Here is a 57,671-nt window from a genome sequence, read left to right on the forward strand (position 1 = left end):
ACGAAGTGATCGGAAAATTCAAATCGGCAAGAGTGATCCTGAAACCGTCTACTGCGGGAACTGGAATCATCGCTGGAGGATCCGTTCGTTCCGTAGTGGAGAAGGTTGGGATCCAAGATATTCTTAGCAAATCTTGGGGTTCTTCGAATCCAGTAAACATCGTAAAGGCGACTCTGGACGCTCTTCAACAATTGGAGACTCCGGTATTAGCAGCTCGTAAAAGAGGAATCACTCTGGCTCGTCTTTTCGGAAACGACGTAGGATAATAAACATGGAAACCGTAATCGTTACTCAGATTAAAAGTAATATCGGGATTAAAAAAGGCCAGAAGCTAACTCTGGCTGCTTTGGGACTTCGTAAAACCGGACAACAAAGAAAACATACTCTAACTCCGCAGGTGAAAGGAATGATCAATGACGTTCAACACCTGGTCCGAGTCGAAAAGGCGTAATTAGGTAAGGGAAATGAGTAAAGAAAGAATTAAGGCTGCCCTAGCGTTTGGAAAAGAGCGCACTGAAAAGGGAGATAAGCCAGCTGGAAACACAATTCCTGTTCCAGCAGGTTCTACTAAGAACAAGAAACGTTTAGGTCGTGGTATCGGTTCCAAAACCGGTAAAACTGGGGGCCGTGGATCCAAAGGACAGTATGCTCGTAATACCGTTCGTAGAGGATTCGAAGGTGGGCAGATGCCTATCCACAGAAGACTCCCTAAGCGCGGATTTACTTCTATATTTCATAAGGATTTCTTCCCAATCAACCTCAGAGACATCGAGAAAAGCGGTTTGACCGGCAACATAGATGCCAAAATTATGGTTGAATCGAAGATTCTTGATAAAGAGAGCTCTCTTTTCAAGATTCTGGGAACCGGTGAGATCACAAAAGCTGTTCATATAGTAGCAGATGGATTCTCCGCTTCTGCTAAGGAAAAGATAGAGAAGGCAGGCGGTTCCATTAAACTTCGCTCAGAATTAGCTTCTAAAGAAGCTTAATCCGAGTCGTTTTCGACCGTTTGGAAGACCGATTCTTTTATGTTTGTAGAGGGACTCAATGTTTGAGTCCCTTTTGCCCGAAAGGGGAATGACCAAGGACTAAGGAAAGAGAACAAAGCCGCATGCTGACTTCGATTGCAAATATTTTCAAAATTCCAGAGTTGAGGAACAAGGTTTTCTTTACTCTTGGTATGCTTTTACTCTTCCGTCTCGGAACTCATATTACTATTCCTGGTATCGATCCTAAAGTAGTTTCCGCAATCGCTTTGGATGCAAATGCAGCCGAAGGACTTGTAGGAATGTTCGATATGTTCGCGGGAGGAGCTCTTTTGAACTTCTCCATCTTTGCACTCGGGATCATGCCTTATATTTCTTCTTCCATCATTATGCAATTAGTGATGGTACTTGTTCCTTCTTTACAAAAACTTCAAAAAGAAGGAGAAGAAGGTCGTAAGAAAATCAGCCAATACACTAAATACGGAACTATCCTACTTTGCGGGGTTCAGTCTTTAGCGGTGATCCGTTTGGCTCAACGTTGGTCTTATGGAGCGGACAATGCACCTGCTCTTCACCCAGGTTTGATCCACTCTTCAGTTGAATCTTGGTTCTTCTTTATCGCATTATTATCCATCACTACTGGAACTGTTCTATTAATTTGGTTAGGTGAACAAATCACTGAGAGAGGGATCGGTAACGGTATTTCTCTTTTGATCTTCGCTGGTATCGTAGGACGTCTTCCAGTTTCCGTTGCTCAATTATTCCGTGAGAACTTTGTAGACGGACTGAACATCATCATCCTTCTTCTTTTATTCATTCTACTCATCGCGTTAACTGTTCTTCTTACTCAGGGTGTCCGTAAGGTTCCTTTACAGTATGGAAAACAAATGGTGGGAAGAAAAATGGTCCAAGCTAAGTCTCAAAGCATTCCTTTCAAAGTGAATGGCGCGAGCGTAATGCCGATCATATTCGCTTCTTCTTTATTACTTTTTCCTCAAACGATCATCCAACAGATCTCTGAGCTTCCTAACTGGGCGGGTTGGGTTCTTCTACTGGATTATCTGAATCCATTCTCTCAGACTTGGTATCACGCTGCGTTTTATTTCTTCGTATATATCGCGCTGATCGTGTTCTTCGCATATTTCTATACTGCGATCCAATTTAATCCTGGAGAACTTGCGGAGAATCTTCGTAAGTATAATGGATTCATTCCTGGAATTCGTCCAGGTTCTCATACTAAGGAATATATTGAGAAGGTCCTAAATAGGATCACTCTTCCTGGTGCAGTTTTCTTAGCGGGCTTGGCACTTGCTCCTTATATCATTATTCGTTTCTTGAATTTAGGAACTAACTCCGGTGGTGGATCCTTGGTTTACACCTTCGGTGGAACTTCTCTGCTTATAATGGTAGGGGTGGCTTTGGAAACTCTGAAACAATTAGAGTCTCAATTGCTTATGAGAAACTATGATGGTTTCTTGAAAAAAACTAAAATCAAGGGAAGGTCTTAAGAAAATGAATTCCATCATTTTCATGGGCCCTCCGGGTGCTGGTAAAGGCACCCAAGCAAAGATCCTTTGCGACAATTTGGGAATTCCTCAGATCTCTACTGGAGATATCCTGAGAGCTGCCGTTAAGAACGGAACCCAAATGGGATTAGAAGCAAAGAGATACATGGATGCCGGAGATTTAGTTCCGGATTCAGTTGTTATTGGCATTATCAAAGATCGTCTTGTAGAGCCTGATTGCAAAAACGGATTCTTATTGGATGGATTTCCAAGAACCGTAGAGCAAGCAGATGCTTTGGATAAAATCCTAAGCACCGAAGGTTTGAAAATCAAGAGAGCGATCAATCTGGAAGTTCCGGACGGGGAACTTCTGGAACGTTTATTAAAACGTGCAGAAATCGAAGGTCGTTCCGACGACAACGAGACAACGATCAAGAGTCGCTTGGAAACTTATAACAAGAAGACTCTTCCATTATTGGACTACTATGCTGCAAAAGGAAATCTCTCCCGTATAAACGGAGTGGGAAACTTGGATACAGTCACAAAACTGATCGAGAAGGAGTTAGCTTAACTTGGCGAAAGAAGATGCAATCACCGTGGACGGAACCGTTTTGGAACCTCTCCCAAACGCAATGTTCCGCGTTGAGCTGGAAAATGGTCACAAAGTTTTGGCCCATATTTCCGGTAAAATGAGAATGCATTATATCAGGATCCTTCCAGGCGACAAAGTCACCGTGGAACTTTCTCCTTACGATTTAACCAAGGGTAGGATTACCTACCGCAAAAAATAGGAACACGTTATGAAAGTAAGAACTTCCGTAAAAAAAATCTGCACTAGCTGCAAAGTTATCAGAAGAAAAGGTGTGATCAGAGTGATCTGCACCAACCCTAAACACAAGCAAAGGCAAGCATAATCATGGCTCGTATCGCAGGTATCGATCTTCCAAGAGAAAAAAGAATCGTTGTTGGTCTAACGTATATTTACGGGATCGGCCGATCCACTTCTCGCAAACTTCTCGCTAAAGCGGGAGTAGACGAAAAAATCAGAGTGAAGGATCTTTCTGACACTCAAGAAGCTGCTCTCAGAAAAGCTATCGAAGAAAGTATCAAGGTAGAAGGAGATCTTCGCTCCGAGAACCAACTCAATATCAAAAGATTGATGGATATCGGATGTTACAGAGGCCTGCGTCATAGAAGAGGTCTTCCAGTTCGCGGTCAAAGAACCAGAACGAATGCCCGTACTCGTAAGGGTGTTAAGAAGACCGTTGCCAATAAGAAGAAGGTGACTAAGTAATCATGGCTGAAGATAAAAAAGGCAAAAAAGAGAAAAAGGTTAAGAAGAAGGAGAAAAAGGTCGTTCCTCGCGGAAAGGTCTATATCACCGCTTCTTTTAACAATACCATCATCACCATCACTGACTTGGCAGGAAACACTCTGTCTTGGTCAACCGCTGGTGCAATGGGTTTCCGTGGATCCAAAAAATCTACTCCGTATGCGGCTCAGATCGCAGCGGGAAATGCTGCCGAGAAAGCAATCGACTCTACCGGTTTAGCCGAAGTGGATGTTCTGGTTTCTGGCCCAGGTATCGGACGCGAATCTGCGATCCGTTCCTTAGTTGCTAGAGGACTTTCCATTAAAATGATCAAGGACGTTACACCTTTACCTCATAACGGCTGCCGTCCACGTAAGAGAAGAAGGGTTTAAGGTAGGAATAATATGGCAAGATATAGAGGACCTGTCGTTAAACTAATGAGGAGAGAAGGTGTTAACCTTTACCTCAAATCCAGTTTTACTTTTAATAGAGATAAGTTCCATAAAAAGGGACCTCCTGGTATGCAACCTAAACGGAAACCGAAAATTTCCGAGTACGGTTCTCAGCTTCGTGAAAAACAGAAGTTGAAAAGAGCTTACGGACTTTTAGAAAAACAATTCCGTAGCCTTTACGAAGAAGCATCTCACTCTCACGGTGTAACCGGTGAAATTCTTCTCCAACTTTTGGAAAGAAGATTGGATAATGCTGTATATCGTTTAGGTTTCGCAGTGACTAGACGTCAGGCGAGAAACTTTATCGCTCATAACCATATTCTGGTAAACGGCGAGAAAGTTGATATTCCATCTTTCCGCTTGAAAGTAGGCGATAAGATCGAGATCAAACCTAAATTCAGAACTTCTGGCTTTATTACCCAGAATATCCAATTGGCTCAGTCTCTGAATAATATTCCTTCTTGGGTGTCTTCTGATTTCATTCAGTTTTCAGGAGAAATTCTGTCTTTGCCGGAACGTCATCATATCGACATTCCAGTGAAAGAGCAGGTGATCGTGGAGTTGTACTCCAAGTAATTTTATTGGGAAGGGTTTCTAAGTGTCTCTAAAAAGTTTACTCAAAGGATTTAAACGTCCCAAAAAGATCGAATTTACTACGGAAGCGAATACTCCGAACTACGGAAAATTCGTAGCGGAGCCTTTCGAGCGCGGTTTTGCGACCACAATCGGAAACTCTCTTCGTAGAACTCTCATGTCTTCCATCGAAGGAGCTGCAATTTCCGCTCTTCGTATCGAAGGTGTGAACCATGAGTTCTCTTACATCGAAGGAGTCGCTGAAGACGTTACTCGTATCATCTTAAACCTCAAACAAGTTCGTATTAAATACGAGCCTGAGGACAAGGACCAAAGCAAAGTTATCCATTTGGAATTGAAAGGTGCAGGATATTTCAGAGCCGGAGACCTGGCTGTGGATTCTTCCATCGAGATCATGAATCCGGATCTACATATCGCAACTTTGAATGAAGACGCGAATCTTGTATTGGATCTGGAAATCCAAAGAGGAAGAGGATACGTTCCTGCAGAAGATAAGAAGAAGGATATAGAAGTTCTTGGAACTATCCCAATCGACTCTATCTTCTCTCCAGTTCAAAAAGTAATTTTCGAAATTTCTGAAACCCGTGTGGCTCAGAGATCCGATTACGAAAAATTGACTCTGGAAGTTTGGACAGACGGATCCATTTCTCCTGAGGATGCGGTTGCTCAAGCAGCTAAAATCCTTAAAGAACACCTCACAGTATTCATCAACTTCGAAGAAGAATTAGAGGAAGAAGAAGACGAGTTAGACGAAGCGGACGAGAAGTTGAAAGCTTCCCTTTCCAAACACGTGGAAGAACTCGAACTTTCTGTACGTTCCCTAAACGTTCTTCGCAGTCTGGAAATCGATTTCGTTGGAGATCTTGTAAAAAGATCCGAAGAAGAGATGTCCAAATCCAAACATTATAGCGAGCAAGGTCTCGCAGAACTGAAGTCCAAACTTGCTGGTTTGGGACTTTCGTTCGGAATGAGAGATTTCTAAAATGAACAAAAGAAATAAAGTAAAACATCTCAACCGCGAAAAAGGTCATAGAGACGCTCTGATCAATAACATGATCACTAGTCTTTTCAAATACGAGAGAATTGAATCTACTCAAGCAAAATTGAAAGTGGTTCGTTCTCACGCTGAAAAGATCATTACCAGAGCGAAAAGAAACCTTGCGACTGATATCGCTCCGGCGGTTGCACTTCACAATAAACGTGAAGTTTTAAAAAGAGTAAAGGATCGTAATATTGTTACGAAACTTTTCGAAGATATCGCAGTTCGTTATGCAAATACTAACGGCGGATATACTAGAATCCTGAAAATGATCAACAGAGCTTCTGATAATTCTGAAGTAGGAATTTTAGAACTCACTAACAGAAAGGATCGTCCTACACTTATCAAAGAAATCAAAGATAAGAGAGAGGCGATTTCCGACTCTAAAAAAGAAAAAGCGGCAGCTCCTGCTCCGGCTAAAAAGGAAAAAGCTCCTAAAAAAGAAGCTGCTCCTAAAGCTAAACCGGTTAAGAAACCTGCTGTTAAAAAAGCGGTTAAGAAAGCCGCTCCTAAGAAGAAAAAATAATATATATAATCCCCGAAGAGATGGGAGATATGTGGGCCCCGGTGTTGGAAACAGCATCGGGGTTTTTTATTTTTTTGGGGAGATGGTCGGAAGATTTTTTGTTTTTATTTAGAACCCTTTCGCTTTTAGAAACTCGTCCAGTTTGCCTACGAGCGCACTTTCTCCATCTAGCTCTTTTGCTTTTTCCAAAACGGATCTTGCGTCTTTAAATTTATTCAGAAGTCTATAATTATCTGAAAGATTGATCAGGTTCGCTAGACGATGAGGTTGAGTATTACGGACCTTCTCCGCTGCGTCCGCTGCACGTTGGAATTCCTTCATATGTTTATAACATAGGGATAATAAGAACCAAATATTATGAGATTCGGGATCCAAGTTTAGATAACGCTCTAACCATTTGGATGCTTTAGAGAATTCTTTTTTGTCATAATAGATTTGTCCGATCAATCTTGCAGATTCTTTAAAATTTGGAGCCAAGTTCCAGGATAACTCTAGAAGTTCGAGAGCTATTGGTACTTCTTTTTTCGCTATATGTTGTTTCGCTTGGTTGTACTTTGCTACTGCGTCGTTATACTTAGGATGTTCCGGATCTATTAATTCTTTATAACCTATACGAATGAGAGAAAGATCGTCTGCAATTGCACCTACTCCATGTAGTTTTCCTGCAATCGTATCCAGATCTCCTTTGGAATCTTCTACAATACGAACGAATAAGTTTTCGTCCTCATTCATCTTCCAATTAATCCCGTCAGAGCTGATATTGATATCGTCTCTTCCATCTGAACCTAAGAATAAAACATCTCCAGGCTGCAGATAAGATTCATGAATTTTAATATTCGCTCCAAATGGAGATCCTAATTTCCATGAGGAAAGTTCAGGGGCTAAGAAGGATGATCTATCATCTCTGAATAATACAGGCCAAGGGTGTTCTGCGTTCAGTATGAATATCTTTCCGGTTTTATCATGGATCAATCCAAAGATCGCAGAAGCCATCATGGTTCCGTCGAATGTCCTGAAAATTTCGTCCAGTTCTCTATGAGTTTGAAGCATCCAGGCTTCTGGATTGATATCGATTGTTTTTCCATGGCTTGCAGAACGAGAAAGGATATTATTTACCGCAGTTCCTAGTACGATAGCCCCTCCAGCACCTTGGAGAGATTTTCCCATCGCGTCACCGTTCAAGAAGAAGGTCCATTTTTCCTTTTCAGATCCGAACAATAAATTCCCGCTAATACAAATATCTCCACCCAGTTCGGATTCTCTATTCTTGAACGTGAACTTCTTCTTTTGTTCAATGTAAAAGATTGTGCTTACATCCTGGGAAGTATTCCAGTTTGTCATGAGCGGTTTACTCAAAAGAGAAGTGAGATAATAATCTCCGTCTTGCTGGACCTTGAGAGCTTGGATTTCCTCCATTCTTTTGGTGACTTCTGTAGTTCTCTCGTCGACCTTTTGCTCTAAAGTGTTTGCGTATTCTTCTTCCACCGCGCCTATCTTGCGGAAGATCAAGATCACACTTTGAGTGATATAAGATACCACTGCTAAAAATACTAACTTTAAGGATTGTTCTGAAATGGATGCGTATCCTGGAGAAATAACTTTGAGTTCGTCTTCAGTGAATTCTACTCCTCTGAAGATCGTATTTAAGATCACGAGTCCTTGTCCGACTACACTGAATATTCCTGAAAGTTTTGCGACTGTTGGGGATAGTAATAATACTGAATACACGATGAAGATCATATTTATCGCATATAAAATGATCTGACGGATTACTCCGGATGCCATGTTCCTGTCTGTCCAGGATGCTACGAACATGACTACGCATAATATGGTGATATCGGCGAGCACAGAAACTTTACCGACCATAGACGGTATCTTTCCGTATTTCTTATTGCAGTAATAATTATAATAAGCATAACCAAGCATCGAGCCAGTTCCGATCAGATATGCTGCATTTTGAACTGCGGAGCTCTGGGTCCACGCGGCAGCAAGGGAAAGCAGGAATAGTCCTGCTAAACCGAATCGGATCCGATTGATTGTCAGTGGACCGGAGGCTATAATTCGCTCCGTGATGAGTTCCTTTTTTTCTTCCATCCCTAATCGGCCTCTTTTGGTCGCCTATAGTATTTGGATTAGTGAATATATTTTTGAACGTACCATCTACAAATTTTTTACAGAATGTAGGATAGTTGTAAAAATATAATTTTCCTTCCAAATACTTAAGACGGAAAAAAATAAGAGAAAAGTAAGTGGCTCCTTTAAAAACAATCTCGCAATTTAAAACTTTCTTTTATTGTTCGGCCGGATAACCGCCATAAGTCATTTTGCCAGTGAAGTATATCGGGCTCTTCTTTTCGTTTAGTATCCGAATATTTAAGCCTGCTTGTAGAGTTTGCAATGTTTGGACGTCAAAGGTAGTTCCCAATCCATCTACCAAGAGTGCATAATGTATGTTCTCGTTTAGATCTTCTTCTGGATCTATATCGTCCCAAACTAATGCTAAGTTTCCGGATCCAATTTCTCTGTTTCTATCATCCGTTAAAATTGCTTCATTCGATTCTTGCAATATGGCTCCTGGGATTTGTTTATTGTAGATACGTTTTTCAGTAATTAGAAGAATATCATTTTTGTTAAAATGAGGAGGAAGATAAATTTCGGTAGGAGCATCAGAACTTCTTCCTTTCCAAATTACTAATATAAATCTTTTATCTCCAAAGTATTTTGTGCCATTCTGAACTGTTTTAATTGCGGCCCATGCAAATACATTATTCCAGGTATCGTATCCGATCGCGTTATAATGAGAGCTTATAGCTCTTCCTTGGATCTTTCTCGCATATGCTCTTTGTGTAATATGATAATCCATATTGAAGGTTGTTCCATAATTCCCAATCACAGAGAAGTCTTCGTTATTCCAAGCATCCTTGCTAGTGATTAGTTTAGAACTGTTTCCATTCATATATTCATTATGCTTATCATAATAATAATCCCAATGCCATTGGGTTCCAGATACGATTGGATTGTAGAAGTCCGCGAATCTTGTTTTAGTAGTCTGAGCATTGTCAGAAATTTCCATGGCCTGATAGACTGCATTGATCATTCTTGGTGTATCTTTTGCTCCCACACCTTTTAACCACATTCCAAATTCACTTAAGAAAGATGGAATATTTAAGAACCTTGCTTCTTTTCGGATCTCATCCAAATATTTGAAATAGGTGGCATTGTCTATTCCAGTTAGATCTGTTCCCATTCTTCCTGCATCATAGAAGTGAGAATTGAAAGCAAATCCTTCTCCCGGTAGTGTAGTTAAATGTCCTCCTCCTGTTGCAGGAGCAACAAATCCTGCGTTTGTATTCCAAAATACCAATGGTTCTGCAAATACTAGTTTATCTTGCCATCCGTTTTGAGTTAGTGCCTCTCTTACCTTTCTATAAAAAGGCCAGAGTTTTTGGTTATCCCATTGCACAGGATTTAATCCTTCCATTCCCCCATCTACAGGCTCGTTAAATGGGTCCAATCCTACTATATAATCGAATTCTTCAGGATTTAATTTTTCTTTAATATAGGCGGCAGTTTTTCCTATCTGCCAAAGATATTCAGTTTGAACATATCTTGTTCCGGAAGAAGTAGAAATAGATGCATTATTCCAGAAGTTACGGAAACCTTTGCGAACTGCTTCATTAGTAAGATTGTTTTGGCTCCAATTCGCACAAATGATCCCACAATATTCAGAAGGATAAGAACTTCCTGAGATTATCCAAGAAGGGGCGCCATTCCCAGTATGCCAGGAGTTTTTATTAAATAGATGTCTCGAATAAAGATCTTGGTGGTAATCGAGTAGAATATACATTTTCTTGGAGATCGCTTTTCTCATCTGAGAAATAACAGCATCCAAATAGGTATAATTGATCGTATTCACAGATGGATGTGTTCCTTCCCAAGCAATTGTGAATCGGATCATATTTGAACCTGTGGTCTTTCCCAACCTATTAAACGCAGTCTCTGCATCCGAATCATTTGCAAAAGGTTTGAAGCCGTGCTGAACAAGTTTTACATTTCCAGAGATATTGAACCCACGGAAGGATACTTCTCTTCCTAAACCATCTAAGAAAATTTTGTCGGTAACTCCGTTATAAGTTTTATCCCCAACTAAGATCTTACGTTCTAATTCATTATTTGTATAATCCAGGCTATGACTAGCAGAAGTGTAAGGATTGGATCCCAAAATTGAATATTCAGATCCAGAATTGGGGTTGGATTGATTGCCAAGGAGGCCGATTAGTTCCGGAGATATATTTTTTTCCGGGCTGCACGCGAAAATGCAGATAGCACCAAGGCCAATTATATATTTTTCTATTCTCTTCATGGGCGAGCAAGATAGTTATCTAGCTCAGAGATCCAAGTTTTATTTAGTAAAAAAGGAAATTTATCGACATTCTAAATTTTTGATCTTGGGAAATAACTATACTCAAATTAAGTTTTTTGAAATTGTTTTATAATTAAGAAAGTTTATGAACACTTATTTTTCACTTAATCATAATGAAGGGAGAAGATAGATGAAAATTGTTTGGGTCATTCTATTTAGCTTGGTTGGTTTTATAGTTTTACTTGTGCTTTCTGGATATTTGTTTCCAAAAGATCATACTGCAAGTTTGGAGAAAGATTTTTCTTCTTCTCCAGAAAGTATATACAGGATCATTCGTAATATTAGTGAGTATAAAAATTGGAGGAGTGGACTGAGAACTGTGGATATTGAATCTGAAACAATTTGGACAGAATCAGATTTACACGGGAATAATATTCGTTTTGGAATTATAGAAGAACGTTCTCCGAATTATTTAAAGACTAAAATTCTAAGCGAAGATCTTCCTTTCGGTGGAGGTTGGGAATTTGAAGTTATTCCGAATGGTCCAAACACTAAATTGAAAATTACTGAAAAAGGTTTTGTAACGAATCCTCTGTTTAGAGTTCTTTCTAAGTTTGTGTTCGGTCATGACGCAACCATGAAAACTTATTTAGAAGATCTGAGTAAGATCTTAGAAGCGTCGGAGAAGTGAAAGTAAAGAGGTAAGCTGCAAGAATCTTAACCTCTATTCTTCTCTGCTTGTTTAGAATATTTTCTCTGATAAACAAATCGGATAGCTTCTGCTTCTAACCAAGGAACTGGTTTTCCGCCGCCTAAAATTCTAGATTCTACGAATGCCTTACTTGCTTTTTCTAGAACCATACAGACTGCATGAGCATCATCTAAACTTTTATGGGCACATAAAGCCCCAGCGTTCTGAAGATATACTGCGTTTCTTCTTCCTATAGCGGAAATGATCTTTTTTAGCCCTTTCTCATCTAATGCGTTAGGCACAACCTTGGCGTTAGGTCCTACAATTTGAGCCATATCGTCCAAATAAGGACGAACGGTTTCTCCCGCCATGGAGCAGGTCATCACATTCTCTTGAGTAGAATGAAAGATAACTGTGAATTCAGGTCTTGCTAAATAGAGAGAAAGATGTTGTATTGCTTCGTCAGGAATATCTTTCGGAAAGATCTGATTTTCTTCCAAAGGAATTTCTAAAAGAGCTGTTTTAGCTTTTTTACCAATCGTATTTAGGTCTGCTTTTTTAGGAGTGATCCAAATACTTTTTCCAATCTTAACACTGGCACATCCGTTCTTGGCTAAAATTCCTTCCTTCACTAATTGAGGGAGAAACTTTTGAAGATCCATTGGGCTATCAGGAGCTTTCATGCTGATTTTACCAGTCCATAGTTTTTGAGATACCAAGAACGGATGGAATCTCTGTCTCCTTTTTTGTAACCGGAGACTTTTAAGAATTCTTTTTCAATGAATAGTTGGCAGACTCTTTCCAATTCAAGTGCAACTTGGAAAGCATCTTCCATATCTTTTCCCACACAAAGAGTTCCGTGGTTTGCTAAAAGTACTGCCTTACTTCCTGATTTATCCAATGCAGAGATTGCCATAGTGATCAGTTTTTTAGTTCCAGGAAGAGAATAGTTAGTACAAAGTACAGGTCCTCCAATGATTTTTTTCATCTGAGGATTTAGAACAGGAACATCCTTTCTTGCTGCGGCAACCACTGCGGCTTGCAGTTGGTGAGTATGAATTACAGCACCAATATTTGGGCGAAGTTTGTATGCCGCAGAATGAAGTCCTTTCTCATACGAAGGTTTGATCTTTCCGATATGAGTCAGATCTTCAATGTTTACTTGCACGATCTCTTCCGGAGTTAGATCTTCATAAGTCCTGCCAGTAGGAGTGATTGCAAAATAATTCTCATCAATACGTTGGCTGATATTTCCCCAAGTTCTTGCAATAAGTCCGGACCTTACAAGGCGGATCCCGGTATCTCGAACGATTTTTTTGGCCTTATCTATTTCCATGTTCTTCTCCTATTCGGCAGATCTAAAGGTTATACACCTTCGACTTTTTGGAACACTCTTTCGAATCTTTTTAATGCGTCATCAATCACAGCATCTGTATCAGCAGCGCTCGTATATAAGCGGCTTCCTGCAAGAGTAACGATACCTTCTGCCATGTAAGCCGCTCCCATTTCTTCCATCGCTTTTTTACGAGTATGAGCTTCGTGAATTGTGGATTTGATCTTCCAGAATTTTTTGATATCAATCTCTAAAAGCATGGTTCCAACAGTTTCCAAATGGCAGATAGATCCTTGGTTAAATGCCACGAAAGGTAGATTATACTTCTTAATTAATTTTTGTAAACCAGCAGTGATCCTATCTCCCGCTCTTCCTGCTTTTTCGCAGGCCTTTTGTTTTTCGATCTCAAGAAGAGTGTAATAACCTGCAGCGGAGCTAAGAGGGTTTGCTGCCATGGTCCCACCGATCAGTGCTTTTTTGACACCTGTTTGAAGTCCCGCAGAAAGATACTTCATGTATTCTTTCTTTCCACCCAATCCGCCGGCAGAAGGGTAACCACCAGCAACCACTTTACCGAATACAGTTAGATCTGGAGTGACTCCGTAATAACCTTGAGCGCCGCTTAGGCCGATACGGAATGCAGTCACAACTTCATCAAAAATTAGTAATGCTCCATACTTATCGCAAAGTTCTCTGACTCCTTTATTGAAATCCATGTCTATAGGGCGAGTTCCACTTTCTGGTCCAATTGGCTCCAGGATAACTGCCGCAGTGCCGCCTCTCCAACGATTTCTTTTTAAGGTTCTTTCTAATGCGTTTAGGTCATTTGGATAGAATTCTTGAGTATATTTGAAAACATGTTTAGGAATTCCATGAGATTCAAAATGTCTTGTGCCTGGAAGACGAAGTCCATAAGCTAACTGATCACTCCAACCGTGATAAGCCCCGCCCATCTTAACGATATTTTTCTTTTTAGTAGCAAGCCTTGCAACTCGGATAGAAGCCATACAAGCTTCCGTTCCAGATCCTAACATACGGAACATTTGTACAGAAGGCATATGCTCCACAATCTTCTCCGCAAGTCTTAACTCATACTCATGGAATAAACCAGTCACTGGTCCTGTTGTTTCCAGAAGTTTAACAACCTTCTTACGAATACTAAGAGGGTTACTTCCTAAAACTGTAGGACCTCCCGCTTGTAAGAAGTCTATGTATTTGTTTCCATCAAGATCAAATAAATGTGCGCCAGAAGCTTTAGTGAAAACAAGAGGGAATGGATAATTGAATGCGAGATTATGCTGAACTCCGCCAGGAATGTATTCGGAGGCTTCCGCGATCATAGTTTTGGATTTAGAACATTTCTTCTCAAAAAATTCCTGAAGGTATTTCTCCATCTCATTCTTCTTAATAGAGCGAATTGGCTGGCGAATCAGGTCATGAAGTTGTTTATAAACCCCTTTTACGTCTGGGTATTGAGAAATAGCGAAGCCGGTAGACATATCTTTTTCCTTTTTTTGCGGAATATAAGTTGACAGTGAGTGAATACTCACTCACTGTCAACTAGAAAATATAGAAAAGACGCTTCCGGGAAAATTTTCCGTATTCCGGAGCTTAGGAACCGCTCAGGTAGTAAATATAGGAAGTACTGTGGCCGAATTTACCTCTTCAAAATACAATAGAGATACTTTTGATAAGATCCCGGAAGAAAAAAGGACCAGGATACTTTCAGTTGCGATCGCAGAATTTGCAAACCGAGGTTTCAATAATGCGAATACGAATATTATAGCGAAGAAAGCCGGGATCAGCGTTGGGTCCTTATACAAATACTTCGATACAAAAGAGGATTTTTTTCTTACCGCTGTTGGTTACGGGATCCACCAGTTAGAAAAAACTTTAGAAGAAGTCCTTAGCGAAGAAAGTGATCTATTCGGTAAGATTGAAAGAATTCTAAGGATCATCCAAAAACATTCCAGAGAAAATAGAGATATCATCCGTTTATACAACGAGATCACTGCAGAAGGAAATTCAGAATTGATCAGAGGACTTTCCTCTGATATGGAAAGTGTTTCTGCGAAAGTATATACTTCGTTATTGGCAGAGGCGAAGAAGTCCGGGTCTGTTGGTAAAGACGTAGACGAGAAAATTTTTGCATTCTGCATAGATAATCTTTTTATGATACTTCAATTCTCTTATGCGACTGAGTATTATCGAGAAAGAATGAAGGTTTATTTGGGAAAAGACTTTGATAATGATGAGAAGGTCGTAAAAGGGATAATGTCTTTCATTAAAAGGGCTCTGGAGAAGAAGTAGGGTTCCAATTAACTTTACCTTCCGATATATCAAAACATTTCATCAATCCGATTTCTATAGATTCAGATTTAGAACTTCCGACATAAGGAGGGGCTAACGTTTTAAGAAAAATTTGCGATATAGCCGCTTGCACTGGATCAACGGATTCAGTCGAACTTCTATCAATACTTATAGATTCTAAATTATATTTCCAATACAAGGATTGAAAGCCCACCCAAACAGATACGTCCGATAAATGAAATATCATTTTGTAGCCTATGTATCTTGCGGTGGCTTTCCAAAATGTATTCTCTGAAAATGTAGAAGCTTTAACAGGCTGCTGAGGTGGACCTGGCCCTTCTTGGTAGAACAAACTTGCATTATGATGTCTTTCTCCTGAAAGTATTGCAGAATAAAATTCGAATCGATTTTCGATGAAAGAATTGGCCTTTAGGGATAGTTTTATTCCGATAAGCGGTCCTTTCATGGACTCGAACATAATATTTTTCTGGAGACCGTTTATATAAAATGCAGATGAGTAGATTGGGTTCATAACGGAACTATGTTCCGGACTTTTAGCCCAAGTTTGTAAATAGCCCAATGACGGACGAATTTGGAACAAATTATCTGAATACGTTAAGTAACTTATATCTCCTTTAATAAATGTTTGGCTATTTGTGAAAGGGTGTTTCGCGGCCGTATTTAAATTTAAATTTGAACTTAGTATATATTGATTAAAATCTCGAGCTTCTCCTGTAAATGTCGACCCAGAAAATGATGAAGATATTTTTTTCCAATAATAGTTCATTTCGTAGGACGCAGTTAACCCAGGTTTATTATTCCTATTTCCATTTACGTAAATATTATTTTCCTCTCCGTTTAGTCCTACTTCTCCCATGTGTCTAAGTTGGAACGCAACCAGATCGCGTGTTGATTGGTATGATCCGTATCCGATCCCGAGGCTAATCTCGAATTTATGTTTTAGTAAATTGGTTTTTTCATTCTGTAATTCTGAGGGCTTTTTAGAACTTTCGATAATTTCGTTTGTTTCAGGCGTAGTCTGTATAATCGGTTCAAATTTTTGAACATCAACTGCAGTGTTCTCTTGAGAGGGGCTTTGTTCCAATTCAGAAATGTTTTCTATGAATTTTTTTTCTAATTTACCAATGATGCCGTTTGCAGTTTTGATTTTTATATATTCTTCTGTTTCTTCTAAAACTTCTCCGACGACTACGACCCCTCCTTTTAGATAAATAGTTTTCTCTGCACCGTATGAAAAGGGGAATGGAAATATTATAAATGCTGTTAATAATAGTCGTCTATAAGCATTCATACTGTTGCTATTGAATTACAAAAACTCAAATCGTTTCATCAAACCTATTTCAACTGACTGCGATTGGGAAGAAGGAATGCCAGATTTCGCGATTAGATTTATTAAGGCTTGTCTACCGATTTCGCCAGCCAAAGTGGGTTCTCGATTTACAGAAAAATTTGCTAAGGTTTCCAGTTTATATTGCCATCCGATTGAATCAGCTCCTATCCAAAGTGAGAGGCCGCTATTAAAATTATAAAAGATCTTGATACCGTAATATTGCCCCTTCGCTCTCCATTTAACGGTTTCCAAAAGAATAGATATTAAAGTTGTCGGCTCTCCAGAAGTAACAAGATCGGGTTGATACGCAGCAGCGGGGGTAATTGCATTATAACTTCGATTTCCGCTTAGGGAAAGAAAAGAAGACTCTAATCTGATCTCCCAGCGCTCATTGATTGGAAATGATAATTTTAAACCGCTTATCCATCCTTTCATAATTTCAGAAATATTTCCGTTTTGGATCCCGCTATACGGTAATCTAGATGTTCCATAATTAATGACAGTAAATAATGTATGATGATCGTTAATGCTTCCATGAGACTCTAACATCCCGATTAAAGGACGGACTTTTATTATAGAATTCGAATATACTAGATAAGATAAATCCCCCTTGCTAATGTTTTGATTTTCGGGAAGATTGCTTAGAGAAAAAAATGGTACCGGAACCAAGGTCCCACTGGAGGAATCCGGAAAATATCCTAAATTTTTATGATTAGTTTTACCTCGATATTGATGATAGTCCAAAGAAACGGATATATTTTTCCAATAATAGTTTAATCCGAAGCTGTTTGACAGACTGTCATTACCACTATTGTGAATCGGCGCACTTATTGTTTGGTCGGTGATGCCGACTTCGATATCTTGGTATCGATTGGAGAATTTGGCACCTGGGGATTTGTATCTTCCCAACCCAAGCCCTGCGTAAAATTCTAATGTATGATGTTTAATTTGCGGGAGAACTGCGACCGGTTTTGAGTCTGTTTTACTATTCTCTAACGGTGTTATAAGAGATTCGGTTTTCGATTCTTTGGAAGGAATTTCGATGAACGGAGGAAGTTCTTCAGGTTGCGGATTTGGGCTTCCCTCTTCTTTTTTTCGATTGGGTTCTAAAATGGGATCTGTGTTTTCCGCCTCATTTAAGACAGATTTTGTTTTCTTCGGTAAACCCGAAACCTCGTCGAAGATATTCTCAACAAAACGTTTCTCTAATTTTCCTTGTACTCCCCCGCTTGTTTTGACCCTTATGTAAATATCTGTCTCTTCTGTGATAATTCCTTGTATCGTTATACCGTTTTTCAACCGGATCCTTTTTTCTTCACTTGAGACGATATAGAAGGGAAATGATAGCGCAACGGCTAGTAATACCCTTCTGAAAATATGCATAAGGGAAACTTTTTGTTAAGAGCATATAGAACAACTAATATTTATGTAAGGAATAATAGGATTCGACTACTGGCCGGAGATTTCGAGGGTCCAAATACTAAATCTTCGAAATAAACTCAAATCTTTTCATCACTCCAAATTCCAGGATCGCAGATCTACTTTCTGAATTGATCGTTTTGCCTACAGCTTCCATTACTTTTTGCTGTATTAAGTAAGCACCAGGATTACTCAAATCTACTCCAATTAATCCGTCTTTGGATGAATAAAGATACTGTTGATATGAATTCAGATTATATTTCCACTCATAAAATTGAAATCCTGCGTAAACCGAAATCGTAGGAGTCACTCGATAAACCAATCGATAGAGAAGATGGAAACCATTTGCATTCCAAGAAATATTTTGATCTTGTCTGTAGAATGCTAACTGAGATAGATTTGTGGGAACAAGTCCAGATACTATACTTCCATCCTGGTTACCTGATAAAGTTAGATTATGATATTCTAATCTATTTTCCCATCTTTCTCCCATTCGAATGGTTGCTTTTAGTCCTATAGTATAACCTTTAAGAGTTTCATTAAATTTCATTACACCTTGGGAATATAGATATAACCCTGTGTCGATATAATAGGACGTGGATAAATTTGTATCCTGAGATTGTCCCCAGAAGTGTTGGTATCCTATTGTAGGTCTTAAATCGAATCTGTCGTTTGTAAAAGCAAGAAATGATAATTCGTTTTTCAAAGAGCTTTGTCTTTCCGGAAAACTTCCTGTGCTATGCATCATACCACTTGCATAAGAATGACTATCATAGGTGCTTCTATTACCTAAATAGGATCCTGTAATTCCCCCAGACCATCTTTTCCAAGTATAGATCGCTCCATACGTTTGGGACAATTCAGGAGAATGTGTAGGTTTATCGATTACAGTAGGAAGAGTTCCGGAGAGCAATCCCATTTTGTTTTGGACTTGCACCGGAAGCTCTTGTGTCTCAGGAGAATATCTCCCTGCTCCTAATCCGAAGGAGATTTCTAAATCATTTCTCTTTAATTGGTCTATATGAAAATTTACCAAAGGTTTGGGGACTTCTATAATTTGTGGTGTAGGCGTTTGTTCCGCTTGGACTGGCTTTTTTTCTTCCTGCTGAACTTTTGTAGGTTCATTGAAACTTACGGTATTGATCTCAGATTTGTTTAGTTGTATCGTTTTTCCATCTGCAGTTTTGATCGTCATACTGGCCGCGGTCTGTTGTAATATCTCTGCGCGAATGACCTGGCCATTCTTTAGATAGATGGTTTTCATTTCCGCAAACAAAGAAACAACTGGGGTCAATAAGAAGGTGAATAGTAGAAGGAACCGAAAAAGAGCCAATTTCATCTGCGACGTATTCTGTATCTTAAAAGCTCGGATGCAATAATTTAATGGTCTTAATCTAACTTCGCAAACAAATTTCGATTATTGAGATAACTCGAATCTTTTCATAACTCCGAATTCTAAGGAGGAGGCTTTGCTTGTGGCCGGGGTCATTTTCGCTGTGGAAGTTAACAGAAGATTTATAAGGACCAATTGATCGACGGGGCTTGGATTGTCTATATTGGCTAACCCATCGAAAGATTGATCTAATGATTTTAAAGAATATTTCCATTCGAATGCTTGGATCCCTGCCCAAAAAGAAATTGTGGGTGTCCATTTATAGAATAGTTTATAAGAAAAATTGAATCCTTTTGCGTCCCACTGTATACTTCCTCGGATTACTCCATAATCAAAAAAATTAGGAGGGTTGAACATTGACAAAGTTCCGTTACTGTACTGTGCACCTGAAAGCATTAGATAATGTAATTCAATTCTATGTTCCCATCTTTCCCCTTGTCTAACTGTAGTTTTTAATCCGATAGATGGGCCTTTCAATTTTTCCAAGAAGTAATAATGGTATTTGAAAAAAGAAGTTAGTTCATTTCCGTTATAGCCGGTTGAAATTGTATTATTATCGTCTGTCTTTCCCCAAAACTGAGAATAACCAAAACTAGGTCTTAGATCGATCCTTTGATTACTATAAGCGAGATAGGAAATATCTGCTTTTAAGGAACTTTGTTTTTCGGGGAATTTTCCGGCGATCTCTTGCAAACTAGCATTAGGATTATATATTTTAATTCTTTCGGATGTTTCACCGCCGAAATGATTTGCGCTTATGCCAAATGCAAACTTCTTCCAATAGTATATGGCGCCCATACTATAAGCTAAACCTCTTTTGTAACTGGGCGAATCATGATCAGGAGGAAGTTGTCCAGTTAGTATATTTGCTTTTACTGAAGTTTGATTTAAATAGGATTCGGTAGGAGGGCGATATGTTCCAAGGCCCGCTCCAAAAAATAATTCTATATCCTTCCTTTTGACCTGGTCAATTGCATAAGGACTAGCAGTTTTATTTATTTCGGGTTCTGGCGTTTTACTAACTTCTGGAGTAGGAGGGGGTGGTTCTTCGACTACAGCGGTTAGTTGTTTTAATTTTTCCTCCGACTCTCTCTTTTCTTGAACGGTGGGTTCCTTGTAACTAACTCTTTGGATCTCTTTCTTATTCAGTTGTTTGACCTTTCCGTCTTCCATTTTGATCTGCATTGTCGTTGCAGTTTGTTGGATGACTTCTCCGCGTAAGATCTGCCCGTTCCTCATATAGATCGTTTGTATTTCCGCAAACAGTTCGGCTACGGGAGAAGATAATAAAATAATTAAGAAACAGATTCTTATGTTGGAACTTCCCATAACGCGGCCTATTAGAAGGCACGTTTACTTGATAGGCAATAACTTATTAAATACTTATGAATAAAAGGTGCTCTAATTAAGGAAAAATGCCCGCGGTAAAGATCGTTTAACACCTGTATCGTTTATGAGATTTTTATACTTTCTTCGGCTTTTGGATTTCTTCTTTCCTTTACTCTGCGGGATTTGCGGCAGAGAAGACTTCTTTTCCTTAAAAATAGGCCTTTGTAAAAGATGCAACTATGCTGCTCGGACTTCCAAACAATTATATCGATGTAATGTATGTTCTTCTCCCTTGCCTGATGCAGAGAAGGTTTGTGAATTTTGCGATTCCAGAAATGTATTTTTCACAAAAGTTTTCAGCCTGAGAGATAGGACCGACCTTTTAGGAGAATTATTAAATAAGCTGAAATCAAATAATGAATATCCTGTTTCTATTTTTCTTTCTTTGGGTATCAGAAAGGCATTGAGAGAGCTGAAAACATTGGATTTGGATGCTTGTATACTTCTTCCTAGCTATTCTAAAAATAAAATTTTTAATCCTGATCTCAGACCGTTCTCTCCAAGCGGCAGATTGTATGAAGAGACAAGGAGAATATTAAAAATTCCTTTAATAGATCCATTGATAAAAACAAGTCCGGAAAGACAGGCGGGCAAAAATTTCTCCGAAAGATTTTTTCATGCGTATTCTGCATGGGGAATCAAATCGAATTGGAAGGATCGTTGCCCTTCTAAGATATTATTATTGGACGATGTTTTTACTACTGGCGCAAGTGTGAACGAGGCATGCCGAATTTTAAAGAAGAATGGTACAAAGTCGGTTTATGTTTTAACCTATCTTAGGGTTTCGGATTAAACTTGACTAATCTATATATCCGTTTAGTATAGATGGAAGAAGATGATTCGAAAAATTCTACATGTAGACATGGACGCATTTTATGCTTCTGTAGAACAAAGAGATAATCCGAGTTATCGGGGCAAACCAATCATTGTTGGAGGTCCTCCGGATTCCAGGGGGGTGGTATGCGCTGCAAGTTATGAAGCAAGGAAATTCGGAGTTCGCTCTGCAATGCCTTGCTCTCAAGCTGCGAGACTTTGTCCTTCCGGGATTTTTGTAACTCCTCGTTTCGAAGCATACAGAAAAGTATCTTCAAAAATCAGACAAATTTTTTTAGAATACACGGACCTTGTGGAGATGTTGTCCTTGGACGAGGCATTTTTAGATGTCACCCAAAATAAGAAGAATATTCCTTATGCAAGTGAAGTTGCAAAAGAGATAAGAGAAAGAATTTTCGAAGAGACTCAGCTGACAGCATCGGCTGGAGTTTCCATCAATAAATTTTTAGCTAAAATTGCTACCGACCAAAATAAACCGAATGGAATGACAATCGTTCGTCCGGAGCAGATTGAAAAGTTTATAGATTCATTAGATGTTTCTGTATTTCCAGGGATTGGAAAAGTTACATTAAAAAAAATGCATGAACTTGGGATCAAAAAGGGAAAGGACCTAAAAGAAAAAAGCCTGGAGATGTTAGGCCAAAATTTTGGTAAATCTGGCCGTTGGTTCTTTGCAGTATGCAGGGGTTTAGATGATAGACCTGTAGAGCCTTATAGAGAAAGAAAATCCTTAGGTGCAGAATCTACGTTTGCTAAAGACCTGGAAAATGGCTCGGATATATTTAGAGAACTTGCTGATATCGCTGAAGAATTAGAAAGAAGGCTTTTACAAAAACCTTTTCCAGGAAAAACAATTACTCTCAAAGTAAAATTTTCAGACTTCACCCAAAAGACCAGGAGTATTACTGAAGACTATTCCTATCTGGATAAAAATGAATTGTACCGGATCGGATCTAAACTTTTGGAAGAATTTATATTGGGATCCGGTAAATCTATTTTTCCAATTCGCCTTTTAGGTTTAAGCCTTTCTCATCCAGAAAGTAAAAGTTCTCAGATCAAAAGTGAAGACGAAGAAGATCTGTTTCCTTCTCTATTCTAAACTATTTAGAAGTATCTCCATCTATTCCAGAAGGAACCAAGTTTGCGATCCCTTGTCTGAGATTGGCCCATTCTTGCCTGCATTTTTTATCCGAATCTTTTTCTTCATTATAATGGATCATGGATCTTCCCGCTGCAAGTCCTGCTAATTTAGAATTATCGAATATTTTCCAGGCGATACTTAAAATGAATAAACCTACAAATGGAAGTGCGATCTTTAAGATCCCATGATGTTTGGAATCCATAATCGATCCTAAAAATGTGCATATAGAGCCAATGCTGAATAAATACCAACCTATATAAAAATAATCTTCTGCAATCTCGGAAGCATTATTGATCATATATCTACAGAAAGATCCATCCATCTCTACCAATTCTTTTTTTCCGGACGGTAAAAGATTTTCTATAAACGGTTTTTCTAATCTGGACTTTCCTAAATAGGGCTGGATCTCTAAGAATAAATTGATCCCTAAATACAACATTCCAATGAAGAAGATTATAAAAAAAGGTCTGTATAAAAGTTTGGTCCTTTCTGTAGATCTGTATATTTCCAGTTCAGATTCAGGAACTCCCATCTTTTTGGAAATTCTGTCTTTGTATTGTTGGAATGCTAGGTTATCCATGAATGCAATATAATCTGTAGCAGGAGGAGAATCTTTTGTCTCCTTACTTTGAAGCCAAACATTTACTTCGTTTAAAGCTTTGGTCTTGGAAACTTTGAAGTATGGAAAGATAAGACGGATCAGAAACATATAGTTTTCCTAATGTATAAAATCAGCAAATAGATTGGCTGGTCAGATTAGGAAATCTTTAAGATGTGTGCAAGGCGTTTTTTTAGGTTCGAAAAGTAGAAAAGGTTAAAACTTCTCTAAAATAGCTAAAATTTCTCTCCCATATTGTCTAACTTTGGCTTCTCCCATACCTTTGATTGCCATTAGATCCTCCAGACTTTCCGGTTTCTGGGAAACAATTCGGACAAGCACAGGATTTTGGAGCACCATAAACTTCTTCCATTTATTACGTCTCGCGATCCTGTCTCTGAAGTTTTTGAGTTCATTCAGAATAAGTTTATCCCCGCTAAGTGGAACTTTTTTGCGAGGTTTATCGGGATCGTCAAATACCGGTTTAGGTTTTCCGAATGCAGTTAGATAGATTTTAGGATATTTATCCCCTTTAACAGAAAGTTTTTTAGCCTTCTGCCAATCTTCTAAAAGTTTAAGAATAGATTCTTCAGGAACATGCTTTAAGGAAGAATAATATTCAGATTTATCCAATCTTCTGCGGAGTATATCTTTAGATTTTGCGCCTCTTAAAGTGCCTGCGATGATTTTTTTACCAAATTTTGCAGGATATTCTGAGATCAATCCTTCTATCGATCTGATCTCGTCTGCATCGAAGATATGAGATTCTTTCTCCTTTTTCTTTTCTGCTTTTAATCTTTCTCTTTCTGTATAGGCAAGTCTTGCAGAATGAGAAGATGCGGAATCTGCACAAGTATCGCAGGATCCACAATTAGAGATTTTTTCTCCGAAATAATCACATAAGATCTTTTGCCTGCAGTCAGGAGAACTTACATAAGATTTTACATGAGAGAGTAGGGTTTCTCCTCCCTTATAATTTGCTTCTTTGGAAAGAAGAAAACTTTGAACGCTTAAATCGCCAGGTAAGAAGAATAATACACAATCAGAATTTTTACCGTCTCTACCAGCTCTTCCTGCTTCTTGGTAATAACTTTCTAAGGAAGAAGGTACCTGATAATGAAGGACCAATCTTACGTTAGGGCTGTCTAGTCCCATTCCGAATGCGTTTGTGGCTACAAGTATATTCGTTTTTCCGGATGAATATCCTTCCTGCGCTTTTTCCCGGCTCGAGTCTGTTCTTCCTGCGTGATACTTTCCTACTTTGTATCCTGATTTGCGGAGAAGTTCGTAAATTTCGTCCACTTTTGCGCGGGTAGAGCAATAGATTATTACTTTTCCTGAAACAGATTTTTGAAAAAACCCCTTTTCTAATATTTCTAAAAGCAAATTTTCTTTTTCTCTTTCTGAGTCTGGATATACTACCGAAAATTTTAAATTCTCTCTGGCGTATGTCCCTTGCACATGTAAAGGGAGTTTTAATCCTAAACTATCAGAGATATCTTTTTTAACTCTATCGGTTGCGGTAGCAGTCAGGGCTACCCAAGGAGTTCCTTCTTGTAAATAAGAACGTAATGTATGAAGTTTTCTGTATTCAGGACGGAAATCATGACCCCATTGAGAAACACAATGTGCCTCGTCCACTGCCATTAAACTCACTGGAAGTTTTGGAAGTAGATTTAAAAAAGAACGTGAGACAGCTCGTTCTGGAGAAATATATAATATTCTAATCTTTCCAGTTGCAGCAGAAGATAAAACTCTGACTTGCTCCAGATCATCTTGGGTAGAATTACAATAAGCTGCTTGGATACCTTTCGCTTTTAGTCCGTCTACTTGATCCTTCATTAATGCGATCAATGGAGAGATTACGATAGTAAGAGAACTTGCCTCTGCAAAGGAAGGCAATTGATAGATGAGTGATTTTCCGCCGCCTGTGGGAAGAATTGCGAGCACATCTTTTCTTCCCAATAACGCTCGGACTGCTTCCCATTGGCCTTGCCTGAATTGGGAGAATCCGAAATGGGTATGTAGGATCTTTTTCCAATCCTCTATCGAAGAGGAGACTGTTCCAGTGATTGCAGACAAGTTGAAACTTCTTCCTTATTCTTGATTTCGGATCTTACGGTATAGAAATCTTGATGGATGTAGAGAAGAGTACAAGCTATTTTCGATAGATAAAGGTTCGTTTAAAAGAATCTCCGCCAAAATTTCCCCTCCCAGTAGGGAAGTCAAAACTCCCCTAGATCCCAAACCGCCGAACACAAACAGGTTTTTTTGCGGTTCTAAAAAAGGGAATTCTTTCTTTCGATTTTTTGGAAGACTCATACCTGAGTATATTTTTCGAAAAGGTTCCGAAGAATAGATCGGGCCAAGGATCGGAAATCGATCTGGGGTTTGGGAACGTATCCCAACGAAGTCAGAACGAACCTTGATCTGTTCCCAGTTTAAGCCTAAGAATGTATTTTGAGAATATTCTAAAATTTCTTCTCTATCCTTGGTTCTCGGATTTGGATCTAAATCAAATTCATCAAATGTGGATCCGTTAACTCTAATCCCATTTTTAGAAGGAGTTAGATATTTTTCTCCTACATTGATCGGATCTTTTTCGGAATCAATATTCGGATCTTCTAATATTTCTAATTGTCCTCTAACGGACCTAAGGGAGAAGGGAGTTTCTCCCCATAAACCTTGCAGTAAACTTTCTATTCCAAATGAATTTGCTAAGACCAAAACTTCCGTTTTAATTAAGACCTCTTTGTTTTCTGAGAACAATATCCATTCTTCGTTTTCGAAAGAGATTGATCCTACTTTCCCTTGTTTGAGTAAAATATTAGGATGATCTAAAAGTTTTTCTGTTAAGACAGGAGTATCTGTCCAGAAGCCAGAAGGATAATAGATACCTTTTACATCTTCGGGAAAGTTTTTTCCAAGGTTCGGTTTTAAATCTGCTAATTCTTTGGATAAAAAATGTGCCTTAACACCTTCTTCCAATCGAGCCCAAGGAAGATCGTCTCCTGAGAGTTGTAATGTGCCGGAAATTTGGTAAGAATCCTTGGATAAAAGATCAGAATAACGGCGGATAGAATTTCCAAGACAACGAATTGTCCATAAACTAGTTGGAGTTTCTCCCTTGGTTATATGAGGATGAGAAACTGCCATTGGAACAGAAGATGCACGTAACGCGTCGTGATCATCCCAAACTTCTACTTGGATCCCTCTCCAGGCTAATGCTCTTGCAATACTTGCCCCAGCAAGTCCTGCCCCAAGTACAGATACTTTTTCAGGAATTTTGCCAAATGAGGAATTTCTTCTTAAGAATGGGATTGGATTTAAGTCCGGTTCCAGTTCGGACTCGTATACTCCAATGAGCATTTCTCTTTTTCTTCCATATCCTGGGATTTTAGAAAGAGAGAAGCCTGCATCACTTAAACAATCTTTTACAGATCTTGCCACAGTGAATGTTGCAAAACTTGCATTTTTATTAGAAAGTCTTTTGAGTTGAATAGAAATATTTTCTCCCCAGAGATCAGGGTTTTTAGAAGGAGCAAATCCATCTAAGAAGAATGCATCGAATTTTCCGTTAGTTTCTGGAAGAGATTTGATTGCATCCCCTATCCAAAGGTCCAAGATCAAATTTTCTTTTTCGAATAAGAAAGTATTACATCCAGGGACGAGTAATATATATTTTTCTAAAAATAATTCTAATAGTTCTGAAAGTTCAGGAAAAGCAGAGATCGCTTTTCTAATATCATCTTTTTCTAATGGATATTTTTCGAAGGAAGTGAATCTGAGAACTCGGGCATTAGTTCTTTTTTTGCAATTTCTCCAAAGTTGCCAGGCGGCGAAAAAATTTAAACCTGTCCCAAATCCTAATTCTAAAATAGAGAATGAATATTGTGTTTCAGAAGAAGATAATCTTTCTTCTAATCTGTTTCCTTTTAGAAAAACATGTTTGGTTTCTTCTAATCCATTTTCCAGCGAAAAATAAATATCGTTAAATTCTCTGGAAACGGGGGTGCCGTTTTCTTTCCAGTCAATCATCCAGGATTTTCCGTATCGGCGTTGGCATCTTCTTTAGGAGGAAGACCAGCGGAAGGTAGATTTTGTAGAGGAGGATATGCTGGTCCTTCTTCTTTTTTATGAGGCTCTTTAGAAAGTTGTAATTCTTTTCTGACTCCCATTCTATAAGTAGTCATGTTCATATAAAGAGAAGGAGCAGGCAATCCGTTTGCAGTTGCAACTTGGTTCCTGATGTTCATACCTTTCCCATCCAGATCTCCGAAACTTGTGACCTCTAAAAATAAATACGCGTTATAAAGTATAGTTTCTGGAAAGTATTGGCCTATATTATATTCAAATAATAAACGAAGTCCCTTTAATTCTTGGAGCTGATTTTTGACGCTTGAGATCCTTTGTTCTCTTTCTATAATGTCCATTCTATAGACTGCGAGTCCATATATTGGTCCTACTCCAAAGTTTACATTCTTTCCTTCATAATAACCTAAATAAAGTGTGAAATACATCTGATAATCTTCGTAAGTGTATTCCATGTTTCTTCCCACTTGAGGAGGAAGAGGGAAAAGTTGATTAGATACATATTCGTCAAATGCAAGATAACGTCTTCCGTCATCCGGATAATTGATTAGATTTCCTCTATACGTTCTGGGAGAAGTTAAATTGAAAGACCAGGCAAGCCCGCTTAAGAAAGAAAAAAAACCTTTGATATCTCTAGTGCCAGGGATCCTGCTTGGAACAGATCCAATCGAATAAAATCCACGAGTAGTTGTAGAATCCCTGCTGACCACACTTGTATCTGTGTCTGAACCAGGGACACTGAACTTACTGATAGGTATTCCTTGGACATTGGAAGGATGAGTAAAAAAATCCAAAGCAGTATATTCCGCACCCGCATTGATAATGATCGAGTCTAGAATCCCACTCATACTCTTACATGAGGAGAAAATCAGAAATAAGCCACAGGCTAGAGTTTTGCGGTAAAAATCCGGATTTAGTCTCTTTGAATCCATTCTATAGAACCAAAATGAAATGGTCGGAAATCAAACCAAGCCCATTTCATGAGGCTTGACTGCTCACACCGAAAACCGAGGATCGTATTAGTCGAAGTATATGTCTTTCGAAAAAAAACAGCCAATCTTATATCCCGTATCGGTGGCTCCAATGATGGACTGGACAGATAGGCATTTTCGTTTTTTCTTAAGACTGATCACTAAACATTCATTATTCTACACTGAAATGGTGACTACGGGTGCCATACTAAGAGGGGACAAACATAGATTCTTACGTTTTTCACAAGAAGAATCTCCTGTTTCTTTACAACTAGGCGGGGATAATCCTTCTCAACTTGCAGAATGCGCTAAGATTGGAGAAGAATACGGATACTCTGAGATCAATTTGAATGTTGGTTGTCCAAGTGATAAGGTCCAAGTGGGAAATTTCGGAGCCTGTTTGATGAAAGACCCGAATAAGGTCGCTGATTGTATCTCTGAAATGGATTCCAAAACTTCAATACCCGTTACAGTAAAATGTCGTATTGGTGTTCGAGGAAAAGAAACATTAGAAGATCTGCATGAATTCGTAAGATCTGTAAGCATAGCAGGTGCGAGAAGGATCACTATACATGCAAGAATTGCGATATTGGAAGGTTTAAGTCCTGCTCAAAATAGAACTGTTCCTCCATTACGTTATGAGGATGTATATTCTATCAAAAAAAGTTTTCCTGATCTTGTGATAGAATTGAACGGAGGAGTTCGATCTATCTCAGATATACATTCCCATTTAGACAAAGTTGATGGAGTTATGATCGGGAGAGCAGCTTACGAAAATCCATTCTTATTCTCAGATGTGGATTCAGAATTTTTCGGAGCAAAACCTTCCAATCTGAGTCGTAGAGAGATTTTCGAGTCTACGCAAGAATATGTGTCTTCTCAAACTGCATTAGGTGAAAAGCCTAGCCGGATCTTAAAACATTTACTGGGAGCATTTCATGAGGTCCGGGGTGCTCGTTCCTATCGCAGGATTCTCACAGAAAAAATGTATTCTAACCCTAGTCCGAAATTACTTTTAGAAGCATTGCAGTCTATCCCTGACGAATATCTAGATCGTAAACTAGGGGATCCAAAAATTGAAAACAAAGAGGTTGTCCATCCAGTGGTTTAATCGGAGAACACTCGTCTAACTACTGCATACTATTTGCGGAGAGACCTTTGGACAAGATTCGAACGATAGATTGCGGATATGTAGAAGCAGGACTCGCCTGTGCCTATCTGATAGTGGACGGTGATAGAGCTGTATTCGTAGAAAATAATACGAATTATGCAGTTCCAATTTTATTAGAAGCACTAAAGGAAGAAGGTCTTACTCCTGAATCCGTAGATTATATTATAATCACTCATGTTCATCTGGATCATGCGGGAGGAACTGGAAAACTAATCTCTCTTTGTCCAAATGCAGCTGTTCTTGCTCATCCAAAAGCTGCTCCTCATGTAATCGATCCTACTCGTTTGATCAAAAGTTCCATCCAAGTATATGGAGAAGAGAATTATTTTAAGTTGTATGGCGAAATTCTTCCCGTTCCAAGTGAAAGAGTTAGAACAATGGGCGATGGAGAAGAGTTAGCGTGGCAAAAAAGAACATTTAAATTTTTGCATACGAGGGGACATGCAAATCATCATTTCTGCATTTATGATTCTCTAACAAATGGGATCTTTACCGGAGACACTTTCGGGATAGGTTATACATTATTTAGAAAAGGAAAAGATTCTTTATTATTTCCTTCTACCACACCAACAGATTTTGATCCTGAAGAAGCGATACTTTCAGTGGATAAGATAATTGCAACAGGTGCTGATAAGGCTTATCTTACACATTTCGGAGTTTGGGAAGATATCCGCTCTGGAGCTTCTCAAATGAAAGAAGGTCTTAACGTTATGAAAAATGTTATGATCTCTGCGGAAAAGACTGGTTTAGAAGGAGAAACTTTGGTTGCCTTTTGTGAAGCTAGAGTCCGTTCTTATTTGGAGGATCAAATTCATATCCGACATCTTCCTTTTGGAGAAAAAGAGGAAAGATTCATAGGCTTTGATTCTCAGATCAATGCGCAAGGGATTGCGTTTAAGATAGAAAGGTCTAGGAGGGTTAGGAAATAACTTTCCATCCCTTAAGTATCTATTTGTAATTCTTCTAACTCAAAGCTGAGAATCCAAAATAGTCTAGTACTTCTTAGGCGAAGTTTTTCATTTGATTTCCTTGTTTCGAATTTTTTGAATATACATGTGGGCATAATATCGGATGGATCTGATAGAAAAAGAAATCTAGCATTCCTTCTATGTGCCTTCTTCCTTTTAACCTCCTGTTCTACCAAAACTTCTGAAAAAACTCCTCTCCTATATAAAGGAAGTATAGACTTGAGTACAGTCAGTCCTTGGGGAGAAATATATCCTCTTAAAGGTGACTGGGAATTCAACTGGGGAAATTTATACTCACCTAATATAGGTTATGTGGCTAGTGGACAATATTTTCCTGTTCCAGGAATTTGGAGGGATTATTCTCCAGAATTTACATTACAAGGACATGGTTCTTATAGATTAAAGATCCATAAATCTCCAGAGCAAAAGAATCTTGCGATCTATATTCCAAGGATCCCAGGGATATACTCTGTATATTTTGGAAAAAGATTGGTCTTTGCAAATGGGATCAATGGAACTAGCAGATTTGATACAGAGTTTTTGACACATCCGAATGCACAGATCTATCTTTTGGATTCCTTGGATACTGAACTCATCGTAAATGTTTCGAATTATAGAGGAAATTTTTTAAAAGGTGGGATACGAAATCCATTCTTGATCGGGGATATGGACGCTTTAAAATCTAAAGTGATCCAGGAAACAATTTGGGAAACACTTTTAGTCGCGATTATTTTTTCAGTCGGTCTATATCATCTGATCTTCTTTGCATCTTATCGAAAAGATTTGGTGCCGTTATTTTTCTCATTATTTTGCTTTTTAGTAGCCTTCTATTCTTTCGTCACTTCAGGACTTCAATATATTCTTACACCTGAACTCACATTAGATTTGCGTATCAGAATGGAATATTTCTGCGAAGCTTGTTTGGTCCCTTCTGTATACATGATCCTGAGGACAATGTATCCTAAACAATTCGGAGCTAAATGGATAGCTAACTCAATGAGCACAATGCTTATTTTTGTCCTTTCTGTTTTTGTATTGGGAGAAGAAGAACTGATCGAAGTGTATTCTAAATTCATGTATTTTCCTCCGTTTTACAGCTTAGTTCTATTGGCAACATTAGGATATGCATGGTGGCAGAAAGAAGATAGAGCAAGAACCGTATTTCTTTCTGGGATCATACTTGCGATCTCTATGGTGAATGATGTGCTTTGGGGATTATATGAAGTTTACTTTCTCATTCCTTATAGTTTCCCGGCGGCGCTTGTAGGATTTATAGCATTCAATTCTTATATTATATCATTAAGATTTACTAAAGATCTGGAAAAGATGGAAGCCTTCGCAGAATTACAATCTAAGTATAATGAACAGCTTAGACTGAACGCAGAGGAAAAAGCAAAATATGCTACCTTAGTGGATCAATCTATGGATAAAGGATTTCATTCTCTGATCGATCAATTGGAATCCAAAGAAAGTTCAGACAAATCACTTTCTAAACTTAAAAACGAATTAAATCAAACTTTATCAGGCGTTAGAGATATTTTGGATCTGATGCACCATCAGGGCGGAAAAGAAGAATTAGTAGAAGATGAAATGAGAAAGTTCGTCTTGAAAAATCCGTTATTCTCTCATTCAGAGATCCAAACTGTTTCTCAATTTTTGAGAATAGACGAATGTCTCCAGGTCCAAAGGATCTTCTCCGACGCGGTAAAGATAGGCGCGAGAAGGTCCGGTGAATCTAAAATTTTCTGGGGAAAAGAAGGGGATTCTATATTACTCAGGTTACAGGCAACTGGAGTTGTAGAAACAAAAGAAGAACCTTCTTCTCATTTGGAAGCGGACCTAAAAGTGAGAGCCGAAAAGTTAGGAGCAAGATTTTTCCTACTAAGTGAGCCTGGAAAATTCGAATTCGAACTCAGATTGCATTCTTAGCAGAATTTTTCGAAAGAGAAATCGGATTCTTCAGAAAAAGAGTTGTCTCTAATCCTCATTCCTAGATTCTACACAGCATTAGAATGATTCTAATCTGTGGTGATGAAAAATGAAGAATACAAAAATACTTTGCTTGGGCTTAATTTTAGCCTTGGTCTCGGCATGTGGTCCATCCGAGAAAACAAAACAGCTTATGCAAGACGCGAAGACTTCCTTCGGAATTCTTCCGGAAAAAATGCCAGGTTCCGAAAAGGATACTCCGGCTAAGATTGCTTTAGGCGAAAAACTCTATTTCGAAAAACGTCTTTCTATCAACGATTCACAGTCTTGTAGTTCCTGCCACGGAACTCTTGGCAAAACCGCTGGAGTGGACAATCTTCCTACTTCTCCAGGCGCACTTGGGAAAAATGGAGATCGGAATTCTCCTACATCTCTGAACGCAGGATTCCATTTCGTTCAATTCTGGGACGGAAGAGCGGCTGACCTAAAGGCTCAGGCAAAAGGTCCGATCTTAAACCCAGTGGAAATGGCTATGCCTTCTGAAGCTGCAGTGGAGAAAAAACTGTCTGAAATCGCTGAATACGTGGATCTGTTTGCAAAAGCATTCCCGGATCAGGATAAAAAGATCACTTATGACAATTTGGCAGAGGCCATTGCTGCGTTCGAAAGAACTCTGATCACCAGAGACCGTTTTGACGAGTTCCAAGCTGGAAATCATAGAGCTTTAACTTCTGATGAGCAGAAGGGATTGGAAACTTTCTTAAGCGCTGGATGTATCCAATGCCATAACGGGCCTTTATTGGGTGGAAACAGCTTCCGTAAACTAGGACAGGTGAATCCTTACGAAAATACAACCGATGTTGGAAGATCTGCAGTGAGTAAGAATGATGCTGAAAAGTATTTCTTCAAAGTTCCGTCTCTTAGAAATATAGCTTTAACTGCTCCTTATTTCCACGACGGAAAGGTAGCAACCCTGCCAGAAGCGGTGAAAAAAATGGCATATTTGCAGCTTGGAAAAGAGCTTTCCACCGAAGAGGTAGATTCTATAGTATCTTTCCTGAAGGCATTATCGGATAAAAATCGGTCTAATTAATTAGATCTTAGATCAAACGAACTTACAGAATTGAAACCTATTCAGACCGGCTCCGCAAGGAGACGGTTTTTTTTTTGCCTTTGGACTTTGGAGTCGCGGAGCTAGGAAGAGGCAGCAGGGAGAAATCTCACGCAGAGACGCAAAGTCGCAGAGAGTGGATTCAGGGGAGATTTATAAGAAGATAAAAACCCATGTAGGAGCTCCAACATTGTATTTAAACTATATTGCCGAATAAACCTAAAAAACCCTCCGCGGCTCTGCGCCTCTGCGTGCCATTAAATCTCAGCGTCTCCTCGCTTGACAAAAGAAATTTCAGCTATAAGATCAATCGCCTTCCGGGTGTTATATGAGAAGTTTCTGTGCTTGTTTACTTCTTCTTTTCCAATGTTCTTATTTGGATAATGATCAAAAAATGAAGAAGGAATCGAGAGAGGATGATCTCACTCGCGACGCTTACTTAGCGGTATGTGCAAAGTTAGAAGATCCAGGTAGTCCGCAAAACCTGAGTGCAATCATTTGCGCAGTTTTAGTATGCGATCAGTTTGATTGCAACTGAGGTTTTTAAATGTAGAAGATTATCTTTCTAAGATCTGTCTGTACTTTCTGTGAGTCTCGCCTGTAAAGATCTGACGTGGACGAACCTTATGAGAAGCGTTCACACCAGTTCTTTGTTCTCTCCAGTGAGCCAACCAGCCAGGAAGTTTACCGATGGCCTGCATTGCAGTGAAAAGTTCTTTAGGAATTCCTAAACTATGGAATAGGATCGCGCTATAGAACTCAAGGTTCGGATACAGATTTTTTTCCAGATAGAATGGATCTTTGCTTACGTAATCATCTACTTGTAGAGCGATTTCTGCAATTGGATCTAATTTCTTTTGTTTATAAAAATCTAAGAATAATTTTTGAGCGATTGTAGAACGTTTACTTTTCACCTTGTATGCGTCGTGGCCGAAACATGTGGAGTGAAGTTGGAATTCCCCTTTTTTCAATCTTTCGAAAAACTCAGGAACTGAAAGTTTAGATTTGATAATATCTTCAATTAACTCTACTGCAGCAATCTGTCTTCCACCTTCTCTGGAGCCCCAAAGTGCGTTGATCGCAGAAGATACAGAAGCGAATATATTTGCTTGAGTGGAACCGATCAACTGAACAGTAGTGTTCGAAACATTCTGCTCATGATCTGCGTATAAGATCCAAAGTTGGTTTAAGATCCTATCATGCTCTTCAGAAGGTTGGTATTTAACCGACGGAATAGAGAAAAGCATATATAAGAAATTTGTACAGTATGGATGACGATCCACTGGATAAACGAAAGGCTGCCCGATCATCTTCTTATAAGAGAATGCAGCGATTGTTCTGATCTTTGCGAGAAGCCTCGCTGCTTGGTCAATCCCTCGATCCAAATATTCTTCGTATTCGTCTTGGTAATAACTGGATAAAGAAGAAACCATTACGGAAAGAACTGCAAGTGGGTGAGCTCTTCCTGGGAATCCATCGAATAGATTGATCATATCTTCATGGATCAAACTATGTTTGGAAAGTTTCATAGAGAATTCTTTCAGTTGCTTTTCATTCGGAAGATCTCCATAAATCAGCAAGTAACTTGTCTCTACAAATGTGGAATAATGCACTAATTCTGCGACGTCATAACCTCTGTATTGTAAGTCTCCAGTAAGAGCGTCCCTTCTGGAAATTTTACTCTGGGCATATGCCGTATTAAAAAAACCGGGATCGTAAGAAGTCAGTCCCGTCTTAGTATGCAAATCTCTAATATCGATTCCTTTATTCCCGTCAGTTCCTGTGATTACTGGAAGACGGTGGACCTGGTCTCCGAATTTTAACTCTACGAAATCGCTCATACCGATAGGAAACAGGGGAAGGGCAGAAGAGTCAAACCTTCCTTCGGCGCTGCCTGCAATTTTCCCTTTCGGCTGGACAAAACTTCTCCCTTAGATTTACTCTCCCGAAGTTTCGAAGGAATTTTGTTTTGGAGTATCTGCCCGGTTTTTTTCTTCATTTTTGGATCCAATTTGGAACCGCACTTTGCCTACTTCTCGCGGCGATGGAGCTCGCTAAAAAAAGGGAAAATGCGATGCCGGGTGGGATCTTCTATCTAGCTATCATTCTCGCCTTGGTAGAGAGTCGATTGGGCCTAGGTCTGGTGCCTTGGGCCGCTGATCATATCTGGTTCTGGCCTGCATTCTTCCCTGCGGTCTGGGCAGTGGGACCGATGTTACTTTTGGTCTCTAAAAATATGGTCCAATTCGCTTTGGATAGAGAGATCCAGATCGGAAAACATTTTATCCCGGCCGTTCTACTTTTACTCGGGGAATTAATTGCTTATATAATTCTACCTGCAGAAGAGATCAGAGAATATATCCGAAATGCGATGTTCGGTTCCAAGGTGGATATTTTAACTGGAGTCACGATCTTCGGTTCCATCCACCAAACTGTTTATTCCATTTTTCTTTGGGTGCTATTCAGAAAGGCATCTAAGGAAACTGAGATCCCACTTTCTTCTCTAGTGTATACAATCCTGTTTGTAGTTTTCACTACGATCCAACTTTGTTGGTTCGGATATTTTTTGAAGAATCAGTTTTTATTGGCAGCGGGTTCTAGTTTCCAGACTTTGGGGATCGTTCTTGTATTTTTATTCTCCTCAAGATATCCGAATTTTTTCATTTCTTTGAAGTCGGAGATCCAACAGAAAAGATACGAAAGAACCCAACTGAATGGATTGGATCTGGACCAACTTCATACTCGTATCAAAGAGTTAGTAGAGGGAGATAAAATTTACAAAGAAGAAAGTCTGAAAATCCAGGACTTCGCCGAAAAACTATTGGTATCTCCTCACCAACTTTCCCGCATTTTAAACGAAACTTACGGCAAAAACTTCAATGAATTCTTGAATTCATTTAGGGTAGAAGAGGCCAAAACTCTTCTATTAGAGGACCTGGAACGAACTGTTCTTTCCATCGCATACGATGTCGGATTTAATACTAAGTCCACATTTAATGCACAGTTTCTGAAAATCACAGGAATGACTCCTCTAGAATGGAGAAAAAAGGGTAGCAAACTATAAGTTCGGACGATTGTTTTTCGCATATCGGTTAGGATAAAACCTTCCTATCGGATTCCGCAAGGAAGGAGAAGAGACCGATGTCCCGAGAAACATATCCTAAAGAAGAACTAGAATCCTACCGCAAAGTGCAAGCCTTGGCTTACGAAGCGGTGGAATCCGTACGCAAGGAATTATACCCAGGGATCACCGAAAAAGAAGCAGCTCGCAAAATTGACGATTATATCCGAAACGCAGGCGGCACTTCCTTCTTTCATTATGGCTTCGCATGGTTCGGAGATAGGACAGCATTTAGAGGATTCAAACGTCCACTCTCTCTCAACTATTTAAGAAAGGGAGAAGGTTTACTCCCACACTTCGGAGGAAAGTTCCAACCTTCTAACCGTAGATTAGAAGAAGGTATGGCTGTGATTTTAGACGTAGCTCCTACGTTTGCAGGAAGAGCGGCAGATGTTGGTTACGCGTTTTCGTTCGGAAAAAATCCGGAACACGACAAGGCGCTCGCAAATTTAGAAGAATACAGAGAATTAATTTTAAGAAGAGTTTTAGAAGAAAGAACCTTATCCGAAATTTATTTGGAAGTAGATGCAAGGATACGTGCATCCGGATACGTTAACTGTCATTCCATTTATCCTCAGGGAGTTTTGGGTCATAAGGTAGGAAGACTCCCAGCTTATAATTTTCCAGGTGGAAGAGTGAATGGATTTCCATTCCAAACATTCGCATACTTATTCCCTCAAATGATAAAAGATCTGATCCCTGGAGTCTCTGGACATTCTCCATTATGGGGAGAAGCTTCCGATTTCAGAGCAGAACCAGGACTATGGGCAGTAGAACCTCATATTGGTAAGATATATTCTGGTTCAAAGGAATCAGAATCCTTCGGAGCAAAATGGGAAGAGATCCTAGTAGTTACAGATTCCACTGCTTATTGGTTGGATGAGGAACTCCCTCATGTTCGTCTTTGGAAGGAAAAGAAAAAATCTAAGTCCTCCAAGCCGTCCGCAAGTGCTAAAAAGCAGAAAGAAAAAGTCCCGGCTTAGTTAAACACATTCAATAATTTTAATAATTAATTTAGAAGGCTTATGATGAGCAGCGAAATATTACAGGATAAGGATTTTCATTTTTATCCTGTCAGAAAACCTAAATTCGAATTTAGCGAAAACGGTACAAGTAAACATTGGATGGACGGTTCTGCATATAAAACCCATATTCTGAATACCTGGACCTTATTCTTTCCGGATGGAGAAAGATTTTTTATCAGAAGTATCCAGAAATTCCTGCCAAATATAAAAGATCCAAGAGTTCTTAGAAACGCTAAGGCGTTTATGGGCCAAGAAGCCCAGCATGCGGGAGAACACAAAAAAACCTGGAAAATCCTAGAAGACCAGGGCTTTAAGATCAAGGCATTCACTGATTTCGTGAATTCATTCTTCGTGAATTTTGTGGAAAAAATATTATCAGCTAAGTCTTGTTTGGCGGCAACTGCAGGTGCAGAACATTATACTTCTCTTGTAGCTACTATCGGTCTGCAAATCAAGGCCTTAGACCAAGCAGAATCAGAAATGAAACGTCTTTGGGAATGGCATGCCGCAGAAGAGATAGAACATAAATCTGCGGCTTATGATGTATTCTTAGATATCAGCGGAAATTATTTCAGAAGAATGATCACTTTCCTTGGAGTAACCATCGTATTCTGGGCGGCAACATTCATAGGAGCTGAAATTCTACTTTGGCAAGAAGGACTAACTTTTAAATGGAAAACTAGAAAAGATGCTTTCCGTTTTATCTTTATAGACGAAAAGGTCTTCTTCCATGCGACGGGTGCATTCTTCAGATACTTCCGTCCTGGATTTCATCCGGAACAAGAAGATAATCTTGAATTGAGCAGGATGATCTTCGAATCTCCAGAGCATAAATATTAAGGAAATTGCATGAGCAGACTAAGCGAGAAAAACATTTTAATCACCGGAGCAAGCGGTGGTTTCGGTAAAGAATTAACCAAACAACTCTTAAAGAAAGGCGCCAATCTTGTGCTTACTGATATGAAAGCACCTGAAACCAAGGCAGAATTCTATTTAGAAAATTCTAAACCAGTTCCAGGCAAAATACTTGGAAGTTTTGCAGCGGACTTAAGTAACGAATCAGGTTGCGAAAAAGCTTATAAAGAAGCGATCAAGATCCAACCTAAGATTGATATTCTTGTTAATAACGCAGGTTTAGCATTCGGTGGAAGATTACTGGATGTTCCAATGGACAAATGGAAATTGATTTTGGATGTAAACCTATACGCTCCAATTTATCTTTCTCGTTTATTCTTGCCTGCAATGTTAGAAAGAAAATACGGACAGATCGTAAATTTATCTTCTTGCGCAGGGATTACAGCTCCAGGTGAGTTAGTATATTATTCTGTTTCCAAATTCGGGATCAGAGCCTTGGGAGAAGCATTGGATTCAGGTTATAGACACCAAGGAATATATACAACTAACGTATATCCTTTCTTCGCGAACACAAACATACTACATTCTCAACAATTCGGAACAGATAAACCTAAAGTAGTTCCTTCTTTGATCGTAGACAGTCCTCAGATGGTGGTTAGAGCCATAGTAAGAGGGATTGAAAAAAGAAAGATGCATGTATTCCCAGGATTCACTGCGAAATTATTGCGCTTCCTGACAAGACTGTCTCCTGGTTTCTTAAGAGGAATGGAAAGACTGGGACAAAAATTTTCTTAAACGAGAAGAGGCGAAAATATGGCGGCTACCCAACTGGAAAACGGAGTGAAAAAAGAAAAGACAGAAGTTTTTAAAGAAACCTTTGTCCATAACGGCGATGTTTCTTTGTATGTGAAGTATAATCATACAGCGAAAGAAAGGCCTAACAGACCCACAGTCTTATTCGTTCACGGATATCCTGACGATCATAGGGTCTGGTCCTACCAGATGGAATCCTTAAAAGAGGATTATAATGTGGCCGCTTTGGATTTAAGAGGCTCCGGAAAATCAGATAAGCCTAAAAAACAAAAGGCATATAATGTTCGTAGAATATTCGAAGATCTTGAATCAGTGATCCGGTTTGTAGGAAATGATAAGCCTGTACATCTTGTTGCTCATGATTGGGGATCTCTCATCAGTTGGGCATTCGTTGCGGACGAACAAAAATCAGTTTGGGCAAAATCTTATACAGCTATGGGCGGACCTCATCCTGTGCTTGGGCGCAGGAGTGCTTTTCAAATGGCTCTATCTGGAAATCCGATCTCCTTCTACAAAGCACTTTCTCAGCTCAAAAGATCTTGGTACATTCTATATTTCCAAATTCCTTTTCTGCCGGAATGGATCTGGAGAACTTTTAGCAAATTTTTCTGGAAGTATACAATGAATACAGGAGGAGTTCCTAAGAATGATACTCTTAGAAATAAATCCAAAGAAGAGATTGTTGCTACAACAGTTTCCAATGTGAATTTGTATAGAGAATTGCTTCGAGGGGAGAAGTATCCGGAACCGAAACATATCAAAGCTCCTGTCCAGGTTCTAATACCACTTAAAGATTTTGCGATCCGACCGGAGTTATACAGACTTCATGAAAGGATCTGCGATTCTTATAAAGAATATACATATGATAGCAATCATTGGATTCAAAGAACAATGCCAGACATGGTAAGTGAGAAGATCAGGGAGTTTGTTTGGGAAATCGGCTGAAAAAAGTAGTTTAGGCCCGAGGTCGGCGCTATCTGAACTGACCTAAAAAAAAGAAACCGATTCCGTTTTAAAAGGGTCAGATAAACATGATCTTGAACGGAATCCAAAAAATTCTAGTTTTATGGAAAGAGAAAGTTCTCCCAAACTCGGGAGCGCTTTCTTTTTTGATCATACCTTTTTTCGCACTGGTGCTCGTTGCAGACCAAGCAAAGTCCTTATCCGATAAAGAAGTTCATAAGTATTTTTATGAAACTTGGAAATTAGAGATCAATCCCAAAGATAATTTGGAATTGTTTAAAGAAACCCAACGTTGGATCGGAATCCCTCATAGAGACAACGGAAAAGATAGGTCTGGGATAGATTGCTCCAGTCTCTCAGCAAAGTTGGTGCAAAAAGCATATTCCAAAACAATTGCAGGATCTTCTGAAAGTATTTCCAAACAGGTCAAAAGGATCTCTGAATCCGATCTGCAAGAGGGAGATTTAGTATTTTTTAATATATATGGCGAGAAGATCAGTCATATGGGAGTTTATCTCAAAGATAGGAAGTTTGTACATGCTTCCGTTGTGAAAGGTGTAACAATTAATTCTTTGGACGAAAACTACTATAAGACCAGGTTTGTGTCCGCTGGAAGATTATGATCGGCTATTGAAGCCGGTCACTTAGTATTGATTGACACAGAGCTTAAAGGCAGAAATAAACTCTTGCATGAGAGTTCGCAGTATCGGTCCAATCTTAATTCTGCTTAGCTTCTTCTATTGCCAAAAACCTCCAATCCCGAAATTAGAAGAAAGCCCACCTCCTTTAAAGATCGAAAATGGATTAGTAAACGTAAAAGATATAGATCCAAGTATCGAGATTGATTTACGTTATTCTACTTCCGAAAATTTTACAGGCTCCGTTATCTATCCTTTTCATACCTGTTTACTCAGAAAAGAAACAGCAGAAAAATTAAAAGCTGCCAACTCCGACTTTCAAACTTTCGGATACAGGATTAAAATTTGGGACGGGTATCGGCCCCCTTATGCACAAAAGATTTTATGGGAGAAGGTCCCAAATCCAAGATATGTTGGAAATCCTAACACAGGAGGCTCGGTTCATAATCGAGGCGGGGCAGTAGATCTTACACTTATAGATTCGGAAGGAAATGAATTGGAAATGCCGAGTGCTTATGACGAATTCACATACAAAGCTTCTCCTTTTCGTAAAGACCTTACGCCAACCGTTTCTGAAAATTTGAAGATCTTGGTTGGAATTCTAACAAAGCACGGATTCAAACAGATCAGTTCTGAATGGTGGCATTATAATGATGGGGATGCAAAAGTTTATCCCTTAATAGAGGTGGATCCGAAACTTTGGGAGAAATGAAACATTTAGAAATGTTCTCCAATCGCCTGGCCAGGATGTCCAAACACTGGAAAAAATGGGCGAGAAGAAGGGGGATTACTTGCTTTAGGATTTATGATCGCGACATTCCCCAGGTCCCGATCGTAATAGATCTATACGAAAATTTTTGCCTGGTCTCTGAATACTTAAATTCTTATCCGATGTCCGACGAAGAAAGAGAATCGGAAAGAAATACAATCCGAAACTTTATAATCGAAATCCTTCAACTTTCTCCAGAAAATTTATTTTGGAAAACGAGAGAACGTAAGAAAGGAAATCTACAATACGAGAAATTGGATACCCAAGAGAAATCCATTGAAGCAAATGAAGGTGGATTGAAGTTTAAAGTAAATTTAAGTGATTATTTAGATTCAGGTCTTTTTTTGGATCACCGGACTACTCGAGATCTTTTTAGAAAAGAAGCCTCTGGGAAGAATGTTCTAAATTTATATTCCTATACCGGGGCTTTCTCTGTTTATGCAGCTGACGGTGGCGCAGAAAAAATTACGAGCGTGGACCTTTCTCAGAAATACTTGGACTGGTCTAAGGAAAATTTCGAACTAAACGGATTCTCTTACGAAGAGCATGAGTTTATTCGAGAAGATATTACAGAGTGGCTAAAGAGAGAAAGGACAAACTCTAACAGAATACTGTATGATCTTATTATAGTAGATCCTCCTACATTTTCTAACAGCAAGAAGATGAAGGATATTTTTGATGTGCAAAGAGATTATTCTTTCCTGCTAAATTCTATCTTTAGAGATTTTTCTGCGCCAGGTGCGGTTCTCTTTTTCTCTACAAATTTTAGAAAATTCAAGTTAGAAGCTGATGATATCCTTTGGGAAGATATCCAAGATATTACTAAACAAACTCATCCGGAAGATTTTCGAAATGAGAAGATCCGATTTGTTTGGAAAATGAGAAAGTGATTGGGCCACTCCCACTAAGGAGCGGCCTTGCGTCTTGTAGGAATTCCTACAATTTCAGGTAACTGCAGTCTTAGATAAGAACTTCGCGAAAAACTTAGGGAAATAATGTCTTAAGAATAGACCGAATTTCTCTTTTCCGCCTGCAATGATCACTTGTAGATCTTCGTTCTCGATCGCATCCAGAATTTTGCGAGCACATTCATCCGCGTCGATCCCGTTCTCGATCACTTTGTCCATTTTCTTTTGAGGAGATCCATCTCCTTTAAGTGCGTTATGCGAAATATTGGTCTTCACAAAACCAGGATAAACTAATGTGACTTTCAAATTTTCTTTTGTATTTTCTGCTCTAAGAGCTTCATAAAAGCCGGTTAATGCAAATTTGGTAGAAGAATATCCAGTTCTTAATGGAACTCCGATAAGTCCTGCAACACTCGCAATTGTGGAAACCCAACCTTGTTTCCTTTCTCTCATATGAGGAAGTACTGCAAGAGTTAAAGCAATATTACCGAAGTAGTTTACCTTCATCAAAGTTTCATAAGTATCAAGAGAAGTTTCGTGAGCCATAGAACGTTGGCTGATCCCACCGTTATTGATGAGAACATCAATTTTTCCGAAAGTTTTGATCACTTGTGCGGGAACTTTTCCTAACTTTTTATAATCTTCTAGATCCAAAGGAAGGATCATGCTGTTTGAATCTGTTAGTCCGTTTTCTTTACGAACTCTTTTGAGTTCTTTTTCTCTTCTGGAAGAAAGAACTAATGTTGCTCCTCTTCTTGCGGCTTCTTTTACTAAAGACTCGCCGATCCCAGAAGAAGCTCCGGTAATCCATACAACTTTGTCTTTGAAAAATTCTCCCATGTTTTTATCTCCGATATTAAATTTCTTAGGTGGCATTAGGATCTAGAAGGAATTTAAAAACCAAGGACATAGTCCTAAGATAAAAACTCCCTCTCCGAGGATCCTATACTTTTGAGAATCTTGGAATTTATCCGCGTAACGCAGGATTCCTCCCGGAACTGCACAGATCAGAGCGATCACCAAAGAGGCCGAAACCGAGGTGCCCGGCGCCCATTTCCGTATTCCGCCGGCCAATACTAAGGCAGCCAGAAATCCGAGCAAGGACAATCGTAATACCCACTCCTTAGCAAGTTTAGGAGAAAGAACTCCTAATAGATAAACTTGGCCTTCTTTGGCGTCTAACTCTGCTTCCATGAGAGAGTTCATGACCAAATTTAGAACGGTGCCTAAAAAGAATAAGAAAAGAAGAAGGGGAACTGTCCAAGAACGAAATCCTACAACCAATAGAGGGCCGAACCAAACTCCTAATGTATAGATCAATGCAACAGAGAATTCTTTTCCGAAACGTATCTTTCCCCATCTAGCAATTCCTAAATGAAGAGTAGCTAAGGCCGCTAATAGTACTCCGCCGAGTAAAACGATCTCTCTTAATAATAAGAATGCAAGCACTGCGGAAATGATTGCCGCAAGTGTGCAGAGTATTGTCAAAACTTTGGAATGATCGTAGTGGAATTTGTGACGTGGGTTGATGGAATCTTCTCCTACCTTCTTTCCATCCAATAAATGGTCCAAGGTGTAGATGACCCAAACGCTTAGGGGAAGAAGAAACCACCAAACTGTTTTCATCTTGGCGCCTGTCACTACTGCGGCCAAGGCACCGGAACCTAAAACGCCAAGGCATACATCCAAGCTAAGGACGTGAGCGTAAAACCAAAGTTTGTTTTCTAAAACGTTTCGCATACGATCTCTATTACGACTGATTTCCGCGAATAGATTAGTTTGATTCGAATTATTTTACTGCTTTCGCGGATATGTTATCGATTCCTTCTGATCTAAATTGAGAATGCAAGGATTTTATGAATATGGATTTAATTTGTCCTGAGTCATCTATGTTTTTTAAAGGAAGGTGAACCACCAAATCGATATTAGATTGTCCGAAAGAAACATAACGAAACGAAATTTTGGATTCGTTATAACCACTTTTTCCATAAATTTGAGTTAAGGAAAAATTTGCTGCCTGAACAAGGATAGATTCTAATATCTCTATATTTCCTTCTTTAGGAATACTGATCTCTAATTCAGTCCAAAGTCCTGTGTTTGTAAGACTATAATTTGTATAAGTAGTCTTGGACATCTTCGCGTTCGGGATGATGATCGTACTTCCATTTCTTTTTTTGAGAGAAGTGGTTCTCCAGTTGATATCTTCTACCAAACCTTCTTCCCCTGTTTCCAAAGAAATATAATCTCCTACGGAGACTTTTTTACCTAGTAAAACTCCAAGTCCTGCAAACAAATTGGAAAGAGTTTCTTGCAAACCTAATGCGAATGCAAGACCACCAACTCCTAATGCAGTCAAAGCAGGAGTAACGGAGATGCCTAAAGTTTGTAATGCAACCAAACCTCCAGTGAGTAAGATCAAAATTCTAACTATATTATTTAATATAGATGCGGAGGGAAGAAGGCCTTCTGTCTTTGAAGAATATAAAGTAAAAGCTCCGGAACCAACTCTTGCAAAGGAAAATGTGAATACCAAGATCCCGAATACTTTTAGATAGAGAGAAATTTTTTCATCCGATGCTGCATCTAATTTTAAGAATCTAAGAGCGGTATATAATCCAAAAATAAAAAAGGAAAATCTAACGAATGAGAGAAGTGCTGTGTAAAGAGGATGGTTCGTGTCTAACTTATCTTTTGTGAGAGTTTTTGCGAGCCTGGGAACTATGAAGCCGCCGAAAAGATAACCCAAAAGAATTCCGGAAATAACCGAAATTACTCCTAACAACCAATTAGAACCTAAAATTGAGTCCATCCAAATCATTCTCCTAGATTAAGAGGAAGTATTTTCTAGAAAAGAAAAAATGGAAGTGCCGAATTATGTGGCAAACCGAGGGCAAATCTAAAGGAAGATAAAATTGGATTTTGTAATGACAAACTAGAGAGATTTCAGAGACTCCTATCCCCATGCAAGAGGGAGTCGGAAAAAATCAAATTTTAGAAGTTCCTCTGACGGACACTATGTCCGCATACTCCAGACAATTTCCGGAAGAAGGTGTAAATCTTTCCGAATGGATGGACGAGATCCATACTAGAGGGATCCAAGAGGTAGTTTTTTGGGGAACTAAATCAGAAGCAAGCGGTTGGAAAAATAGCCAGGTATTCAAGGATCTGGTAAAAAAACTCCAAGAAGATAAGATACGTCTTTCTACGATGGACGGAGCAAGGTTTCGCTCTTCTCCGGACTCCGCACGAAAATTAGATCGTTTTCTTAGATCTCATTTGGGTTCTGTACTTGTTTGTTATTCCGAAAATGAATCCAATGAATTTGTAAAATTGATGCAGGAGATCCTTTCCGGCAAAAAGGAAGAACCTGCTAAAGTATATACACCATATTCTCCTAATATTACTTCAGATAAACCTAAAAAGGAAAAAGAAGAGCCTCCTAAAAATCATGGAGAAGATTTTAAAGCATCTAGGATCACGATCCGGGTTAAACTTCTAGCGATCGTTTCTGCGATTGTAGTAGTGAGTATGGGACTTGTGATCGGACTCGCCACAAGCCTTTTTAGAAATTATACTGTATCACTTATCCAAGAATATAACTTGAGTTTGGCGAGATTGACGGGGCTTCAAGTAGGTCTTAGGATCAAAGAACTTTCTACCAAATCATCTGAATTTTCGGATAAATGGAATATTCGTCCGTCCAAAGGTTCTGATTCTAAAAAGATCACGGCTCCTTCCCATATTGCCGGCTACTTCTCCACTCATCCTAAAATTCTTGCCTGGGGAAAATACGAACAGGGAGAATCAGTACTAGTCTTTAATCCAAGGTTCCTACGAGATCTTAGGAAAGAAGAAGATGAGATCCGCGGTTTATGGGCTTCCATTCCCAGAGAAGAAAAAGAAAAATTTTTCGCTTCCGAATTCGAATCAACTCGCTTGGAAAATATCAGCTCTAAGTTCGGAATTCCTACTGTACTTTTTATAGAGAAGGATACCACAGGAAAAGGCCTTGGCTTCTTCTTAATTTCTCCTCAAGACCTTTGGGAGGCAGCCAGGTCTGCTTTACAAACTGAGCTATTTGCGATCTGGGTAGTAGATTCCAGAGGAAGATTAATCGCTCATACAGAAGAATCAGAAACTGTTTCTGCAAAAGATTATTCTAAAAACCCTTTGGTGCAATTTTTATTAAGAAGTCCCGCAGACAATGGATCCCAAACTTCTATCTTTGAAGGAAAAGAAACACTCGGATCTTTTCAACAATTAGAAGATGGAAACCTTGCGGTAGTATCTTCCATCGAAGCCGACAAGGCATTCGAGGCAGTGTATAAGATTAGAAGGCAGAACTTTTATATCCTGATCTCAATCTTGAGCATTGCGTTCTTAGTAGTATTCTTATTCTCCAGAACATTAACTGTTCCGCTCATTAATCTATTGAGCGCCACAAGACAGATCGAAAGAGGAAATTATAGAGTAGGGATTAAACCTGTAACCAGAGATGAGGTTGGAGTTCTAACAAATTCATTTCTTAAGATGGCTCACGGATTAGAAGAAAGAGAGAAGATCAAAGATACTTTCGGAAAATTCGTAAACAAGGAGATCGCAGAGCGCGCGCTTGCAGGAGACATGCCTTTGGGTGGGGTTACCAAAGATGTAACAGTATTCTTCTCCGATTTAAGAAACTTCACTGGAATGTCCGAAAAATTAAAACCAAGTGAAGTGGTTGATTTCTTAAACGCATACTTCACCGAAATGGTGGAATGTATTTATCTCACAGAAGGGATCGTAGATAAATTCATCGGAGATGCGATCATGGCTCACTGGGGGGCATTGTATACGGATGAAAATGATGCGAGAAATGCGATCAACTCCGCACTTCTGATGAGAAGTGCCTTATTCGAATTCAATCGTATTGGAAACGAGATCGGAAGGCCTCTCGCAAGATTCGGATGTGGGATCAATACAGGACCAGTTGTAGTAGGTCAGATCGGTTCCGAAAAAAAACTGGAGTTCACAGTTATCGGAGACGCAGTCAATCTTGCTTCTCGTATAGAATATTTAACCAAAGAATTCGGAACAGATATACTTGTTTCGGAAACATCTTATGAAAAAGTAAAAGATCATTATAAGTTTGAAGAACTTCCTCCTGTTTGGATCCGAGGAAAAGAAAAACCTCAGCAACTCTATGCGGTTTTAGGTTGGTTAGATGATCCTGACTGTCCAAAAAATTTGCAGGAACTCCGCAAGATCTGTGGAATACCAGAACCAGATTCTCCTTCCAAGGCTATCGCGGGCTAAGATATGGATTGGAGAATATACAAAAGAGAATGGCAAGTGGGTATCGGTTGTTTTGTCGTACTCTTTCTATCTTTGTCTCTTCTATATTTTGAATCCAAATCAAACGGAGGAGTCGGAAAAGAGATCATGGGAACCGTCTCCTTTCGATACAAAACAGCTCAAAGAAAATTTCCTGACAGAATGTTATGGGAAGATCTGGACCAAGGAATGCCTGTATATGATAGAGATTCTATCCGAACAGACGAGGCATCTGAAGCAGTAGTATTTTTAAAATCAGGCACTCGTATAGAATTAGATCCCCAGTCCATGGTGGTTCTCCAATTAAAAGAGAATAAAGAAAATTTAGATCTGAACGAAGGGAACATACTCGTAGAGAGTGGAAAAAAAGTTCTCTCCGTAATCGCTGGGACAGTAGGATTAGAAGCCGAACTAGGTTCTAAATTTCAAGTCACCAGAAATGAGAACGGAACAAGGGTAGATGTAGAAAGAGGACAGGTAGAATGGTCCGAAGACGGAAACGTCAAACAAACATTAGGTGAAAAAGAAAGTTCTCTAAACGGAAATAAGCTGAATCAAAATTGGGGTCTTGTGAGCCCGGAAGATTCTCATAGATATTTTCCTGCTGAATTAGAACAGACAGTTGAATTTCGTTGGGAAGGGGGAGAAGAAGGTATATTAGAAATTTCTCCTAGACGAGACTTCTCCGTTTATATCTCCAAAAGACCTTCTAAAGATTCTTATTATAAACAAAAATTCCCGGAAGGAATCTATTATTGGAGGATTAATTCCAAGGATGGTAAGAAACTATCAGAAGTTCGAAAGTTCAGAGTTCTTCCCAACTTTCCTGTAGAATTACATTATCCTAAAAAAGATCTTACTCAAGAAGATAGGACTGTCGCCTTCTCTTGGGCAAAACAAAAGATAGCTAGCGGTTATAAATTGCAGATCTCCACTGATCCAAATTTTGGGTCCATTTCAGAGACTCAGGTATTCCGCACGAATTTTTCGCTCACATTGGATCCAGGGACATATTATTGGAGAATACAATCGTACACGAATCTTCCAGGAACAGAAACATTCTCAGAAGTGCGTAAAGTTTCTATCTCTCTTCCTGTGATCCAGGTTGCGGATACAAAACAAGAGAATGCTGCGGCTCCAGAAACGCAGGCAAGTTCGGATCTTTCCGTAGATTTCCCGAAAAACGGCACTTTGGTGGACATGACAGGCAAAGAAAGTATCTCTTTCCGTTGGAAATTCTCCGCCAAACAGAAGCAAAGCGAATGGAAATTTCGTCTCTTTTATAAGAGAGGCTCAGGCGACGAGCTAATCTATGAAAAAAAGACAAAAGGTGATAGGTTGGTGTTCAAAGACTTGGAAAAACTGGATGTAGGAACATTCAGGTGGACCATAGAATCGGATGCGGACCCTAATCTAAGATCAGAAGCGGATTTTAAAATATTGCTTAGGGAAGAATTGGAAGCCCCGGAAACAAAATCCAGCGGCGCCCGCCCTTAAGGAGAAGGCATGTTCTTGTTCCGCGGAAAAACTTTCGCTATAGTATTTCAGTTTATTCTAATATTCTTTTCCGTATCCTCAGGTGTATTCGCTGAGAAAAAAAGTTTCGTATATTATATAGAATGGAAAGAAGTAAAAGGAAGCCGCGGTTATGTGGTAGAAGTCCGAAAAACAGAACCTCCTCAAGAATTATTTTTAGAAAAGAAGGTCTCCGAGAATGAGATCGAATTTTCCTTAGAAGCAGGAACTTACGAATATCGAATCGCTGCATTAAATAGATTCGGAAAACCTTCTTCTTATACACCTTGGACTAACTTTAAGGTTGAGCAGGACCGTCCTAAGGCGGTCGCCTTGGCAGAAAAAGAAGAGGCGAGTAAAGGAGCCAAAACTTCTAAATTCATTTGGATACCCGGAACAGGATATTATTCCAAAGGAGAACGTTGGAAGTCCTACAGTATCTGGGCTTGGTTCGGAGCTCTTGCCTATCTAGGAAATTCTGAAAGAGAGTCAGGGAATATTCTCGCCTCTAAACCGTTAAACGATCCGATGAATATTGCGGTCTTAAGTTTAAATCTACCTTCTTCATTAACTCTTTATCTTTGGCAGGCGAGAGAGAATGATAAAAAAGAATATGAAATGCACCAAAACAATCAGGCTCTTATCGGTGGAGTCGCGATCCTAAGTGTTGCACTCTCTCTTTGGCTGGAAAATAAACTTCCCCAAGGTGATACCGTTCAGTTCAAAGTGAGTCCAGATAGAGGCGGAAATCTAAATACTTTTGCAAATACCGGATTTTCTCAGAATAGATGGGAAGTCCAATATACAAGGAGCTTTTGATCATGGCTCTTCGAATTTATTCTTTGGTCCTTCTTCTTTGCGGGCTTTTTAGTTCCGCTTGTTCCAAACCGTTTCCAGGCGGAGATGAGATCATTCTCTTGGGACTTCTGGGAAAAACACGTTATCTGTTCGTTACTACTTCTACCAATACGGGAGCTTTAGGAGGAGTTTCAGGTGCAGATTTGATTTGCCAAAACGCTAAAGCTGCAGAGGTTCCTAGCTTACCAGGATCCGCTTTGGAATACGTTGCATTGATTGCGGCTTCTTCCAGAGTTCCGGGAGGTGCAGGTTGGCCTCTTCTTCCAAATACGAATTATTATGCGATGGATCCTGGAGAGACTTTGATCTTTCATACAAACAGCTCCGGAATTCCTGTGGATCCTATGAATAGTGCCACTGGAATTCCTGGATCTGGAGACTATTGGACAGGCGTCAGTATGACTTTCGGAGTAGGGGACACCTGTCTTAATTGGGGAAATGGAACAGGCGGGGAATTCGGTGAATATGGATCTCCAGGAGATCCAAGTGCAGTGTCTCCTGGAGGTTTTAATCAAAGCTTCTCGGATGGATGCGATCTGCTTAAAAGTTTACTCTGCGTTAGAAATTAACTTTCTACAATACCAGCTCGGATCGCGTAGACTACCAGGTCTGCCACCTTATGTAAGTCCAACTTTTTCATGATGTTTGCTCTATGCACCTTTACTGTTGCAGGAGATATATGAAGAAGTTTTCCTATTTTCTCGTTGGAATTTCCTTCGGAGATCAATTTTAAGATCTGTCTTTCTCTGTCGGAAAGTACTGAGAATACAGATGGACCTTCTTCTTGAAGTTCACCGGTTTTTTTGCGGCCTATTCCTGAAAGAACTCGAGTTGCAATTCTTGGGCTTAAGTAAGTTTCTTTTCTGCGTACCGCATCTATTGCTCTAAGTAGATCCTCTCCAGCATCGTCCTTAAGAACATAACCATTGATACCAAGATCCACTAATTTTTGGATATACTCTTCGTTATCATGTCTGGATAGAATGATGACCTGAACTTTTGGATAATATCTTTTGACTCCCTTTACGAGGTCAATACCACTCACTCCCGGCATGGAAATGTCTGTGATCAGAATATCAGGTTCTAATTTGCCGATCTCATCTAGCGCCTGTTCGGCGTTCCCGTTTTCTCCGATGATTTCTAGATCGTTTTGTCCGGAAATGATCAGTCTAAGACCTTCTCTTAAGATTGCGTGGTCGTCTACAAGATAGAGTTTGCAAACGGAGGGTTGGGCGTTCATACTTTCTCCTTGGAACGTTTTTTTAACGGTATCCTAAGCACATAATGAGTGCCTTTATTAGGTTCCGTTTCTAAAAAAAGAGTACCGTTCAGGTCCTCTGTTCTTCTCCGAATATTTTCCAATCCGTTTCCGGTAGATTTTATTCTAGCTTCTTTTTCTTTAAATCCTTTTCCGTTATCTTTTGCAGAAACTACCAAAGTATCTTTTTCGGAAAAGATCTTTAACTCCACTTTATTTGCTTGGGAATGTTTCAGAATATTCGCACAAATTTCCTGTAATATTCTGAAAACTTGGTTCTGTATTTCCTGAGGAATTTTTTCGGGAACTCTAAACTCAGATTTTACTTTAATTTTCTGTATCGGAAAAATTTGGTTCGCTAGAGAGCTTAATGCAGCTTCCAGCCCAAGTTCTTTTAAGGAAGAAGGTTGCAAATTTGTGTAAATTTCGCGGAGTTCTTGGCTAGCTCGATCGATAAGCCCGAGGCCGGAGCCGAAAGATTCAGGATGTTCCTTCTCTGATTTTTGGTAAGCCTGGAAATGTAATTTTGCTGCTAGGATAAGTTGTCCCACTCCATCATGAAGTTCTCTTGCAAGTCTGGATCTTTCCTCTTCTTGGGAAGCGAGTACTTGTGTGTGAAGAGTTGCGATCTTCTTCTCTAACTTTTTGTTCTCAGTAATATCTTTTAATATCATACCCAGGCTGTCTTTGAATTTAAAGATAGAATATCCGTAAGACTTCTTTCCTTTTTTGAATTCCTGGTTTTGTAATTTCGTTTTGAGAGCCTTGTGAAGATTTTCTCTTAGGTTAGCTTCTTCTTTTGAATCTAATCTTAATAGATTGAATAGGTTTTTGCCCGCTGGATTCGCAAATCTAAGTCTGAATTCTTTTTTAAAGGATGCATTTGCGAATCGGACATTATTGTTTTCGTCCAAGGCTACGATAGGGGAGATCTCCTCTACCAAGGATAGGAATTTAGAGGCCTGCTCCTTACCGGAGTATGAGCCTGATTGTTTGGTATCTTTTCGTTTGAGGAGTCCTGAAGCCACTTAAAGTTCAGGATATAGTCCGGCTTATGGCTCGAAAAGAAAAAAACCCCTCCCCTCGGCCGAATGAGGGAAGGGGGAGGTTGCTTTTACTCTTTCAGGAGTCCCAAATTAGGGCGTAGCCGGAAACACTTCCGAAGTATTCGGAGTTCGGAACCAATCAGTATTAGTGGTTCCAAGAGATTCATACCAAGTTTTGAAAGTAGGATAGGAGTTACGTATGTCAGTCGCTTCGTAAGGCCATTGGAAATTGCCTGGTACAAGAAGCACCCAAGGGAATCCGGTAGCATCTCTATAGATGTCCTTACCTTCTGCATCGAAATACTTACCTGCAGCATGTATATCTTTACCAGTGTTCACCACTCTGATGAATGTATCATAAGGAGCAGGTCCAAGCACCAGTTTAGAAATTGGAGCAGAAAGTATTACTTCTAATTTTGCAGTTTTACCTTTTACGAAAACAGTATCTGTTTTAGATGCGTTTGATTTAGAAATTGTAGTAGAGCTATTTCCTAAAATTTCAAGATCAGCGATCGATGTTGGAGTTCCACTTAAGTTTTCTTCCAAAGTGGTTCCATCGGCAGCGTAACGCAGAAGTGAATAGCTTGTTACACTTGCTCCAGGCAATCCAAAACGAAGAGTGTGATTATATCCGGCACCCTTCGCAACATGAGTGAAATAGCCTCTCACTCGTACTACTTCTCCGAATTTGTTTAGATCTTCTTCAAAATAAGAACGGATCACATAGTCGTTAAAGTCCGCATCTCCCTGTTTAGGAAATAAGTCCTCGTACGAAGTTGTGTAATAATCTTCCGCAGGAACACGGATAGAACTGACTCTTGTAGGATCATTCGGGAATACATCTTCAAAATCCTGAACACCATCTCCATCAGTATCTATGATCTGCTGACCGGTCGCTGTAAAACTAATAGAGATCCTACGGTCCACCTTACTAACGGTTACGATAGAAATATCTGCTTCATAAAATTTACCATAAGCCTCTACAGTTAGATGAACAGTTTTAGTATCACCGTCGATTGTAAAACTACCGGTAACTTCTCCGCTTGGATTTGTATAAGCTTTGAAAACAGATTTATTACTAGCTGCACCAGGTGTGGCAGAAGGTACAGTAACCTGCACCATAGAACCGTTCACCGGAGCAACAGGATCTATTACTTGAACGTTTACTGTGATTGTACGAGTAGTATCGAATACGAAATCAACAGGAGCAGTCTCGTCATTGATATCAATCCCGAAATCAGTAGGACCAGAAGGAGCCTCCACCGCAGTGGACCCTGCTACAAGACTCATCAACCAGGCGTAATTAGGATCGCTGGAAGAAGTGCAGGACGCGAAAGAGATACTGAGAGAGGCCAAAAAGCATATTAGGATTTTTTTTGTCATAGATGCACCCATACGGATGTCATGATTATGCTTATATCCCCCCAATAAGCAATACACCCGAAGGTTTAGATTACTAGAACCTTCGGCTAATACTATTTTTGGTACTTTGTTCGAAAGAAATCTCTAATTGCCGGAGTACGGGCGAATTAGACAGTAGCTTGGAAACTTTCTAAAGCTTTGGTCCGGAAAGAATGGAAATCGCCGGAAGAGAAAAATTTACAATGTTTCAGAACTTCTTCAGGGATCTCGGAGAACTTAGCTTCTTCGTTATTGATCTTGATCATCATATCTCCCAGGTAAATAGGGAAAATGATCTCCTTATATTGTTCGTCCGCCAATTGAGGTCTATGATGGTATTCCATGGTTTTAGAATATAATTCAGGGAAATTCCATTTTTCAGCGATCAATGCACCGATTTTAGTATGAGTAATACCGAATGCAGCTTCTTCCATAGAAAGAGAAGAAGCGATCTCTTTAGACGCAGAATAATTTTGGATCTTGCCCATACGTTCTTGTTCTAAGGATAGAAGAATGATCTCTCCTATATCATGAAGAAGCGCCGCTGACATTAGATTACTCATTGCATCCTTAGGCATAGTTAACCTTTGAGCGATCAATTTGCAGTAGTATGCGCATTGATTGGATTTTTCCCAAATAGTCAAGAATGCAGGGAATTTGTTCTCCAGGATCTGTTTGGTTCCGAGAGAATATAATAAAACCTGTAACTCTTTCAAGCCGATGAGCTGGATTGCTCTATCCAAAGATTCTACTTTGTTTCCTCTACGGAAAGCAGCAGAGTTTGATAATTTCAGAATGTTTGCAGAAAGAGCTACGTCCTTCTTCACCATCTCAGCGATCTGGCCGATGCTTGAATTCGGCTTATCTATCGCCAACTGGATGTCTTGGATCGCTTTAGGGAATGTAGGAAGTTGGTCTACTTCTTTGATGATCTCTTCTGCTTTTTGGATCTGAACATTTTCTTTTTGGATTCGAATAGGAATATCGATAATGACGGAAGTATTATTGCCTTGGCTTTCTACCTTATAGGAACTCGCGCCTAGACCATCGTTTTTCAACATCATAAGGGTCATGATCAGTCCAAGGCCCGCGCCTTCAGTCTCATCCCCTTTTTCTAAAAATGCTTCTGCAAGATCGTTGTAGGTTTTTGCTTTTTCGATCCTTTCGTTGATACGATCCACTTCTTCCGGACTTAGTTTTACATTATTCATTACTCGGATACGGATGGCGTCCTTATTGTGAATGAAAGAAACTAAGACTACGTAATTGTTTTTAAAGAGAAGATCTTCATACTTCTCCTTATTATCCAGATAAGTTTGTTTAAAACCTGTGATCTTACTACGATACACACTTGGATTTTGGATATCTGCTTGGAGTTCTCTAAAATAGATACGTTTGATATTTGCTTTGATAGTGTTAGTGATGGTTTCTTTCATCGCTGCGAGAACAGAATCTCTTACGAATATGATATCTAAATGTAAAAGATAACGATCCAATGTTTTAGATAGAATGCTATCCACACTTTCAGTAAGATTGAAAAATTTAAAATGAAACGGGATGTTTTCCGAAATAGGATGATTCAGGTCCTTCAGATTGCTGAATATACCTTGGTCTTTGTGATGGAAAAGTTCTAGGGTTTTCCCTTGGCTCATATCATGTAACTCTGAAAAACGTTAGTGGTCTCTGTCAAGAATTAGCGAACTTATAGATGAAAAATAAGATTCTGCTAAGCGAATTATACGGATCAAACTTATAAAAAATAACCGATAGAAACATTTATCTTTCAATTCTTGTCAGAAATAAATTTCCAAAAACGTCAATAGAAAATAATCCTTTTGGACTAATCTATCACTTGTTCAGGTAGGAAAAATTTTATCATAACAGGTAGAATATAAAGCGATTAGGGTCCAGGCGGGGTGTATTTTCTTTGAAAGTTAATGAATGATCATTCAATAAAAAGGTTGCATCAAAATCCTGAATTTGATGAAATTATACCTTGGTTCTCTACCAGTCCGGATCAACCGGAAGAATGTTAGAACTTAGGAGACCCCTCATGTCCAGCACAGCTACACAACCGGCGAGCTCAGTCTCTCCCGCTTCCAGCGGAACGGCTTCTTTTCCTGCTGCGAACCCTAAGGAGATGCAAAGAGTATTCGATGTCCAAAAACGTCATTTTCATAAGGTTCTGAAAGTATCCAAAGCCAAGGATCGAATCGTATTATTGAAAAAATTACTGGCGGCAGTAGAAAGACTGACCCCAGAAATCAAACAGGCTTTACAAAACGATTTTAGAAAAGCTCCTCACGAGACGGATCTGACTGAAGTTATGCCTTCTATCGCGGAACTAAAAGACGCGATCAGACACGTAAAAACTTGGATGAAACCGGAAAGAGTGAAAACTCCGATTTCTCTTTTTGGTGCAAGAAGTTCCATTTCATTCGAGCCTAAGGGAGTGACTCTGATCATTTCTCCTTGGAACTATCCATTTTATCTTGCGATTGCTCCTTTAACTGCAGCTCTTGCAGCAGGAAACACTGCGATCATCAAACCTTCTGAGTTCACACCTGAAACTTCTAAATTACTTACTAGACTGGTAAAAGAAACCTTCCAAGAGGGAGAAGTTGCAGTATTTGAAGGAGATCATACAGTTTCTACTGCTCTAATGGAATTACCATTCGATCATATCTTCTTCACTGGAAGTACGCATGTTGGAAAGATCGTAATGGCAGCTGCTGCAAAAAATCTTTCTACAGTTACCTTAGAGTTGGGAGGAAAATCTCCTGCTATCATCGTACCTGGAGCAAACTTGAAAAAGGCAGCTCAGAAATTGGTATGGGGAAAGATCATGAACGCGGGACAAACCTGTGTTGCACCTGACTATCTACTTCTACCAGAAGGAGAAACTGAAGAATTCGTAAAACAAGCGAAGGCTGCAGTAAAATCTTTCTATGGAGAAAGTTCTGCAGATATCAAAAATAACAAAGACTTCTGCCGTTTAGTAAACCAAAGAAACTTCCAAAGGGTTTCCGGATACATCCATGAAGCAGTTGAAAAAGGTGGAAAAGTAGTAATGGGAGGAGAAACAGATTCTTCTCAAAACTATATTGAGCCTACTTTAATCGCGAATGTTCCAGCAAATGCAAGGATCATGGAAGATGAGATCTTTGGACCAGTTCTTCCTATCCTAACATACAAAAACTTGGACGAAGCAGTAGAAAAGGTTCTTTCTAAACCAAAACCACTCGCACTATATGTGTTCGGAAGTAATAACAAACATATCAACAAAGTTCTTAAGGAAACATCTTCCGGAGGAGCTGCGGTGAATGACGTTATCGTACATTTGGCGAATCCGAATCTACCATTCGGAGGGATCAATCACTCTGGACATGGAAGCTACCATGGCTGGTATGGATTCAGAACATTCTCTCATGAGAAATCTGTATTCAAACAAGCTCCTTTCTCCTCGATTGAAATGTTATATCCACCTTACACAGGTTTTGTGGATAAAATGCTTCAGTTCACTAAGAAGTTCTTCGTATAAAAAAATCTTCTTCTTTCTTCGATTTGAAAGCCCTCTTCGGAGGGCTTTTTTGTTGGCGCTTAGCGAGTGGGCTGCTCTAAAAGCCCTAATCCTTCCAGAAATTTGTCTGTATATTTCCATGGTCTTTTTTTGCCAAAATCAAACATGATACAATGAGAGATAGATTCGC

56 protein-coding genes (2 of these 56 running past the window's edge) are annotated in these 57,671 nt (G+C 39.4%); 34 read left to right on the top strand and 22 right to left on the bottom strand.

The features are described from left to right. From rpsE to rplQ, 12 genes are all read left to right on the top strand, one after another. Positions 1–266, top strand: the 3' portion of a protein-coding gene (gene rpsE, locus EHQ52_RS11085) for a 30S ribosomal protein S5 (protein ID WP_020770439.1). 250 nt of this gene lie to the left of the window's left edge; 266 of the gene's 516 nt are visible here — the last part of the coding sequence; its start codon lies off the left edge, out of view; the stop codon is at positions 264–266. A 5-nt stretch (positions 267–271) separates the two neighbouring features. Further along, complete coding sequence (rpmD, locus tag EHQ52_RS11090; RefSeq protein ID WP_008594182.1) at positions 272–451, top strand: 50S ribosomal protein L30; 180 nt, start codon at positions 272–274, stop codon at positions 449–451. A gap of 13 nt (positions 452–464) precedes the next feature. Continuing rightward, entirely contained in the window at positions 465–989 is a 525-nt protein-coding gene (gene rplO, locus EHQ52_RS11095) for a 50S ribosomal protein L15 (RefSeq protein ID WP_135615222.1), read from the top strand. A 122-nt stretch (positions 990–1,111) separates the two neighbouring features. Next, positions 1,112–2,494, top strand: coding sequence for a preprotein translocase subunit SecY (gene secY, locus EHQ52_RS11100; RefSeq protein ID WP_086448211.1), 1,383 nt, complete (start codon positions 1,112–1,114; stop codon positions 2,492–2,494). 4 nt (positions 2,495–2,498) lie between these two features. Continuing rightward, complete coding sequence (locus tag EHQ52_RS11105) at positions 2,499–3,062, top strand: adenylate kinase (RefSeq protein WP_135615223.1); 564 nt, start codon at positions 2,499–2,501, stop codon at positions 3,060–3,062. A 1-nt stretch (position 3,063) separates the two neighbouring features. Next, the gene (gene infA, locus EHQ52_RS11110) at positions 3,064–3,282 is read left to right on the top strand and encodes a translation initiation factor IF-1 (protein WP_008595303.1); all 219 of its coding nucleotides are present in this window, start codon (positions 3,064–3,066) and stop codon (positions 3,280–3,282) included. A gap of 9 nt (positions 3,283–3,291) precedes the next feature. Then, positions 3,292–3,405 (top strand): 50S ribosomal protein L36, encoded by a 114-nt coding sequence (rpmJ, locus tag EHQ52_RS11115; protein WP_008594142.1) that lies wholly within the window; start codon positions 3,292–3,294, stop codon positions 3,403–3,405. Positions 3,406–3,407: 2 nt separating this feature from the next. Further along, positions 3,408–3,785 (top strand): 30S ribosomal protein S13, encoded by a 378-nt coding sequence (gene rpsM / locus EHQ52_RS11120; protein ID WP_100710931.1) that lies wholly within the window; start codon positions 3,408–3,410, stop codon positions 3,783–3,785. A 2-nt stretch (positions 3,786–3,787) separates the two neighbouring features. After that, positions 3,788–4,195, top strand: coding sequence for a 30S ribosomal protein S11 (gene rpsK / locus EHQ52_RS11125; RefSeq protein WP_008595617.1), 408 nt, complete (start codon positions 3,788–3,790; stop codon positions 4,193–4,195). 12 nt (positions 4,196–4,207) lie between these two features. Continuing rightward, positions 4,208–4,831: a 30S ribosomal protein S4 gene (gene rpsD / locus EHQ52_RS11130; protein WP_135615224.1), complete on the top strand. Its 624-nt coding sequence runs from the start codon at positions 4,208–4,210 to the stop codon at positions 4,829–4,831. 22 nt (positions 4,832–4,853) lie between these two features. Next, on the top strand, positions 4,854–5,831 hold the full coding sequence (locus EHQ52_RS11135; RefSeq protein WP_008593478.1) for a DNA-directed RNA polymerase subunit alpha: 978 nt from the start codon (positions 4,854–4,856) through the stop codon (positions 5,829–5,831). A gap of 1 nt (position 5,832) precedes the next feature. Then, positions 5,833–6,414, top strand: a complete 582-nt coding sequence (gene rplQ / locus EHQ52_RS11140) for a 50S ribosomal protein L17 (protein WP_135615225.1) — start codon at positions 5,833–5,835, stop codon at positions 6,412–6,414. Positions 6,415–6,522: 108 nt separating this feature from the next. Here rplQ and EHQ52_RS11145 read toward each other — a convergent pair whose 3' ends face one another. Further along, the gene (locus EHQ52_RS11145) at positions 6,523–8,508 is read right to left on the bottom strand and encodes a PP2C family protein-serine/threonine phosphatase (RefSeq protein WP_135615226.1); all 1,986 of its coding nucleotides are present in this window, start codon (positions 8,506–8,508) and stop codon (positions 6,523–6,525) included. Positions 8,509–8,704: 196 nt separating this feature from the next. Further along, complete coding sequence (locus EHQ52_RS11150) at positions 8,705–10,777, bottom strand: glycosyl hydrolase family 5 (RefSeq protein ID WP_135615227.1); 2,073 nt, start codon at positions 10,775–10,777, stop codon at positions 8,705–8,707. Positions 10,778–10,967: 190 nt separating this feature from the next. Between EHQ52_RS11150 and EHQ52_RS11155 the strand changes: the two genes are divergently transcribed. Continuing rightward, positions 10,968–11,468: an LIC10604 family protein gene (locus EHQ52_RS11155; RefSeq protein ID WP_135615228.1), complete on the top strand. Its 501-nt coding sequence runs from the start codon at positions 10,968–10,970 to the stop codon at positions 11,466–11,468. A gap of 26 nt (positions 11,469–11,494) precedes the next feature. On the opposite strand, the gene EHQ52_RS11160 is transcribed toward EHQ52_RS11155, so the two are convergent. Genes EHQ52_RS11160 through EHQ52_RS11170 form a run of 3 tightly spaced genes read right to left on the bottom strand, consistent with a single transcriptional unit; the run spans position 11,495 to position 14,300 of the window. Further along, positions 11,495–12,151: a class II aldolase/adducin family protein gene (locus EHQ52_RS11160; protein ID WP_135615229.1), complete on the bottom strand. Its 657-nt coding sequence runs from the start codon at positions 12,149–12,151 to the stop codon at positions 11,495–11,497. After that, positions 12,148–12,804, bottom strand: a complete 657-nt coding sequence (locus tag EHQ52_RS11165; protein ID WP_135615230.1) for a class II aldolase/adducin family protein — start codon at positions 12,802–12,804, stop codon at positions 12,148–12,150. The genes EHQ52_RS11160 and EHQ52_RS11165 overlap by 4 nt, the downstream gene beginning before the upstream one ends. Positions 12,805–12,833: 29 nt before the next feature. Continuing rightward, positions 12,834–14,300 (bottom strand): aspartate aminotransferase family protein, encoded by a 1,467-nt coding sequence (locus EHQ52_RS11170; protein ID WP_135615231.1) that lies wholly within the window; start codon positions 14,298–14,300, stop codon positions 12,834–12,836. A gap of 148 nt (positions 14,301–14,448) precedes the next feature. On the opposite strand from EHQ52_RS11170, the gene EHQ52_RS11175 reads away from it, so the two are divergent. Continuing rightward, complete coding sequence (locus tag EHQ52_RS11175; RefSeq protein ID WP_135615232.1) at positions 14,449–15,111, top strand: TetR/AcrR family transcriptional regulator; 663 nt, start codon at positions 14,449–14,451, stop codon at positions 15,109–15,111. Here the strand turns inward: EHQ52_RS11175 and EHQ52_RS11180 are convergent. The 4 genes from EHQ52_RS11180 to EHQ52_RS11195 form a co-directional block, all read right to left on the bottom strand. Then, a complete protein-coding gene (locus EHQ52_RS11180) occupies positions 15,086–16,423 on the bottom strand; it encodes a hypothetical protein (protein ID WP_135615233.1) in 1,338 nt (445 codons plus the stop codon). The two genes, EHQ52_RS11175 and EHQ52_RS11180, sit on opposite strands and share 26 nt — an antisense overlap. A gap of 15 nt (positions 16,424–16,438) precedes the next feature. Then, complete coding sequence (locus tag EHQ52_RS11185) at positions 16,439–17,761, bottom strand: hypothetical protein (RefSeq protein WP_135615234.1); 1,323 nt, start codon at positions 17,759–17,761, stop codon at positions 16,439–16,441. 181 nt (positions 17,762–17,942) lie between these two features. Next, positions 17,943–19,220: an LA_0442/LA_0875 N-terminal domain-containing protein gene (locus EHQ52_RS11190; RefSeq protein ID WP_135615235.1), complete on the bottom strand. Its 1,278-nt coding sequence runs from the start codon at positions 19,218–19,220 to the stop codon at positions 17,943–17,945. Between the two features lie 78 nt (positions 19,221–19,298). Beyond that, on the bottom strand, positions 19,299–20,603 hold the full coding sequence (locus EHQ52_RS11195; protein ID WP_425269387.1) for an LA_0442/LA_0875 N-terminal domain-containing protein: 1,305 nt from the start codon (positions 20,601–20,603) through the stop codon (positions 19,299–19,301). 124 nt (positions 20,604–20,727) lie between these two features. Here EHQ52_RS11195 and EHQ52_RS11200 point away from each other — a divergent pair, with 124 nt between their 5' ends. Beyond that, positions 20,728–21,456, top strand: a complete 729-nt coding sequence (locus EHQ52_RS11200) for a ComF family protein (protein ID WP_135615237.1) — start codon at positions 20,728–20,730, stop codon at positions 21,454–21,456. Positions 21,457–21,498: 42 nt separating this feature from the next. Then, positions 21,499–22,596 (top strand): DNA polymerase IV, encoded by a 1,098-nt coding sequence (dinB, locus tag EHQ52_RS11205; RefSeq protein ID WP_135615238.1) that lies wholly within the window; start codon positions 21,499–21,501, stop codon positions 22,594–22,596. A 1-nt stretch (position 22,597) separates the two neighbouring features. Here dinB and EHQ52_RS11210 read toward each other — a convergent pair whose 3' ends face one another. The 4 genes from EHQ52_RS11210 to EHQ52_RS11225 form a co-directional block, all read right to left on the bottom strand. After that, positions 22,598–23,347, bottom strand: coding sequence for a hypothetical protein (locus EHQ52_RS11210; RefSeq protein ID WP_135615239.1), 750 nt, complete (start codon positions 23,345–23,347; stop codon positions 22,598–22,600). Positions 23,348–23,452: 105 nt separating this feature from the next. Then, positions 23,453–25,309 (bottom strand): RecQ family ATP-dependent DNA helicase, encoded by a 1,857-nt coding sequence (locus EHQ52_RS11215; RefSeq protein WP_425269393.1) that lies wholly within the window; start codon positions 25,307–25,309, stop codon positions 23,453–23,455. Between the two features lie 24 nt (positions 25,310–25,333). Further along, positions 25,334–27,274 carry an FAD-dependent 5-carboxymethylaminomethyl-2-thiouridine(34) oxidoreductase MnmC1 gene (mnmC1, locus tag EHQ52_RS11220; protein ID WP_135615241.1) on the bottom strand — a complete coding sequence of 647 codons (1,941 nt, stop codon included), beginning with the start codon at positions 27,272–27,274 and terminating at the stop codon, positions 25,334–25,336. Further along, positions 27,271–28,176 (bottom strand): LIC10647 family lipoprotein, encoded by a 906-nt coding sequence (locus EHQ52_RS11225; RefSeq protein ID WP_244244838.1) that lies wholly within the window; start codon positions 28,174–28,176, stop codon positions 27,271–27,273. The genes mnmC1 and EHQ52_RS11225 overlap by 4 nt, the downstream gene beginning before the upstream one ends. Before the next feature lie 184 nt (positions 28,177–28,360). Between EHQ52_RS11225 and dusA the strand changes: the two genes are divergently transcribed. From dusA to EHQ52_RS11250, 5 genes are all read left to right on the top strand, one after another. Next, positions 28,361–29,410, top strand: coding sequence for a tRNA dihydrouridine(20/20a) synthase DusA (dusA, locus tag EHQ52_RS11230; protein WP_135615242.1), 1,050 nt, complete (start codon positions 28,361–28,363; stop codon positions 29,408–29,410). Between the two features lie 47 nt (positions 29,411–29,457). Then, complete coding sequence (locus tag EHQ52_RS11235) at positions 29,458–30,399, top strand: MBL fold metallo-hydrolase (protein WP_135615243.1); 942 nt, start codon at positions 29,458–29,460, stop codon at positions 30,397–30,399. Positions 30,400–30,657: 258 nt separating this feature from the next. After that, positions 30,658–32,367, top strand: coding sequence for a 7TM-DISM domain-containing protein (locus EHQ52_RS11240; protein ID WP_135615715.1), 1,710 nt, complete (start codon positions 30,658–30,660; stop codon positions 32,365–32,367). A 109-nt stretch (positions 32,368–32,476) separates the two neighbouring features. Then, entirely contained in the window at positions 32,477–33,460 is a 984-nt protein-coding gene (locus EHQ52_RS11245; RefSeq protein WP_135615244.1) for a cytochrome-c peroxidase, read from the top strand. A gap of 346 nt (positions 33,461–33,806) precedes the next feature. Further along, a complete protein-coding gene (locus EHQ52_RS11250; protein ID WP_135615245.1) occupies positions 33,807–34,016 on the top strand; it encodes a hypothetical protein in 210 nt (69 codons plus the stop codon). Positions 34,017–34,035: 19 nt separating this feature from the next. Here EHQ52_RS11250 and EHQ52_RS11255 read toward each other — a convergent pair whose 3' ends face one another. Then, complete coding sequence (locus EHQ52_RS11255; protein ID WP_135615246.1) at positions 34,036–35,319, bottom strand: citrate/2-methylcitrate synthase; 1,284 nt, start codon at positions 35,317–35,319, stop codon at positions 34,036–34,038. A gap of 128 nt (positions 35,320–35,447) precedes the next feature. Here EHQ52_RS11255 and EHQ52_RS11260 point away from each other — a divergent pair, with 128 nt between their 5' ends. From EHQ52_RS11260 to EHQ52_RS11295, 8 genes are all read left to right on the top strand, one after another. Next, complete coding sequence (locus tag EHQ52_RS11260; RefSeq protein ID WP_135615247.1) at positions 35,448–36,542, top strand: AraC family transcriptional regulator; 1,095 nt, start codon at positions 35,448–35,450, stop codon at positions 36,540–36,542. Between the two features lie 77 nt (positions 36,543–36,619). Beyond that, entirely contained in the window at positions 36,620–37,582 is a 963-nt protein-coding gene (locus tag EHQ52_RS11265; RefSeq protein WP_135615248.1) for a M24 family metallopeptidase, read from the top strand. Positions 37,583–37,627: 45 nt separating this feature from the next. Then, positions 37,628–38,464, top strand: coding sequence for a metal-dependent hydrolase (locus EHQ52_RS11270; protein WP_135615716.1), 837 nt, complete (start codon positions 37,628–37,630; stop codon positions 38,462–38,464). Positions 38,465–38,473: 9 nt separating this feature from the next. Further along, complete coding sequence (locus EHQ52_RS11275; RefSeq protein WP_135615249.1) at positions 38,474–39,274, top strand: SDR family NAD(P)-dependent oxidoreductase; 801 nt, start codon at positions 38,474–38,476, stop codon at positions 39,272–39,274. Between the two features lie 18 nt (positions 39,275–39,292). Further along, positions 39,293–40,237, top strand: coding sequence for an alpha/beta fold hydrolase (locus EHQ52_RS11280; RefSeq protein ID WP_135615250.1), 945 nt, complete (start codon positions 39,293–39,295; stop codon positions 40,235–40,237). A gap of 86 nt (positions 40,238–40,323) precedes the next feature. Continuing rightward, positions 40,324–40,878: a C40 family peptidase gene (locus EHQ52_RS11285; RefSeq protein ID WP_135615251.1), complete on the top strand. Its 555-nt coding sequence runs from the start codon at positions 40,324–40,326 to the stop codon at positions 40,876–40,878. Positions 40,879–40,945: 67 nt separating this feature from the next. Further along, positions 40,946–41,605 (top strand): D-alanyl-D-alanine dipeptidase, encoded by a 660-nt coding sequence (gene ddpX / locus EHQ52_RS11290; protein WP_135615252.1) that lies wholly within the window; start codon positions 40,946–40,948, stop codon positions 41,603–41,605. Further along, positions 41,602–42,552: a class I SAM-dependent methyltransferase gene (locus tag EHQ52_RS11295; RefSeq protein WP_135615253.1), complete on the top strand. Its 951-nt coding sequence runs from the start codon at positions 41,602–41,604 to the stop codon at positions 42,550–42,552. Before ddpX ends, EHQ52_RS11295 begins: the two co-directional genes overlap by 4 nt. 54 nt (positions 42,553–42,606) lie before the next feature. Here EHQ52_RS11295 and EHQ52_RS11300 read toward each other — a convergent pair whose 3' ends face one another. Genes EHQ52_RS11300 through EHQ52_RS11310 form a run of 3 tightly spaced genes read right to left on the bottom strand, consistent with a single transcriptional unit; the run spans position 42,607 to position 45,379 of the window. Continuing rightward, a complete protein-coding gene (locus EHQ52_RS11300; protein WP_135615254.1) occupies positions 42,607–43,410 on the bottom strand; it encodes an SDR family oxidoreductase in 804 nt (267 codons plus the stop codon). A 42-nt stretch (positions 43,411–43,452) separates the two neighbouring features. Beyond that, positions 43,453–44,310 (bottom strand): LA_0991 family prenyltransferase-like protein, encoded by an 858-nt coding sequence (locus EHQ52_RS11305; protein WP_135615255.1) that lies wholly within the window; start codon positions 44,308–44,310, stop codon positions 43,453–43,455. A gap of 49 nt (positions 44,311–44,359) precedes the next feature. Next, entirely contained in the window at positions 44,360–45,379 is a 1,020-nt protein-coding gene (locus EHQ52_RS11310; protein WP_135615256.1) for a mechanosensitive ion channel family protein, read from the bottom strand. A 152-nt stretch (positions 45,380–45,531) separates the two neighbouring features. On the opposite strand from EHQ52_RS11310, the gene EHQ52_RS11315 reads away from it, so the two are divergent. Genes EHQ52_RS11315 through EHQ52_RS11330 form a run of 4 tightly spaced genes read left to right on the top strand, consistent with a single transcriptional unit; the run spans position 45,532 to position 50,825 of the window. Next, on the top strand, positions 45,532–47,865 hold the full coding sequence (locus tag EHQ52_RS11315; protein WP_135615257.1) for an adenylate/guanylate cyclase domain-containing protein: 2,334 nt from the start codon (positions 45,532–45,534) through the stop codon (positions 47,863–47,865). Positions 47,866–47,868: 3 nt separating this feature from the next. Next, complete coding sequence (locus EHQ52_RS11320; RefSeq protein ID WP_135615258.1) at positions 47,869–49,380, top strand: FecR family protein; 1,512 nt, start codon at positions 47,869–47,871, stop codon at positions 49,378–49,380. Positions 49,381–49,389: 9 nt separating this feature from the next. Continuing rightward, positions 49,390–50,217 carry a fibronectin type III domain-containing protein gene (locus tag EHQ52_RS11325; RefSeq protein ID WP_135615259.1) on the top strand — a complete coding sequence of 276 codons (828 nt, stop codon included), beginning with the start codon at positions 49,390–49,392 and terminating at the stop codon, positions 50,215–50,217. Positions 50,218–50,219: 2 nt separating this feature from the next. Next, positions 50,220–50,825 carry a DUF1554 domain-containing protein gene (locus EHQ52_RS11330; RefSeq protein ID WP_135615260.1) on the top strand — a complete coding sequence of 202 codons (606 nt, stop codon included), beginning with the start codon at positions 50,220–50,222 and terminating at the stop codon, positions 50,823–50,825. On the opposite strand, the gene EHQ52_RS11335 is transcribed toward EHQ52_RS11330, so the two are convergent. The 4 genes from EHQ52_RS11335 to EHQ52_RS11350 form a co-directional block, all read right to left on the bottom strand. Further along, positions 50,822–51,496 (bottom strand): response regulator, encoded by a 675-nt coding sequence (locus EHQ52_RS11335; RefSeq protein ID WP_008594648.1) that lies wholly within the window; start codon positions 51,494–51,496, stop codon positions 50,822–50,824. The genes EHQ52_RS11330 and EHQ52_RS11335 overlap by 4 nt on opposite strands. Then, positions 51,493–52,542, bottom strand: a complete 1,050-nt coding sequence (locus EHQ52_RS11340) for a sensor histidine kinase (RefSeq protein ID WP_135615261.1) — start codon at positions 52,540–52,542, stop codon at positions 51,493–51,495. Before EHQ52_RS11340 ends, EHQ52_RS11335 begins: the two co-directional genes overlap by 4 nt. A 108-nt stretch (positions 52,543–52,650) precedes the next feature. Continuing rightward, positions 52,651–53,961, bottom strand: coding sequence for an LruC domain-containing protein (locus tag EHQ52_RS11345; protein WP_425269394.1), 1,311 nt, complete (start codon positions 53,959–53,961; stop codon positions 52,651–52,653). A 128-nt stretch (positions 53,962–54,089) separates the two neighbouring features. Next, complete coding sequence (locus EHQ52_RS11350) at positions 54,090–55,613, bottom strand: HDOD domain-containing protein (protein WP_135615263.1); 1,524 nt, start codon at positions 55,611–55,613, stop codon at positions 54,090–54,092. Between the two features lie 401 nt (positions 55,614–56,014). On the opposite strand from EHQ52_RS11350, the gene EHQ52_RS11355 reads away from it, so the two are divergent. Next, positions 56,015–57,502: an aldehyde dehydrogenase family protein gene (locus EHQ52_RS11355; RefSeq protein ID WP_135615264.1), complete on the top strand. Its 1,488-nt coding sequence runs from the start codon at positions 56,015–56,017 to the stop codon at positions 57,500–57,502. Positions 57,503–57,561: 59 nt separating this feature from the next. Here the strand turns inward: EHQ52_RS11355 and EHQ52_RS11360 are convergent, their stop codons facing one another. Next, on the bottom strand, positions 57,562–57,671 hold the end of the coding sequence (locus tag EHQ52_RS11360; RefSeq protein ID WP_135615265.1) for an acyl-CoA thioesterase. It continues 319 nt past the right edge of the window; the window shows 110 of its 429 coding nt (coding positions 320–429); the start codon falls outside the window, past its right edge — the gene reads right to left on this strand; it ends in the stop codon at positions 57,562–57,564.

The sequence above is a fragment of the Leptospira koniambonensis genome, from assembly GCF_004769555.1.
In the GTDB taxonomy this organism is placed as follows: domain Bacteria; phylum Spirochaetota; class Leptospiria; order Leptospirales; family Leptospiraceae; genus Leptospira_B; species Leptospira_B koniambonensis.

Excerpts from the sequence above, each read along its gene's own strand:
- rplQ (WP_135615225.1), top strand. The coding sequence starts at position 5,833 with ATGAACAAAAGAAATAAAGTAAAACATCTCAACCGCGAAAAAGGTCAT.
- EHQ52_RS11350 (WP_135615263.1), bottom strand. The coding sequence starts at position 55,613 with ATGAGCCAAGGGAAAACCCTAGAACTTTTCCATCACAAAGACCAAGGT.
- rpmD (WP_008594182.1), top strand. The coding sequence starts at position 272 with ATGGAAACCGTAATCGTTACTCAGATTAAAAGTAATATCGGGATTAAA.
- EHQ52_RS11180 (WP_135615233.1), bottom strand. The coding sequence starts at position 16,423 with ATGAATGCTTATAGACGACTATTATTAACAGCATTTATAATATTTCCA.
- EHQ52_RS11160 (WP_135615229.1), bottom strand. The coding sequence starts at position 12,151 with ATGAAAGCTCCTGATAGCCCAATGGATCTTCAAAAGTTTCTCCCTCAA.
- EHQ52_RS11310 (WP_135615256.1), bottom strand. The coding sequence starts at position 45,379 with ATGGACTCAATTTTAGGTTCTAATTGGTTGTTAGGAGTAATTTCGGTT.
- secY (WP_086448211.1), top strand. The coding sequence starts at position 1,112 with ATGCTGACTTCGATTGCAAATATTTTCAAAATTCCAGAGTTGAGGAAC.
- EHQ52_RS11355 (WP_135615264.1), top strand. The coding sequence starts at position 56,015 with ATGTCCAGCACAGCTACACAACCGGCGAGCTCAGTCTCTCCCGCTTCC.
- dinB (WP_135615238.1), top strand. The coding sequence starts at position 21,499 with ATGATTCGAAAAATTCTACATGTAGACATGGACGCATTTTATGCTTCT.
- EHQ52_RS11195 (WP_425269387.1), bottom strand. The coding sequence starts at position 20,603 with ATGGGAAGTTCCAACATAAGAATCTGTTTCTTAATTATTTTATTATCT.
- rpsM (WP_100710931.1), top strand. The coding sequence starts at position 3,408 with ATGGCTCGTATCGCAGGTATCGATCTTCCAAGAGAAAAAAGAATCGTT.
- EHQ52_RS11245 (WP_135615244.1), top strand. The coding sequence starts at position 32,477 with ATGAAGAATACAAAAATACTTTGCTTGGGCTTAATTTTAGCCTTGGTC.
- rpsK (WP_008595617.1), top strand. The coding sequence starts at position 3,788 with ATGGCTGAAGATAAAAAAGGCAAAAAAGAGAAAAAGGTTAAGAAGAAG.
- EHQ52_RS11170 (WP_135615231.1), bottom strand. The coding sequence starts at position 14,300 with ATGTCTACCGGCTTCGCTATTTCTCAATACCCAGACGTAAAAGGGGTT.
- EHQ52_RS11330 (WP_135615260.1), top strand. The coding sequence starts at position 50,220 with ATGGCTCTTCGAATTTATTCTTTGGTCCTTCTTCTTTGCGGGCTTTTT.
- EHQ52_RS11265 (WP_135615248.1), top strand. The coding sequence starts at position 36,620 with ATGTCCCGAGAAACATATCCTAAAGAAGAACTAGAATCCTACCGCAAA.
- EHQ52_RS11295 (WP_135615253.1), top strand. The coding sequence starts at position 41,602 with ATGAAACATTTAGAAATGTTCTCCAATCGCCTGGCCAGGATGTCCAAA.
- EHQ52_RS11210 (WP_135615239.1), bottom strand. The coding sequence starts at position 23,347 with ATGTTTCTGATCCGTCTTATCTTTCCATACTTCAAAGTTTCCAAGACC.
- EHQ52_RS11145 (WP_135615226.1), bottom strand. The coding sequence starts at position 8,508 with ATGGAAGAAAAAAAGGAACTCATCACGGAGCGAATTATAGCCTCCGGT.
- rpsD (WP_135615224.1), top strand. The coding sequence starts at position 4,208 with ATGGCAAGATATAGAGGACCTGTCGTTAAACTAATGAGGAGAGAAGGT.
- EHQ52_RS11275 (WP_135615249.1), top strand. The coding sequence starts at position 38,474 with ATGAGCAGACTAAGCGAGAAAAACATTTTAATCACCGGAGCAAGCGGT.
- EHQ52_RS11320 (WP_135615258.1), top strand. The coding sequence starts at position 47,869 with ATGGATTGGAGAATATACAAAAGAGAATGGCAAGTGGGTATCGGTTGT.
- EHQ52_RS11225 (WP_244244838.1), bottom strand. The coding sequence starts at position 28,176 with ATGAGTGGGATTCTAGACTCGATCATTATCAATGCGGGTGCGGAATAT.
- EHQ52_RS11200 (WP_135615237.1), top strand. The coding sequence starts at position 20,728 with ATGAGATTTTTATACTTTCTTCGGCTTTTGGATTTCTTCTTTCCTTTA.
- mnmC1 (WP_135615241.1), bottom strand. The coding sequence starts at position 27,274 with ATGATTGACTGGAAAGAAAACGGCACCCCCGTTTCCAGAGAATTTAAC.
- EHQ52_RS11190 (WP_135615235.1), bottom strand. The coding sequence starts at position 19,220 with ATGAAATTGGCTCTTTTTCGGTTCCTTCTACTATTCACCTTCTTATTG.
- dusA (WP_135615242.1), top strand. The coding sequence starts at position 28,361 with ATGTCTTTCGAAAAAAAACAGCCAATCTTATATCCCGTATCGGTGGCT.
- EHQ52_RS11255 (WP_135615246.1), bottom strand. The coding sequence starts at position 35,319 with ATGAGCGATTTCGTAGAGTTAAAATTCGGAGACCAGGTCCACCGTCTT.
- rplO (WP_135615222.1), top strand. The coding sequence starts at position 465 with ATGAGTAAAGAAAGAATTAAGGCTGCCCTAGCGTTTGGAAAAGAGCGC.
- EHQ52_RS11105 (WP_135615223.1), top strand. The coding sequence starts at position 2,499 with ATGAATTCCATCATTTTCATGGGCCCTCCGGGTGCTGGTAAAGGCACC.
- EHQ52_RS11315 (WP_135615257.1), top strand. The coding sequence starts at position 45,532 with ATGCAAGAGGGAGTCGGAAAAAATCAAATTTTAGAAGTTCCTCTGACG.
- EHQ52_RS11250 (WP_135615245.1), top strand. The coding sequence starts at position 33,807 with ATGAGAAGTTTCTGTGCTTGTTTACTTCTTCTTTTCCAATGTTCTTAT.
- EHQ52_RS11165 (WP_135615230.1), bottom strand. The coding sequence starts at position 12,804 with ATGGAAATAGATAAGGCCAAAAAAATCGTTCGAGATACCGGGATCCGC.
- EHQ52_RS11150 (WP_135615227.1), bottom strand. The coding sequence starts at position 10,777 with ATGAAGAGAATAGAAAAATATATAATTGGCCTTGGTGCTATCTGCATT.
- rpmJ (WP_008594142.1), top strand. The coding sequence starts at position 3,292 with ATGAAAGTAAGAACTTCCGTAAAAAAAATCTGCACTAGCTGCAAAGTT.
- EHQ52_RS11335 (WP_008594648.1), bottom strand. The coding sequence starts at position 51,496 with ATGAACGCCCAACCCTCCGTTTGCAAACTCTATCTTGTAGACGACCAC.
- EHQ52_RS11300 (WP_135615254.1), bottom strand. The coding sequence starts at position 43,410 with ATGGGAGAATTTTTCAAAGACAAAGTTGTATGGATTACCGGAGCTTCT.
- ddpX (WP_135615252.1), top strand. The coding sequence starts at position 40,946 with ATGAGAGTTCGCAGTATCGGTCCAATCTTAATTCTGCTTAGCTTCTTC.
- EHQ52_RS11305 (WP_135615255.1), bottom strand. The coding sequence starts at position 44,310 with ATGCGAAACGTTTTAGAAAACAAACTTTGGTTTTACGCTCACGTCCTT.
- EHQ52_RS11155 (WP_135615228.1), top strand. The coding sequence starts at position 10,968 with ATGAAAATTGTTTGGGTCATTCTATTTAGCTTGGTTGGTTTTATAGTT.
- EHQ52_RS11280 (WP_135615250.1), top strand. The coding sequence starts at position 39,293 with ATGGCGGCTACCCAACTGGAAAACGGAGTGAAAAAAGAAAAGACAGAA.
- EHQ52_RS11285 (WP_135615251.1), top strand. The coding sequence starts at position 40,324 with ATGATCTTGAACGGAATCCAAAAAATTCTAGTTTTATGGAAAGAGAAA.
- EHQ52_RS11270 (WP_135615716.1), top strand. The coding sequence starts at position 37,628 with ATGAGCAGCGAAATATTACAGGATAAGGATTTTCATTTTTATCCTGTC.
- EHQ52_RS11325 (WP_135615259.1), top strand. The coding sequence starts at position 49,390 with ATGTTCTTGTTCCGCGGAAAAACTTTCGCTATAGTATTTCAGTTTATT.